Source organism: Arcicella rosea (genome assembly GCF_014204325.1).
In the GTDB taxonomy this organism is placed as follows: domain Bacteria; phylum Bacteroidota; class Bacteroidia; order Cytophagales; family Spirosomataceae; genus Arcicella; species Arcicella rosea_A.
Genome location: NZ_JACHKT010000031.1, coordinates 1 through 57,671, shown reverse-complemented (window position 1 = coordinate 57,671; position 57,671 = coordinate 1). Strand labels below are relative to the sequence as shown.

Sequence of the window (57,671 nt, the reverse complement as noted above, 5' to 3'; positions counted from 1 at the left end):
CACAGCAAATCAAACAAGGATTATTCGAGAATGCGATTACCGTCGTGAAAGATACAAGAAAGCTTTTACCGCTTTCAACTGAAAATAATAAATTGGTTTCGGTCAGTTTAGACATTGCTTCGAACAATCGTTTTCAACAAAGTCTGGCTTCTTTTACTTCTATGCCACAGTATTCCAGTGTGAAGAAGAGCGATGAAAACCTTTTTAATGAAGTATTAAAAAATGTTGATTCAACCCAAACCATTATCCTAAGTGTTCATAACATCAATAAAAAATCTGCGAGTAGATTAGATTTAAGTTTTGGCGTACAAGATTTTATCAAAAGACTTGAGAAAAAAACGCCCAATGTGGTAGTCTGCGTGTTTGGGAATCCTTATAGTTTGAAATATTTTCCAGAAGTATCTAATGTAGTTTGTGGTTATGAAGACGACGATGCCTCTTATTCAGCCATGACAAAAGTACTTTTTGGACAAATCCCTGCGGTTGGTAAATTGCCTGTTTCGGTTGAAAATCTCTACAAAGCTGGCGATGGAATTACGCTTAAAAGACAAGGACAATTAGAAAAAGCCTCGCCCGAAAGCGTTGGAATGAATCCAGAAGTACTTAAAGGCATCGACCCGATTATTACTTCATCCATCAGTCAGAAAGTCTTTCCAGGTTGCCAAGTACTCGTTGCCAGAAAAGGGAAAATTATTCTGAATAAAAACTATGGGCAACTTACTTATGAATTAACAAGCCCACCAGTGACGAACCAAACCGTTTATGATTTAGCATCTGTTACCAAAGTATCCGCAACACTCCAAGCGGTAATGTACCTTTATGACCAAAAGAAGATTACTTTAGACGAAAAAATCGTTACTTATCTTCCAGAACTCAGAGGAACAAACAAAGAGAACATGACGATTCGGGATATTCTTTGGCACCAAGCAGGATTAGTTGCTTACATTCCTTTTTGGGAAAAAACACGGATTCCTTTGGGTTGGAAAAAAGAGTTTTATAGCGATACGCAATCGTTGGAATATCCGCTAGCAGTAGCCGAAGGCATGTTTGCCAAAACTGCTATTCGAGATTCTGTTTGGAAATGGGTCATCAAATCTCCATTAATCAATAAACGAGATAAAGACGGCAACTTTAGCTATGTTTATAGCGACTTGGGTTTGATGATAATGCAACATCTTGTAGAAAGAATACTTGGACAAAGCTTGGATGTTTTCACAAATTCATATTTATACGAGCCTCTGGGCATGAAAACAACAGGATTTAATCCTTTGAAAAAAATAGAAAAAGCCAAAATTGCACCTACTGAAAACGATAGACTTTTTCGAGGAAAAGAATTACAAGGAACTGTTCAAGACCAAACCGCAGCCATGTTAGGTGGCGTGTCGGGTCATGCAGGATTGTTTAGCTCAGCTTCAGATTTGGTGAAATTATTTGAGATGAATCTTGAAAAAGGAAGTATTCATCAGCTAAAATTCTTCAGTGAAGAAACTATCAACGTCTTTACCAACAGTGTTTCTTCTAAAAGTGAAAGAGCTTTAGGTTGGGATAAACTTCCAGCAGATGGCGAAAGTAATTATATTTCTGCTTCTGTTTCGCCAAGTTCTTATGGGCATTCGGGTTATACAGGTACTTTGGTTTGGGTAGATCCAGAAAAGGAATTAGTTTTTATTTTCCTTTCAAACAGAGTATATCCATCGGCAAGTAACAATAAAATCAATGCTTTAAAAATCAGGCGAAAAGTAATGGATGTTGTTTATAAATCAATTGAAAAACAACAGTAATACGAGTTTTCAACTCGTAAAATAATAATTCACGAGTTGGAAACTCGTGCTACGAAAAAAGCCTTCTGATTTGCATCAGAAGGCTTTTTCATTTGATTTGATTCATAAACAAATCTTTTGTCTTGAATCTTCAATCTTAAAGTCTCATAGAAAACTATTGATCTAACAAAATTTCAAGTTCTTTCTTGAATTCAATCAATAATGTTTCTTTCATCGAGATTTTACGCTTTTGGGTGTTGATTTTGTTCATCACCAATTTATCTCCCATTTGACCATTGTAATTGGCATCAGAGATGAATGAATCCAATTCATTTTTCTCTTTTTTAGTCATGTAATCCATTTGATTAATCATGATTTTCAATTGCTCAATTCTTGGTTTTTCATGTAAAGCTGGGTGACGATAGCTAATTACTCTCAACAAGTAATTCATTTCGAAAATCTTATCACAGATATTTCTGAAACGTTCAGCAATACTTCTATCAACATTTTTGGCAAGAGCCGATAACTCTTTCCATTTTACTAAATATCCTTTTGCCTTTTCAGAAGTTTGTGGAATCAAATCTTGTTGTTTGAACAATCCTTCCAATTCGGTCGTCATATCCTTCATTTGCTGTACTCTAGGATCAACTCTTGGCGTTGATACAATTCCTTTATCACGGTTGTAACGCTCAAAGAAGAAATCGCTTGAACGTTTGAATTGTTTCCAAAGTTGGCTCTGCTTTTTAGGCGGCACCTGACTAATGGTTTTCCATTCACGTTGCAAGTCCTTGATTTTAAGGAAACCAGCATCTACATCTTTTTCATAACGTAAATTACGAGCTTCGTCAACAATGCGTTGAAGCGTAGCTAGCTTTTCGTCGATGATACGGTTTTTCTCAGCATAATATTCACGACGTCTTACGAAGAAATCATCTACAATACCGTTGAATTCTTCTTCAACGCCATCTTGTAAAGATTTATCAACAGGCCCTGTTTTCAACCATTTGGTTTTAATTTCCATAATGGCTTCAGTAGTTTCTGCCCATTCTTCACTCTTGCTTGCTTCTCTCAACTCTTCAATCAAAGCTCTTTTAATTTCAAGATTTTTGATTTGGTTGTGCAGAATAAGCTCTCTTAGTTCCAATTCTAAGCCATCCAAGCGTTCAAGCAAGGGCATAAAATTTCCTAAGCCATCAAATTCTACGAGATTTTTGCGAAGTTGAAGTAGTTTGGTAAGATAAGAGCCTTTGTTCTGAGCTTCTTCTACTTGCTCAAAAAGTAAGGATACTTTATTTTCGGCAATCGTAAAACGATTCACGAAATATTGTAGCGCCTCATCTTCTGTGTTTCTAACGACACCAATCTGACGTTCCGGATATTCTGAATATCCTTTTAAATAGACCTTACCATCGTTACAATAGCCATAGTCGGCGGAGTTCTTTACTGTATTTTCCATTGGTTTACATTACATGATTAGAGTGTCTGGCAAGGCTCATAACTCTAAGAGATTCATGGTTTAGGTTGAATTTATTTTAGTAGTTTTGTGATTGTTTAAAATTCTATTTTACTTATTTGTTCAAGAAACGATTCTGATTGAAAATAATTTCAAAATTCTAAAATTAACAAATTTTGAAAATGAAAACTCTTCTACCACCTAAATTTTCCGCAATTTACTGATTTTCAGCAAAAAATCTAATGATTTATCCACATAATCCATCTATTCTCAAAATTTTTATTTTAATGCGTAAATCAAGCCTAAAATAAACGATAATTGAATATTAATTGCAGTCAAAACCATTAATTTTTTTATTAAAAAAACTCTTTCAAAGTCTTATTGTTCTAAATTCATGAATTTTAACAGCATAATTAAGCTACCAGACAAGAAAGGTAAGGAGGCTTTAATTAAAAATACTATCTTTGAATGAATGATTAAGGTTTTATTTTCAGAAGAAAAACATTCTATTAATTTTTACAAAACGACAACTAATTACATTAAACGATAAATTAACCCAATGAGTCAGGAAACAATTATTTTTTCTATGGAACGTGTTTCTAAAACCGTTCCACCCCAAAAACAAATACTTAAAAATATTTACTTATCATTTTTCTACGGAGCTAAAATTGGCGTATTAGGGCTAAACGGTTCAGGAAAATCTTCTCTTTTAAGAATTATTGCTGGAAAAGACAAAAGCTACACTGGCGATATTGTATTTTCGGCTGGTTACTCTGTAGGAATGTTGGAACAAGAACCTGAGCTTGACCCAACAAAAACAGTAAAAGAAGTAGTAGAAGAAGGCGTTGCAGAAATTGTAGCTTTATTGAAAGAATTCGATGAAATCAACGAAGCTTTTGGCGACCCAGATGCTGATTTTGATAAATTGTTAGAACGCCAAGGCGAAGTACAAGAAAAACTTGACCATTACAATGCTTGGGAATTGGATACTCGTTTAGAAAGAGCGATGGACGCTTTGCGTTGTCCGCCTTCTGATGCCAACGTTGCCAATCTTTCGGGTGGTGAAAAACGCCGTGTTGCTTTGTGCCGTTTGTTGTTGCAAGAACCAGATGTACTTTTATTAGATGAACCTACCAACCACTTGGATGCTGAATCAGTTTTATGGTTAGAAGAACACCTTCGTCAGTACAAAGGAACGGTAATTGCCGTTACTCACGACCGTTACTTTTTGGATAATGTCGCTGGTTGGATTTTGGAATTGGATAGAGGCGAAGGTATTCCGTGGAAAGGAAATTACTCTTCTTGGTTAGAACAAAAGCAAAATCGTTTAGCTCAAGAAGAAAAGACAGAGTCTCGTCGTCAGAAAACTTTACAGCGTGAATTAGAATGGGTACGCATGGCACCAAAAGCTCGTCAGGCAAAATCTAAAGCACGTTTGGAAGCTTACGACAAATTGATGTCGGAAGAAAACCGTCAAAAAGAAGATAAATTAGAATTGTTCATTCCTGCTGGGCCAAGATTAGGGAACAAGGTAATTGAAGTAAACAATGTAACGAAAGCTTATGGCGATAAGTTATTGTTTGATAATCTTACTTTCTCGTTACCGCCAGCGGGTATTGTTGGCGTAATTGGGCCAAATGGTGCTGGTAAAACAACACTTTTTAAGTTAATTACTGGACAAGCTCAGCCAGATGCAGGTACATTTGAAGTAGGTGATACTGTTCAAATGGCGTATGTTGACCAAGAACATAACCAATTGAAAGGTGAAAAATCTGTTTTTGAAACGATTTCTGGTGGTACAGAACATACAATGCTAGGTGGCAAACAAGTAAATGCCAGAGCTTATGTGAGTAAATTCAATTTCAACGGAGCAGACCAAGAAAAGAAAATTGGTAACCTTTCGGGTGGTGAACGTAACCGTGTTCATTTAGCGATGATGTTGAAAGAAGGTGCTAACTTACTTTTACTAGATGAGCCTACCAACGATTTGGACGTAAACACTTTACGTGCCTTAGAAGAAGCCCTTGAAAACTTTGGCGGTTGTGCAGTAGTCATTTCCCATGATAGATGGTTCTTAGATAGAATTGCAACGCACATTTTGGCTTTTGAAGGAAATTCGCAAGTATATTGGTTTGAAGGCAACTTCTCTGATTATGAAGAAAACCGCAAAAAACGTTTGGGTAACGATGCTACTCCAAAACGTATTCGTTATAAAAAGTTGGGAGAGTAAATCATTATTTTCAGAAACATGAGTCATCCCGAATTTTTTCTTAGAATAGTGAGGTATAGGACGATTTGAGAGGTTTTTATATTTATTATTGTACAATCCTTACTTTTCTTGTCTTGAAACAAGAAAAGTAACAAAAGAAATTCAAGAATTCCTAAACTCGCTTCGCTCAAACAGTAGGAATTCGTTGCCCATCAATCATAAAAAAGCGGTCGAAATTAGTTTTTTGACCGCTTTTTTGTGATTTTAAAATTCGGGATGACTCATGTATTCTATTTAAAACTTCGGACATTTCAATTCGCCTTTTCTCGGACGGGCATTTCGCTTCGGCTGAATTAAATCACTGAAAATATATGAAATTGACAATTCATGTGCTCCGCCTGTCGAACTTAACCTTGAAATCGTAGCATCATAACTGTATCCTATCGAAAAATTATCTTGTCGATAACCGACCAAAAACACCAAAGCATCGTGACTAACAATACTTGTGTTATCTTTCTTGTATGTTTTAATAGGAATTCCTCTGTACCAAGCTCCAATTACAATTGGCGAATACGTTAAGTACGCACCCACATCTAATTGATCTGATTGTCCCTGACGTCGGTAATGAACGACAGGCGTAATACTTTTCTCTCTGTCAACGGCATCACCCAAATTATTTCCTAACATATAATCATCCAAAGGAATATTGAACCCTGCTTGAATACCGATTCTGACAGGTAAAACAGCATTTTGATTTGAAAAAGATTGATTTGGTTGATTGATATGATGAACGGATGCTCCGACCCAAAACTGTTCTCCATAAACAATTGCACCTGTTGAGAAATCCCAGTATTTCAATTGTGGAGTAAGATTATTTCCACCTTGTAAAATTTGGTCGGAAGAATAACGTGGATACGCTCCAGTAGTCAGATAAGTGTTAATTTGGTCACCAAAAGTATAATCTGCAAAATTTACCCCACGAGTAACATACGAACCTTGAACCCCTAAATTCGCTCTTAAACCATCACTAATTTTAAGGTGATAAGAGTAAATAGCACCAATATCAGTTGTGGTTAAATTAGTAAACTGACGGTCGGAAGTGAGCAATAAACCAACACCACTATTCAGTTTTTCTAAATACAAATCCGCAGAAAGTGATGAAGTAACAAAATTAGCACTTAATGATGGCCATTGATTTCTATGATTTAAACTCACTCTAGGAGCTTTAGCAGAACCCGCAAAAGCAGGATTTAAAAACATGGGTGCTGCATAAAACTGTGAATATTGCGGATCCTGAGCCTCTGCAAAAGACCAAGATAATATACACAATATCAACAGAAAACTTCTTTTTAACATGGAATTGGCAATGGTTATGAGTATTTTCATTAACGATTAATCATCTTATTAATTATTAGTAAAATCTTTTATCCTGAAATACCACTGGCATAAAACTGTACTTTACTAACGTAAATCTGTACTATCTAACGCTTTCTATAATTTTAAACAGTAAATTTCGTTTAAAATTTGCTACATTCCTTTGAATTACGTTCATACAATCAAGAGTTACTTTACTAAATCTTTTTTCGGGAACATGCAACAAAACAATTTGTTTTTGTTTATGTAATCGTAGAAGAGCCTAAATTTAAAGAAGATTTTTTCATTAAAATCAAAAAATTAATAAGTATTTTAATATCCAACCTTTTAGGAATAATAGCTGTCTATATCGGAAGCAAAGAGTATTTTCATTTTTTATAACGAAAGAATGTTTAGAATTAGTAGCATACAACGATTTTTTTTGCTCATCTCCTGTGTTTTTCTAACATGGGCATGGTCAAATACGGCTCATGCTCAATTCAGTGTAGCAAAAACTTGTTTATCAGAATGTTCAGATACTACAGCGGCAACCGTTTTTAAAGATTTGGTTGCTACTCCAGCTTCAGCTTGGCGATGGGATTTTGGTGACCCTGCTAGTACTCTAAAAAATACTTCCACGCTGAGGAATCCAGCACACTTATATACTACTCCGGGTACAAAAACCGTAACCCTTGTACGTACAGAAAGGGGTGTGCCTGTTACTTATACCAAAACTTTTGAAATTTTTGCACCACCGCAAGCTTTCTTTTTGGGACAAACTCCTTCACAGCAAGATACCACTATTTGTAATCCCGGTTCTATTGTATTAAATCCTTATCCGAATACTGACGTATCTAATAGACCATATAAATATCGTTGGTTTCCAAAAGGCGATAGTACGCAAACGCTCATTGCGGATACCACAAGCTGTTATTCTGTACAAGTAACAGATTCTATTACAGGCTGTTCTGCTCAAAACAAAATCAATGTTCAACTTTGTATTCCACCGCCTCCAAAACCTGCTGAAACCTCTTGGTACTTTGGTAATAACGCCGGTATTAAATTTTCAAACGGTTCGGCAACAGCTGATACTGAAGGAAAATTAAATACTGTAGAAGGTGTTTCATCTATCGCTGACCAAAATGGCAATTTACTTTTTTATACTGACGGAAGAAGAGTGTATGATAAGGATGGTACGGAAATGCAAGCCGTATTTCCGACTGATACCTTGAAGGGAAGTTCCTTTTCAACACAGTCAGCCGTAATTGTGCCACAGCCTAGTTGTCAGGGTTGCCAGTCGTATTATTATATTTTTACAACGACAGAAATTAATGGACAAAAGAAACTAACTTATTCGATTGTTGATATTCGAATGAATGTAGGAAAAGGGAAAGTAATTGCTAAAAATTTACCTTTAGATGATGTTTCTTCTACGGAAAATCTCATCTCAACTTTTGTTAAAAAAGACTCTACTTACTGGGTAATTTCTCATGATTATAGTAACAATACTTACAGAATGTATCGTGTTACTAAAAATGGAATTTCTATTTCAAAAACCATTGATATTGGTTCAACGATAGATTCTCCAGAAAAAGCACAAGGCTATTTAAAGGTTTCGCAAGATGCTACCAAATTAGCCATCGCTATTCCTGGTGGAACAAGAAATCTTGTGGAAATATATGATTTTGCAGATTCTACAGGAGCAATTTCGAATAAAAAAACAATTGATTTAGGGCCAGCCCCACCAACCGTTTATGGTGTTGAGTTTTCGCCAGATAGCAGAACGCTCTTTGTAACGATGAAAGCCGATACCATTAAAAAACCAGGTTCATACTCTTCTTTATTGCGTTATGATTTAACGCAAGGAGATGAGGCATCTTTAGCAAAATCTAAAATCACCTTAGATTCTTCTAAAAAAGAATATTATGGTTCTGTACAATTAGGACCAGATGGAAGAATTTATTTAGCCGTACAAGGAAGTGATACGTTGGGTGTGATAAAATTACCGAATGATACCGTTTCTTATACCAATGCCACTAAAGTAAAAATAGATACTGCTTACTATCGAAGAGATTCCTTTAGTTTAAATGGCAAAACCAGTCAGTTGGGTTTGCCAACGACTACAACGGTAGTAATTACAAGAGGTTCTGGTGTAGGTATTATGGCTTCGGATACTTGTTTTGGTTCACCTTCAAATTTCCAGACGAATCATCTTTGTGAAGGAGAGACTTTTAAAAATACAAAAACTGATTGGTACTTTTATAGAGGTACTCCTCCACAGCCAGACTCTCGGACAGGGAAATATACCTTGCCTGCTGGAGCAGTTTATCAAAAATCAGGCGGGGCGGGTGATACAGGCTTACAAGTAACTTATAAGTTCGATACTCCTGGGAAATACTATGTTTTTGTAAGTATGGGAAATAAATGTTTGAGCGATACCTTACTTCCTCCGCAAGAGTTTGAAATATTTGCCATTCCCAATGCAGATTTAGGCAATGATATTAATATTTGCCAGAATACAACTACGTTAAATGCAGGAAATACCCTTCCTAACAGCCATTACTTTTGGTTGATTGATGGTAGTTATTTACCAAGAGATACGCTGAGTACTTTAGTAGCGACAAGGTCTGGAAAATATACAGTATTTGTAGAAAAAAATGGTTGTATTGCAGAAGATTCTGTGAAGGTAAATCTCTTTTCGGCAAAACCTTTTAATCTTCCAGCAGATACAACTATCTGTCAAAATTCTTCTTTTACTTTATCAGCAAGCAATGCAGGTAGTAGCCCAACAAGTACTTATTTATGGAATACTGGACAAACGACACCAAGTATCGTAGTGGTTCGTCCAGGTACTTATTCTGTAATCGTTAAAGAAAGTACAACCAATTGTGAAGTAAGAGACCAAGTTGTAGTGAGTGCATTACCAAAACCAACTTTTGTAGTCAATAAAACGCTACCAAGTAATTGTAGTATCAGAGATGGACAAATCGCCATTCAAAGTTTATCTCCTACGGATATTTATACTTTTGTTTGGTATAAAGATGGCGTACTTATCGCTGGACAAAGTAGAAACTCAATTAGAGGTTTGGATGCTGGCAATTATCGTGTGACCATCCAAAGTAGAGTTGCTTGTGATACTACTTTCAATATTCCTTTATTGGCATTGGGCAATACCAAGCCAAACATTATTGTAAGACCAACAGATACTTATTGTGATGTATTGAACGATGGTTCGATAGCTTTTACGGTGAATGCAAATAGTGGGATTCAGCCAATTACTTTTGATTTAAAGATTAATGGAAACCCAGACGTAACGATTAAAAGTGGTTCAGTAGGTTCAATATTGGTTTCACCAAGAAATTACTTAATAAATGGTTTGGGTGCTGGAACATATACTTTAGAATTAGAAGATGCTTCAGGTTGTAAACACATTGAAAGTCCGCTGATAATTGCGGTACGACCAAGAACAGTAACCACCATTTCAAGACCACCAATTGAATGTCTGGGAGAAACAATTGTACTCCGAGCAGTCAATACTGCTGGTTCCATTTTATGGAATACTGGTGCAACAACACCTAGTATTAATGTAACGCAAGCAGGGATTTATTCCGTTACAGTAATTGATTTCACAGGTAAATGTATCAGTAAAGCTAATTCTTTGGTTTCGTTCAAGCCCCTTCCAGTGATTAACGTAAATGTTCCAAACGAAATTTGTACTGGAACTCGTCCTGTTCAATTTACTGCTAGTCCAGCAACTGGAGTTTGGTTTGGTTCAAATATTAGTTCAAATGGGCTCTATACCCCTCCTACGTTACCACAAAGTGATAACGTTCGTTATGAATTAACAGGTACAAATGGCTGTGTAGGCAAAGTTGCTAGAACAATTACAATTTCGCCATCACCTAAAGTAGATTTAGGTGCAGACAGAGATGTTTGTAGAAATGGCATTGATTTCATCGGTACAAATCTTGAAACAGGTGTTACTTATCGTTGGAATACTGGGCAAACAACCAATATTATTTATCCTACTCAGCAAGGACGTTTTACATTAAATGCCAATTTGGGCAATTGTAGAACAACGGATGATATTGTGATTCGTTTATTGCCTTCACCATTTATTCCATTAAAATCTGAAATACCATTGTGCGTGCCAGATGCTTTACCGATTAAACTCGATGCTGGTGCTGGTGAAGGCCTAACGTATCGTTGGCTTCCAGGTGGACAAACGAGTCAAATGATTTCAGTATCAAATATTGGAATTTATACCGTAGAAGTAACCAATACGCTAGGCTGCACAAGCAAAGCAAGTACAAATGTTGTGGATAGATGCGAGCCAAGTATCTTAGTGCCTGATATTTTTACGCCAAATGGCGATTTACAAAATGATTCTTTTCAGGTTTTCACGGCACATGTCAGAGATTTTGATTTAAAAATATATAACCGTTGGGGCGAGTTATTATTTACTTCTAAACAGCCTGAAGATCGTTGGGATGGTAAGTATAAAGGAGTTTTACTAAAGCCAGATTCATTCGTTTGGGAAATTACTTATACGGCTGAATATTTTCCTGAGCGAGGGAAACTCAAAAAACAAGGAGCTGTTACGGTAGCTTGGTAATAAAAAGGGTTGAAAACGATTTAAAGTTTTCAACCCTTTTTTGTTTTTAGATAAATGTTAATGGCTATTCACTAAATGGAATAAGCTTATATCTAAATGATGATGGCTATTCACTAAATGAAAAATTGACATATATCTAAATGATGATGGCTATTCACTAAATGTAATGGACGTATATCTAAATGATGGTGATTATTCACTACGCCGTTGCCCGTATCATCACGGGCAATATTTTGTTGATTTGCCTATTAAACTGGTAAAATGCTCGTGGAGACACGAGCAACGGCACAAGAAAAAAAACGTAAACATGCGTATATTTACGAGTTGGCGGTAATTTTGACCAAAGACACCGCTAAACAATAAACGACAGATGAAAAAAATATATTTAATCCTATTTTATATCTTAACATCGCTGACAATAAATGCTCAGACAAATACCATTTATTCAAAAGCGTATGGACAAAGCGAAAATCCAGCGATTATTTTCATTCACGGCGGACCAAGAGGAAATTCAACACTGTTTGAGGGAACAACAGCCGAAAAATTAGCTAAAAAAGGATTTTATGTAATTGTTTATGACAGACGAGGTGAAGGTCGTTCCATCGACACAACTGCAACTTTTACTTTTCAAGAAGCAATTGAAGATTTAAATAATCTTTACCAAAAATACAACATCAAAAAAGCAAATATTATTGCTCATAGTTTTGGCGGTTTGGTTGGAACACTTTTTACAGAACAAAACCCTGAAAAAGTAAACTCATTAATACTTGCAGGAGCATTGTTTTCTCAACAAGAAACCTATGACCATATTTTGGAAACGACGAGAAAAATCTATTTAGAACAAAAAGATAGTTTAATGCTTTCTACAATTTCAGAAATCGAAAAACTTCCTAAAAATTCTGCTGAATATAGACAAAAATGTTATGAAGTTGCGAGCAAAAGAAATTATTTCGAAATGCCATTTCCAACAAAAGAAGCAAACCAACTTCGAGATGATTATAAAAAAAGTGAGTTTGGAAAAAACAATATCCGAAATGACAATGCTCCAACTCTATTCTATCAAAACGAAAGCAAAAATAATATTGACACAAAGCCTGTTTTAAAAAAACTTAAAAAGCAAGTCAAGTTACTTGCTATCTACGGACAACAAGACAAAATTTTTTCGAAAAAGCAATTGAATGATATGAAAAAAATCGTCAAGGAACAGAATTTTAAACTTATTGACAACTGTTCACATTATCCATTTGTTGACCAGCAAACAGAATTTATAAACACCATTGAAAAGTGGATGAAATAAAAAACTACCGCCAACAGTAGTTTGGCAAAATGGCGAGTTCAGTGCTAAATCCAACAGCAGTTCTTCGATTGAACATTTGTGCTTCTATTTCCGCCACTTCGCCAAGCTGTAAACCGTTGGTGGCAATTTTATAAAGAACGTCTAAACAGACAAGTAACGTTTGACAAATATTATGTATGGACAGAGAATTAAAACCGTTTTGGAGCAGACTTTTTGACTTTAATTGGAAATTTGGACTTTTCCTAATTCTCATTGTGTGTATTCCTCGATTTATCTTGGTACTAAATGCAAACTCTTCGGGAAGTTATGGTTCTATTGGACTGATTATGACGATTTCGGCAATTGCACCATTTATCTTTTTGACCAAATATGGACGTAAAGAAATTGGAATTACAAAACCACGAAATTTTAAATGGCTATTGATTGCATTTGTTTGTGGACTAATTGCAAGCATATTGCTTTATTTTTTCGGACAAATTTTATATGGTAATTCATATCAAAATTGGTATATGTACGTTGGAAAATCATATAAAATTCCAGCGACTATAACTCAATCTGACAAGAATATAATGTTTGCTATTATGGCAATAACAGGAATGACTTTTAGCCCAATCGGAGAAGAGTTGTTTTTCAGAGGCATTGTACATTCAAGTTTTGCAAAATCAATTGGAGAGAAAAAAGCATCAATAGTTGACAGTTCAGCATTTGCGTTAACTCACATTTCACATTTTGGTTTGGTTTTCATCAATGAAAAATGGGACTTTTTTACTATTCCGACCATAATTTGGGTAACAAGTATGTTTTTAGTGAGTTTGTTATTCTTTACTTTCAGAAAAAAATCAGACTCTATTTTAGGAGCTATAATTTGTCATTCGGCATTTAATTTAGGAATGATATTTTGTATATTTTATCTGTTATAGATTCGACGAGCAAAGTTGGGCAACCAAGAAAAACTGCCACCAACATTAGGGTTTTACGCCGTTGCCCGTATCATCACGGGCAATATTTTGTTGATTTGCCTATTAAACTGGCAAAATGCTCGTGGAGACACGAGCAATGGCACAAAATCTTGAGGTATTTTAACCAAATAAAAACAGATTGGATATTTAGAAATAAATAATTAGTTTTAAAAAAGTGTGGACTAACTAACGAGCTCAGAGACATATAAAATATACCCGCAATAAAACTATGTTTTTTTAATAGTTTATGGCGGTTATATATTCGTTGGCTACCATTTTAGAACGACCCTACAAAGTAAATGACACCACAAGAAATCAAAATATATTTACAAGAACTTGAGAAAAAATTACTTTCAGACAATAATCGAAAAAGTATTAAATTGACAAGAGATTGGACTAAACAATTTCCGACAGATGCAGGTGTTTATCTAATTAGAGAAAGTGGAGAAATTAGTTATGTTGGCGAAACAGGTTCAATAAGAGCAAGAATGGCAGATTTATTAAATACACAAAATCACGTCATCAGACGAACAATTGGACACACAAAGTATAAAGACCATATAAGCTTTGAAAAGGCAACTTCTCAAAAAAAGTTTATCCCTGAAATTGAAATAAAACTCAACAATTGGATAGAAAGCCAACTTGAAGTTTCTATCTTGACAGTTGAATTAGGAAGAAAAGAATTGGAAGAGTTTCTTTATGACAAGCACAAACCTAAGTATAACAATAAGGGGAAACGAACAAGCAAATAGTGAATAATAACGAAATATACAGCGATAAAATTACAAAAGGTTCACGGACTTACTTTTACGCCGTTGCCCGTGTCATCACGGGCAATATTTCGTTGATTTGCCTATTAAACTGACAAAATACTCGTGAAGATACGAGCAATGGCACTTAACAAAAAAAGCGTTAAAAACTTCAAATGGTTTTCAACGCTTTTTTGTTTTCGGGTTGGAAACCCGAATTACTGTCCTTTTACCATTTTTACAAAGGCTTTAGTATCGCCGTCTAAATCTGTGGAAGTACTTAGCATTTTGATAAAGGCACTACCGATAATTGCTCCTGCTGAATGGGATGAAGCTTTTTTGAAGGTTTCATTATCTGAAATACCAAAACCGATGAGTCTTGGGTTTGTCAAATTCATAGCATTTACTCTTTCAAAATACTCTTCTTGTACATCTGAAATACCAGATTTTGCCCCAGTAGTACTTGCCGACGAAACCATGTAAATAAAACCATGCGATATTTCGTCAATATGTCTGATTCTGCTTTCGCTGGTTTGTGGCGTAATCAAGAAAATATTCAGAATACCATACTTATCAAAAATGGCTTTGTATTCTTCTTCATAAACGCTTGCTGGCATATCTGGCAAAATCAAACCATCAACGCCTACTTCTTGACATTTCTGACAAAAAGCCTCAACGCCAAATTGTAAAACTGGATTTACATAACCCATCAATAAAATGGGTACAGTAATACCTTCTTCACGAATACCCGCCAATTGTTCAAACAAAAGCTTTACCGTCATGCCGTTGTCCAAAGCCACTTGGTTAGCTTGCTGAATCGTTTCGCCATCCGCCACAGGGTCTGAATAAGGCATTCCAATTTCGACTAAATCTGCTCCGCCTTCTTGTAAAGATTTCAAAACCAATTTTGTATCATTGATTTTTGGAAAACCAGCAGTAAAGTAAATATTAAGATTCTGAGTCTTTTTTTCTAAAAAAAGTGCTGTAATACGGTTCATATAACGAAAGACCTCACCCCCGCCCCCCTCTCCTGCTGAGAGGGGGAGAATTCGGACGATAAGCTCCCCCTCTCAAAAGGAGAGGGGGCTGGGGGGTGAGGTTTTATTTTTATTGTAAAATTCCTTGTGATAATTCTTTAAAATCAAGTCCATCAAAAGTACCTGACGACATCATTAATAAATTACAGCCACGCCATCGCTCTGCCAATAAAAATGCTTTGAGTGAATCGCTATCGGTAAAAACTAATAAATTCGGATTATTGAAATGGCTCTTAATATCTTCTGGCGTAATAGCTGGCAATTTTTTATGTTCCAATGTTTTCGGACTGAAATATACAATAGCAACATCAGCGGCATTTAATTTGTTGGAATATTCTCCTAAGAAATCCTTATTCAAACTACTGAACGTATGGAGTTCCAAACAAGCCACTAATTTACGATTGGGAAATTGTGCTTTTACGGCTTTGGTGGTTGCTTCTACCTTTGACGGAGCATGAGCAAAATCTTTATAGATGATTGTTTCATCGTTTTCGGCGACTAATTCCAAACGTTTGGCTGCACCTTTGAAAGATGGAATAGCTTGGTAAAACTCATCCTCTTCGATACCGATTTGAGAAAGCACCAATTTTGCCCCATTCAAATTTTTCAGATTATGTTCTCCGAATACTTCAATTTCTAATTCTTTTTTATCTGGTAAAATCAAAAATGTTTTTCCATCTTTTACTTTATAAGGATGAGCTTTGTATGGAAATTTCTTTACACTTTCATACTCTTTTTCGCCAATTTTATCTACCAAAGCATCTGTTTCATCATATACAAAACTCCCTGCTTTTGGTAATCTATCAGCCAATAATTCAAATTGATGCACGTAGTCGTTGAAATCTGGATAGACATTGATATGATCCCAAGCGATTCCCGACATCAACATTACGTGAGGATGATAATGCAAGAATTTGGGTTGGCGGTCGATTGGCGAGGATAAGTATTCATCACCTTCAATCACAATGACAGGAGCATCCGACAAACTTGCCATCGTGTCGAAGCCCTCAATTCTTGCTCCAACCATATAGTCAAATTTACGTTTGTGATACTTCAATACGTGCAGAATCATAGAAGTAATGGTCGTTTTTCCATGACTTCCAGCAATCACCACACGTTGTTTGTGTAAACTTCGGCTATAAATAAATTCGGGATATGAATAAATTTTAATGCCCAATTCCTGAGCTTTAGCCAATTCTGGATTATCCACACGAGCGTGCATTCCTAAAATTACGCAAGTTAAATCATTGTTAATTTTTTCGGAAAACCAGCCAATTTCAGCAGGAAGTAAGCCTTTTTCTGCTAACAAAGTGCGTGAAGGCTCATAGATTTCATCATCCGAACCCGTAATTTGGTAGCCTTTGTTATGTAAATCAATGGCCAAATTGTGCATTGCTGCACCCCCAATAGCAATAAAATGTATTTTTTCCATGAAACCAATTTTACGGAAAGACCTCTCCGTAGAAACTAAAACTAAAAACGGAACGTTAAATATTGAATATATCCAATTTTTATGCTTGCAAAGGTCATACTTTTATTGCACTTTTGCACGCTTTTTATTATAGCTTTTCGTTTATAATCAACAACGAAAACTTATCTTTACTAAATAAAACTTCTGAGATTAAGTTTCACGAAGATATAAGTATTTTAATCAAAACCCCGCATTTATGCTTTTCGCAGTAGGATGAAAAATTACATTGACCTAATTGACCAAACCATTGAATTCCCAACCTTGGAATTCAACATTGACCAAGACAATGAACTTTTGTTCAATAATGTTCCATTGATGGACATTATCCAGCAATATGGTACACCCTTGAAAATTACGTACTTACCCAAAGTTGGCGAGCATATCGAGAATGCCAAAAGGATGTTTAAGAACGCCATCAAAAAGTACAACTATAAGGGAAATTATACTTATTGTTATTGTACAAAATCATCGCATTTTAAGTTTATTGTTGAGGAGGTTCTAAGTCACAATGTTCACCTCGAAACTTCTTCTGCTTTTGACATTTCTCTTATTCGTGATTTGTACAGAGAAAATAAGATTTCTAAATCGAACTATATTCTTTGTAACGGATATAAATTACCCCTTTACACACAGTATATCAGCGAGTTAATCAACGAAGGATTTAATTGTATTCCAATTTTAGATAACCTTAAAGAGATTGATTTTTATGATAAATTTGTAACGACTGAAACCGTAAATCTGGGTATCAGAATTGCTACGGACGAAGAGCCTGACTTTGCTTTTTATACTTCTCGTTTGGGTTTGCGTTATTCAGATGTAATGGAATTGTACAAAAACAAAATCCAAAACAGCGAACGTTATAAATTAAAAATGTTACACTTTTTCATCAATACAGGCATTAAAGATAGTGCCTATTATTGGTCAGAATTGAGCCGTTTTATTTATAAGTATTGCGAACTGAAAAAGGTTTGTCCAGAATTAGATTCTATCGACTTAGGAGGCGGTTTGCCAATCCAAACTTCATTGCAATTCAATTATGATTATCAAGCAATGATTGACGAAATCGTTGAATCAATCTCATGGATTTGCAACAAAAGTAACGTTCCTGTTCCGAATTTATTTACAGAATTTGGCTCTTATACGGTTGGCGAAAGTGGTGCAGTTTTATACGAAATCATTGACCAAAAGTTGCAAAATGATAAAGAATTGTGGTATATGATTAATGGTTCTTTCATTACTCAATTGCCAGATTCGTGGGGAATGAACCAAAAATACATCATGTTGCCAGTAAATAACTGGGGTAGTCCTTACCAAAAAGTAAATTTAGGCGGACTTACTTGCGACTCGATGGATTTCTATAATACCGAAGCCCACAGTTCAGATTTGTACTTGCCAATTTTTGAAGAAGGACAAGAACGCCAGTTTGTAGGTTTCTTCCATACAGGTGCTTATCAAGAATCTTTAGGCGGTTATGGCGGTATTCAACATTGTTTGATTCCTGCTCCAAAACACGTAATTGTGGACAGATTAGAAAACGGAACGATTACGACTCGCCTTTTTGCCGATGAACAAGGTAAAGAAGGAATGATGACGATTTTGGGCTATGGTGAAAAAGAGGACAAAGAAGAAAAAGTATTTATCCTAAGCCAAGATGAATTGACTTTGGCAGAAAACCTTTCGATGGTAGAACAATGATTTTCTGAATGAGGAGTTTTGAGTGAGGAATACGGAGTGTTTTGATAATACTAATTTCGAATTCATAAAGACAAATACTAAATCTTTAACAAGGGAGCTAATTCCCTCGTTATGAATGAAAGAGGATAATCTCTATACATTTCACCGATTAGCTTTTTGTTCAAATCCGAAATCTGATGACCAAAATCCGATAGCTTTACTCGTAAATCTTTGAAAATTAATCATTTGCGAAACAATATTTATTATTATTTTTCGTAATTTAACGTAAGAGTAACGCTTTACTACTACTTACATACAAATTTTAATCATGAAAAAAGCTAGCATCATCATTGGTTTTTTGGCAGTTTTGTCTTTAGCATCTTGTGCAAGAAAAAATAATTGCCCAGCTTACGGAAGCACAAGTATTGATAAACCAAGCTATAAAGGTAGAAATTAATACTTCCCGCTAACACATTTAAAGCAACAACATGAGGATATTTTCCTTCGTTGTTGCTTTTTCATTTTATGAAATCCAAATAAGATTTTTGTTGAACTCAATAAATCGTGTTAAGTTTACACGATTTATATTTTCATTCATTTTCGTTCAAAAAATATTAATCATTTACAGTAAAAAGACAATTATGCAAGCATTTATTTTCGATATGGATGGCACAATGGTGGATAATATGATGGTTCATCACCGTGCTTGGCAACTAAAGTTAAAAGAATTAGGACTTGACTTAACCCTTGAAGAAGTAAAAGAACGTTGTCATGGAAAAAATGAGGAAATTATCGAAAGATTATTCCCCAATCGTTTTACTCCAGAAGAACGCTACCAAGTTTCTTTTGAAAAAGAAGAACAATATCGAGCAGTATTTAAAAATGAACTTCGTTTAATTGATGGACTCAAAGCATTTTTAGACAAAGCAAAAGCGGCTAATATTCCATTAGGAATTGGTAGTGCAGCACCTGCCGAAAATGTAGATTTCGTATTGGATAATCTAGGCATTCGTCATTATTTCTCGTCTGTCGTGCATTCAGGTTTAGTAGATAAAGGCAAGCCCGACCCAGAAGTATTTGAAAAAGTAGCCAAAGAGTTAGGCGTTTCATTGGATAAGAGCCTTGTTTTTGAAGATTCTCCAACAGGAGCTAAAACATCTGTAAATGCGGGTTGTCAAACAATTATCTTAACAACCACGCATGACAAAACTGAATTTGAAGCATTTTCTAATATTAAATTGTTCTTAAACGATTATCAAAATCTTACAATTGAATACGTAAAAAGCCTTTTTTAACCTTTAGCATTATTACCAAATATGAAAAAAAGTATCTTTTATTTAGTACTCTTCTTTACAATTGTTTATTCAAAAACACAGGCTCAAGATAAAGTTTTGTTGTTCTCATATTTTGTCGATAACGGACAAGATGGATTACATTTCGCTTCAAGCACAGACGGCTTAACTTGGAATGTAGTAAAAAATGGGAAATCTTTCTTGAAACCCGCTGTTGGTAAAGATAAATTAATGCGTGACCCATGTATCATTCAAGGAGCTGATGGCGAATTTAAAATGGTTTGGACAAGTGGCTGGAATGATAGAATTATCGGCTACGCATCTTCAAAAGACTTAATTAATTGGTCGGAACAGCAAGCTATTCCCGTAATGGAACATGAGCCAACGGCTAAAAATGCTTGGGCTCCAGAAGTATTCTATGATAAAAAGACAAAAAATTATCTGATTTTTTGGGCAACAACTATTCCGGGAAGACATTCAGCCATTGAAGAAACACAACGTGAAAAAGGTTTAAATCACCGAATTTATTATATAAAAACTCGTGATTTCAAGACTTTTAGTGAAACTAAAATGTTTTTCAATCCTACTTTCAGTGCCATTGATGCTACAATCTTGAAAGATGGAAAATGGTTTTATATGTTTGTGAAAAATGAAAACCCAAAACCCGCTGAAAAGAATATTAGAATTACTCGTTCTAAAAAAGCAGAAGGCCCATATCCTACTGAAGTATCCGCACCAATCACTGGAAAATATTGGGCAGAAGGACCAACAAGCGTGAAAATTGGGGAATATACTTATGTTTATTTCGATAAATATACAGAGCATAAGTATGGTGCTATCCGTTCTAAAGATTTCAAAACTTGGGAAGATATTTCTGATAAAGCAGTTTTTCCAAAAGGACTTCGCCACGGAACTGTATTTGAAGTATCAAAAGAAGTTTATGATAAATTGATAGCAAAATAAAATGGTACTACGACTTTCCAAGTCGTACAGGAAACATGAGTCATCCCGAATTTTAAAATCACAAAAAAGCGGTCGAAAAACTAATTTCGACCGCTTTTTTGTGATTGATGAACAACGAATTCCTACTGTTTGAGCGAAGCGAGTTTAGGAATTCTTGATTTTTTTGTTACTTTTTGCATCAAGGCAAAAAGTAAGGACGAGAACCAATCCAAAAAACATTGAAATCTTTTAAAATTCACTTTTTCAAGAGAAAATTCGGGATGACTCATGTTTTTAAAATGTAGATTCTCTAAGGTTTTACCTTTGCATCTTTAACAGCCTCTAATTCTTTAATTCTTGCCGTCGCTAAAGTAATGTATTCTGTATTTTTTTTATTTTTCGATAAAAGATACTGTTTGTACAACTTCAAGACTTTCGTTTTATTTGTTGATTTCCAATCATTTACTCTGGCAATCAAATATAAGTAATCATCTTTTGCTGAATATTCCCATGCTTTTTGATAGGCATCAATAGCGTTATTATATCTGGCATTTTTCTCATCAATAAAACCTATTCTTTCGTAATATTTTGGTAAATCATCCGACAAACCAGCATTAATCGCTTGTTGAAAATATTGAAGTGCCACTTCTTCTTTTTTCAGTTTTGTATAGCATAAACCTAAGTAAAAAAAGGCTGGTTCTGATTCTATTTCTACTGACAATACTTTCTCAAAACAAGCAATTGCTTGCGGAATACTATCTAAATAAAAGTAAGAGTAACCCAACAATTGCTGATAACTAATCGTAGAATCGCCCAAAGCCATAGCTTTTTTGATAGAGGCAACCACTGGCTTAAAATTACTTTCACGATAATTTGCCCTAGCCTTTAAATGCCAAAGTGCAATATAAGTTGTGTCTAAAAGTATTCCTTTATTTATCAATTTATGAGCTTCAGGAATACTGTCGGATTTCACTAAAAGTCTTCCTAATTCTACAATATTTTCTACATCTGCGGGATTAATTGCAATCGCTTTTTTGAAATAAATCTTCGCCAGAGAATCTTCCGAAAATTTTAGACAAAGTATTGCGTAGCTTTTATAAACGAAAGCATTTGTAGAATCAATTTTCAATAAAGTTTGATAGGTTTTCTTGGCTTGAAATAATTTATTACTTTTTTCATAAAGACTTGCCAAATTCATCATCGCCAAAGTATTGGCTGGTTCTTTCTCTAAGACAGATTGGTAATTATCTATTGCCTCTTTTATTCTTCCAGCTTTCACCAAACAAAAAGCTAAATCTAAACGACAAGTAATCGTCGGGCAATCTTTCAAAATACCAATAGCTTTTTCATATTGATATTGTCGAATCAAAGTTTGAGCTTCAATCTCTGCTTGTGCTTTCCCCAAATTTATACAGAGTAATGCCAATAATAGAGAGTAGTAAAATCTAGTCATAATTTGTCTTTTAAATATTTAGTTACATAACTATAAAATTAGTTTTTAAGATTGTAGAATCAAAATGAAAACTAAAATTTAAGTTAGTGTTTTAATCCATATTTTCGCTTTTATAAAAGCATTTTATAAAAAGCAAAAAATACAAAATAAACAATTGAATAACAGCACATTACATTTAAACAGCATATCAGAAAGCTTACTGAGAAATCAATAAAACGATTTTACTGTTCAACGGTACAGAAATTTTAAATTCTCGTTGATGTAATTTTTCTCGTTATGGAATAAAAACGAGTATTTTATTTGCAATGACGTTGCATTGTATTATTTTTGCAACATGATTACAACAATGGAACATTCACATCGTCATACCTTAAAAATAGAAAAGGTTGGTTTTTACCTTTCTATACTTTGTGCGATACATTGCATAGCTACTCCAGTATTAATTACGCTTATTCCTTTTTTGGGTGGAAGTTTAATGGTTGACCATTCTTGGGAATTATGGTTTATTGGCGGAAGTATTTTGTTAGCAGGAATTATCTTGTGGATAGATTATAGAAAGCACTTAAATACTATTCCCCTTTTACTCTTGAATGGAAGTTTACTTGTTAAACTTACAGAAGTACTTTGGTTAGGAGAAAGTTTTGAATTTATCACAGGTAGCTTGGGAGCTTTATTAATTGCTTCGGCATATTACATCAACTGGAAAGCAAAAGTAAAATCTTGCGATTGCTAAGATTTGCTTAAAATACATAATTATAAAGAATCCCTTTCAGTTGCTGGAAGGGATTTTTTGTTTACAAATCATATCACTCTTAGAAGTAAAAATGCTTTTAAAGCATATTCTGCACTATTTGATGTCTAAACTTATAAGTCTGGACTCATTCCATTTGCCTACTCTTCACGCTTTCCCCATCTTTAGCTTGGTAATTAATCGCCTTATTTTTTTACAAACAAATCATTCATTTCATGAAAAAGAGATACTTCTTTATCGTATTCTTAGCCATCTGTTCATCAACCATCAATCACACTTTTTCACAAAAAAAAGGTACTGGTGCTAATTTCGACCTTTCTACGATTGCTGCTACTCCGCAAAAAGTAGAACTTTCGTTACGCAGTTTTAGAGGAATGCCGACGGCACATTCACTAGAAAAATACTGCCCTACACCTGGCGACCAAGGGAATCATGGTACTTGTGTGGCATTTGCTAATGGTTATGGAATTGCTACCATTTTATATGCCAAAGCACATAATCTTACCAATAAAACACTGATTAACAAATATGCCTTCTCTCCTACTTTCTTGTATGAACAAATCAAGAAGGCAGACGATACTGACTGCCAAAATGGAGCCGACCCAATTACAGCCTTACTGACTATGATAGAAAAAGGCGAAGCTTTAATTAAAAACTTCCCTTATAAATGTGGATTACCCATCACACCAGAAATATCTAAAGAAGCCATTAAATATCGCATTGCCGATGCAGCGATTCTCTACGCATCTGGCATTAAAGAGTATGATAAACCTGAACAAGTAAGAATTGATTTAACCAAGAAAGCACTTTTAGAAGGTTCGCCTGTTTCTACAGGGTTTAATTTGCCAGAAACATTTTTCAAGATAAAATCTGATGTTTGGGAGCCTTCACCGAATGAAGCACTCAATGATTGGAAACATAACGGACACGCCATGGCAATCGTAGGATATGACGACAACAAAGCTGGCGGAGCATTCAGAGTATTGAATAGCTGGGGAACAGATTGGGCTGACCACGGTTATGTTTGGATAAAATACAAAGATTACGCCAAATGGTGTGTAATGGCAATTCAGGTTTTTGGAGGAACTGATACTCCTGTTCCTGTTGAAGTACAACCTGCACCAAAGCCTCAACCTAGTCCTGACCCAAAACCACAACCTAAACCCAACCCAGTACCCGAACAGACTTTTAGTTTGAGTGGCAATATAGAATTCAAACTTAATACAGGTGAAAATATGGCTGTTGGGAAAACTTCCACCAGAAACTTAACGGTTGAAGAAGAATTTCAAGGCCCCAAAGAAGATTTAGTAGCTTATACAATGGCAAGTGCCTATACGAGTGGAACAGCTTTTCGTTTTTTCATGAATGTTGATGCCGAAGCGTATGTGTATGCTTTTGCCACGGATTTAACGGGACAAGTAAATAGAATTTTGCCTTTTAATGATAATACTTCAACCCATGTTGGTGCAAACAGTATCATCGCTTTTCCTTCAGACACCAAGGTTATCAAGTTAGATAATCAAAAAGGTACAGACTATCTCTTGATTTTATATGCTGCTGAAAAATTGGATGCCAAAGCCATTGCCGAAAAAATGAACGGTATGACGGGAGCTTTGAGTACTAAAATCAAAACTGTGTTAGGGAATAAACTGATTGATAAAGCTAAAATCACTTATGACACAAACCGTGTTGCATTTAGCACGAAAGGACATTCAACCAGAAATTTAACAGTTGCCGATGATGCTCCTGCTACGCCAACTACTGGCAGTGTTGTACCTTTAATGATTGAAATAAAACATAATTAGCATTTCTATCAAGCTTATTCAAACAAAACATCATGAAAAAGTTCTTAATCTTTTTACTGTCATTTCCGTTGATACTTTTTGCTCAAAAACCTCAATTGGTTATCAAATCGGGTTTGCAAAGTGAAGTTATGATGGCTTCGATTTCGCCTGATAATAAAGTAGCTTTAACGGTTGAATCCAACGAAGTACTGATTCTGTGGGAGTTGAGTACGGGCAAACAATTACAAAGTTTTCCGAATATTATGGCTGCTGATTTTAGATTGGATAACAAAACGATTGACGTTGTAACAAACCAATATAAATTCCAAACGATAGACTATGCTGGGAAAGTGATTAGCCAAAGTCCAATCAATAATACAGGGAACAATAAAAGTAATCGTTTAAATTGGTCTTATCATCGAAAATCAAACCTCCTGTTAAGTAATGCTAGTATCTATACTCGTGAAAATGGCTTTAGAGGAACGATTCGAATCAATAAATTTGGAATAGAGCAAGACTATTCAGACGAACGAAATGTTATTTCGATTCCGAACAGAAACGATGTTACATTGTGTAAAGTACCAAGCGGAGAAATCATCAAAGAACTAAATTTCAATTTGGCTAAAAGCGATTATGCGAGTGCTCCAATTCTTGATATAAAATTCACAAAATTCTCTTCAGATGGACGCTACTTGATGGCTGGAAATAACAATTCCTTAGAAGTATTGGATATTAATACTGGTCAAAGTGTTTATTCATACATTCATCCCAATGAGTATAAAACGAAATTCTTGAACCTTGCAGGCTTTTCTCCAGATAGTAAAAAAATCTTTGTTCATACTACCAACGAAATAATATTAATCAACCTTGAAACCAAGAAAGATATTTGGCGAATCAAGCAAGGTGGTTTTTATATTAATGAGTACAGTAGCCGAAGAGGGGTTATACACTTTTCTGATGATGGAAAAAAGATATTACTCGGAACACAAAAAAATCTAAGCCTCCTCAATGCTGAAAATGGACAAACCATCAGTAAACTATTCGGCGTAACGAATGAAGAAGTTTTCTTTCATCATCTTTCTGAATCTTCTAATCAATTACTCATTGAATTTGATAAAAAAGCTGCCATTTGGGATTTGTCGTCTGGTGCAATGCGAAAAGTAATTCGGACTACTCAACCAGCTTTCGAATATCATTTACAACTTAATCAAAAAGGGAATAAATTATATGATTTCTGGACTGAAATAGATTTAGCAAATAATGCTCATAAGGATTTTCCTTACGAAGGTTCAATTGGGAATGTCAATCGTACTCCATCGTTTACGGGTTTATCATTCGATGATAAATATTTTTTCCATATTGGTTATTACATAGACCCCAAAATTGAACTGTATAGTATCAATCAGGATAAATTGGTTGTAGCCGATGTCACAACGAAGAAAATTTTATGGCGGAAAAAAGCGATTGATAAAGCTGCTTTTGCCCATACTTCAAAACAAATAGCCACGATTAATACGTATGGAGGTTTTACGAGTATTGACTTATTAGACGGTGCTACGGGAAACTTAGTCAAGAAAATTAATTTGCCAAAAAAATATGTAGGTGGCGGAAGGCTGACATTTTCAATGAATGATAAATACCTTACTTGCCAGTCGGGTAATGGACAAATAATCGTTGAAGTCAGCACAGGAAAAACAATAGAAATTCCAGAGCTTTTACCCAATGGCAAAAAAACCTTTTATTCAGCTACTTTTACAGCGGATGAAAATTATTTGATTGCTAGTAACTATGATGGGGAGTTACATTTTTACAATATCCAGCAACAGCAATGGGATTTATCCAAAACAATAAAAGCCTATACCGACCCCGTAGCAGGCGTTACTCTTAGTAAAAACAATCGTTACTTATTTACAAATGCTCGTGAAAACAATATAAAGCTTTGGGATTTACAAACCCGTGAGCTCTTAGCGACTTTATACCCAGTTCCCTCGACGGGCGAGTGGGCAGTCATTACTCCTAATGGACAATTTGATGCTTCCGTGAATGCTCAAAAAGATTTGTACTTTGTGAAAGGCATTAACTCTTTCCCTTTAGAAATACTTTACGAAAAATATTATACGCCAAAATTATTGCCACGTCTTTTATCTGGCGAACATTTCCCTGCCGTAGATGCAGATTTTGATGATTTGCACAAAGCACCTATTTGTAAGATTTCTTATGAGCAAAAAACAAGAAACCTCACCGTTGAAGACGATGCAAAACCAAGCTATGAAAACACAACAGGGCTTGCAGAAATAACAGTAAACGCTACTGCCGAAAATGATAAAATTGATGAAATTAGGCTATTTCATAACGGTAAAATCGTGAATTTGGCTACTCGTGGTTTGTTCGTAACCGATAATACAACGGGAACGGATACCAAGAAATACACCATCAATTTATTAGCTGGGCAGAATGTTTTCAGAGCCATCGCCCTGAACAGCCAAAGAACGGAAAGTCAGCCAGATGAAATTATTGTGAATTACAAAGCTGGAAACCAACCGAATAACAAACCAAATATTTCAAAAGATGGCGGTATTATCGACGCTGTTGATAAAAATGCAACCCTCCACTTAGTAGTTGTTGGCATCAATAAATATCAGAATGAGAAATTATCACTCAACTATGCCCTCGCAGATGCTACTGCCTTTAAAGACGAAATTGAAAAAGATGCGAAGACTGTTATTTCAAACGTAAAAACATATTTCGTAACAGATGCTAAGGCAGATAAAAATGGAATTATAAATGCTTTGAAGGAAGTACAAAAAACAGCTAAAGCACAGGATGTCTTTGTATTTTATTATGCTGGTCACGGCGTGATTTCTGATAAAAACAAAGAATTTTATTTAGTGCCTACAGATCTTGCAGACCTGAAAAATGTAGATGAAATACTTTTGCAGAAAGGCATTCCTTCGAAGCAATTACAAGGTTATGCGGTTAATATTCAGGCACAAAAGCAAGTATTTATTTTAGATGCCTGCCAAAGTGCTGGTGCTTTCGAGCAACTAATTGCGGCGGATGCCAATCAACAAAAAAGTTTAGCCGTTGTGGCAAGAAGTACAGGTACACATTGGATGGCGGCATCGGGTTCTAAGCAATTCGCCAATGAATTTGCGACTCTCGGTCACGGTGCTTTTACTTACGTGTTACTTCAAGCACTGAAAGGACAAGCAGCCAACAATAAAATGATTACGGTAAATGGACTCAAAAACTTTATTCAAGTACAAGTACCCGAACTCATGAAAAAGTACAGCGGAACACCCCAATATCCAGCAAGCTATGGACTAGGGAACGATTTCCCAGTGGAAATGATGAAGTAAAAGCAATATTTAAAGAGTAATACTTTTTTTACTTCATCGTATCTCAAACACAGCCCAAGCTATCTCAAAGAATCAAAAACCTATCTCTGAGATGCGTCAACCTATCAAAAAGATGGGATTTCCTATCTTTTTGATAGGTTGACGCATCTTTTTTGCGGGATTTTGCGGTAAAAAGCATCAAAAATCTATCTTTTTTGCGGGAAATTGCGTGATTTAGATAGAATTGATATACTTGAAGTATCAAAAAGCTATCTTTTAGAGAGGTTTGGGATTTAAAACCGTAGAAAACCGCAAACTATATGTTCTTTTGCCATTGTTTGTATCTTCATAAACAATTAAACGGCTCGTTTTTCTCTAATATATTTTTGCGTTAATTCATAAACTTTTTTTGTTCGTGGTGACATGAACAACGCCATTAAGTAAAATCAACTTTGCCATTACTTGTGTCTTCGCAAACATTTTTGTTCGTAGAGACAAGAATAACGGCAGAAGTTCAAGATTTTTTGAGCAACATTCATATTACTATCCCCTCCTCCAAATCTAAATTTATAAGCAACAGTATAAGCTTTCCCTACAAAAACCTTAATTTTAATAAAAATTTCAGCACTTCATATACAACTAATGAGCAATGATTACAGATATATCTCCTAATTTACTTCAGTCCTATCAAAAGGAAATTAATTCTTATGATGAAATCTTGGGAGCAGACGGTCAAGTAAAACCTCATTGGAATGCCCTTTTTGCTACGTTAGAAAAAGTGGGCATGAAAGAATTACATTTTCGTAATATCGAAATCATCAATAAACTTCGTGAGAATGGGGTTACTTATAATGTATATGAAAATTCTGGGAGCTTGAACCGTCCTTGGCAATTAGACCCTATTCCTTTTCTAATTGAACAGCAAGAGTGGAATAATATCGCTAAAGGACTTAAACAAAGGGCTTTAGTGTTAGATTTAATGCTCAGGGATATTTATGGGCCTCAGCGTTTAATCAAAGAAAACATTCTTCCTCCCGAATTAGTCTATGGCAATACGGGCTTTTTTAGGGTTTGTAATGATGTAAAACTACCCTCGGAAAATCAATTAACACTTTATGCAGCCGACATCGCTCGTGGGCCCGACGGCAGAATGTGGGTACTTGATAACAGAACACAAGCACCTTCAGGGATGGGCTATGCCCTCGAAAACAGAAGTGTGATGAGTAAAATATTGCCCGAACTTACCAATGGTATGTTTGTTAGCAGGCTTTCTCCTTTCTTTCATAATTTCCAACAGACGGTTTCTTCGCTGGCAACCAAAGCGAAAGATCACCCCAATATTGTTTATTTAACTCCTGGTTCAAATAATGAAACCTATTTTGAACACGCTTACTTAGCGGCATATTTGGGTTATACATTGGTTCAAGGAGATGATTTATTGGTGCGTGATGGCTTCGTTTGGCTAAAATCTATTGACGGGTTAGAGAAAGTAGATGTTATCGTAAGAAGAATTGATGATGAATGGTGTGACCCACTAGAACTTCGTCAGGATTCTCGGTTAGGAATCCCCGGATTGCTCCATGCTATTCGTTTAGGAAATGTTTCGGTGATAAATCCTCCTGGCTCAAGTGTTCTTGAAAACAATGGTTTGTTGCCATTCATGAACGCCGCCTGTAGATTCTTTTTGGGTGAAACCCTTATTATGCCTTCAGTAGCTACTTGGTGGTGTGGACAAGCCAAAGAATTAAATCATGTTTTGGCAAATCTTCCAAAACTGATTATCAAAAATACCAATCGTAAACAAAAATTAAAATCAATTTACGGCAAAAACTTGTCGAATCAAGAATTAGCAGACCTTCGAAAAGATATTCTCAGAAATCCTTCTGAATTTGTGGCACAAGAAGAAGTAAGCCTTTCTACAACACCAGCTTTTATCAACGATAAAATAGAACCTCGTTTTGCAGCAATAAGAGCTTATTTGGTTTCAGACGGGAAAAATTATCACGTAATGGAAGGTGGACTGACACGTAGTTCAGCCGTTAGAGACCGCTTTGAAATTTCACATCAATACGGAGGTTTTTCTAAAGATACTTGGATTGTTTCTGATAAATTAGTGACAGTTCAACAGAAAATTGTAGTTCCACAAACAGCTTCGGTAATTCATCATGCTTCATTACCAAGTAGAAGTGCCGAAAATCTTTTTTGGGTAGGTCGTTACAGCGAACGCACAATGGCCACCACAAAATTCTTAAAAATCACGATTAATGCCCTTCAAGAAAATGTAAATTTTGGTGGTTCGGTTAAATCAGAACATATTGAAGTTTTACTAAAATCGCTTACACATCTTACGCTTACTTATCCAGGATTTATTGATGAAGAAAATCCTTCTATCTTAAAAAAACCTTATGAAGAAATTCACGATTTGGTACTTAATTCAAAAAGAAGTGGTACGGTTGCTTACAGTGCAGAGTCTTTTTTAAGAGGAGTAATTGCTGTAAGTGATAAGTGGAGTCATGATACTTGGCGAATCATCAACTTGATTGAAAATAGTTTAAAAAAGATAAAAAATTCTGGTTCAGAAATTAATAATCCAAATGTAATCCAGAAAGTACTAGATAAACTACATACTCGTTTATTTACTTTCTATGGAATTATCTCAGAGTCGATGCCACGAGATAACGGTTTTTACCTATTAGAAGCTGGAAAGTTAATTGAAAGAATCCTTTCAAGAATTAGCATTATTCGCTCTACTTTTAGTTTCAAGAACGACCTGAATGTTGAAAACGATTTAATTGAAGCCGTATTGATTAATCATCATTTACTGGTTCATTATCGTTCTTTGTATAAATCACATCTAAGTTTAGAGGCGATGTTGGATATGGTTTTGTTAGAGGAAAATTTACCTTATTCTTTAAGTTATCAAATTGATGCATTGGCAGAATGTTTGGCTAAATTACCAAAAACATCACAAGCTGAAAGATTAACCAAAGCAGAAAAAGCTGTTTTAGAAGCATCTACTAAAATTAAACTAACGGATATTTCAACATTAAGTACGTATGACACCGAAACTTTATATCGAGAAAAACTAGACGGTTTATTAGCAAGCATTTTCGATTTAATTTCTTCGGTAACAGTAAGTTTAACAGATTTATACTTTACTCATACTGTCATTCAGCACTCATTAATGGAAAATCCAGAAAATAGTGATACCAATGAAATATAACCTCACACACCAAACAACCTATAAATATTTTGTCCCTGTGAATAGCTATCACAGTTTGGTATGTCTGAAACCTCAGAACTTACCTTCACAAATATGCCATAGCTTTTCGCTCCAAATTAGTCCAAAGCCTGCTGAAATTGTAGAAAGGAAAGACTTTTTCGGGAATAGTATTCATTACTTTTCTATACAATCAGCACATCAAGAATTGATTGTAAAAACGGAAAGTAAAGTAGAAACCTTTGCCAAAATAATCAATGCCGATGCCTCGCTTTCATGCTGTGAATCACGAGAAAAAGTTCAAAACAATAATTCTTTAAAAATAGAACTTTTACAATATTTGTTGCCCAGCCCTTTTACCCACTGGGACGAAGAAATTCAAGCATTTGCACAAAATTGTTTTCCAGACGAACGCCCTTTGTATGAAAGTGTAAAAGCACTTTGCCATAAAATTTTCACTGAATTTTCGTTTGTTTCTAACTTCACCAATATCAATACGCCTATCAAAACGGTGTTGAAAGAACGTAAAGGTGTTTGTCAGGATTTTTCACATTTGGCCATCGCTTGCCTGCGAAGTTTAGGGTTTGCCGCTCGTTATGTCAGTGGTTATTTAGAAACACTTCCTCCGCCGGGCAAGAAAAAATTACAAGGTTCGGATGCTTCTCATGCTTGGATTTCGGTTTATATTCCCAATATTGGCTGGTGCGAATTCGACCCAACCAACGATTTAGTACCACAAGAAAGACATATTATTACCGCTTATGGACGAGATTACAGCGATGTTCCTCCACTAAAAGGAATCATTTTTAGTTCTGGGAAACACACTTTGTCCGTTTCTGTAGATGTAATTCCATTACTTTAACCACAATGAGCGTTGGCATTAAATTATTAATTGCCAAATCATTAAATCACTCATTCGCCAAATCACTCATTCACTAAATAGTAAAGAAATCGGGTAGTTTTTCCGTATATTTGAGAAATAACATATTAATTCCTAAATGATTAAACCAAAACAAATCAAAGAACAAACTTTTCGTGATAGAATTAAAGGTGAAATACTTGAATTCTTTCGCTTAAATGAAGATACCGCTTGGTCGCTCAACCAAGTACATAAAGCATTTGCCGTTCGTGACCGCAGTACAAAAACTTTGTACGGAGAACTTCTTGAAGACCTCCACAAAAATAAAAAAATCATCCGCCAACAAAACGGAAGTTATATTATTGATACAGAAACTCAATTTGTTGTTGGAAGAGTTGACCATGTAAATGCCCGTTTTGCTTTTGTAATTGTAGAAGACCGTGAAGACGATATTTGGGTAAATACTCGTGAACTCAACGGCGCTGTTGATGGCGATACAGTAAAAGTATTAGTTTTTCCAAAAGGTAAAAAAGGCACAACCAGAGCCGAAGGCGAAGTTGTAGAAATTATAGAAAGAGGTAGAAAAGAATTAGTAGGTACAATTGAAATTTTACCTAATTATGCTTTTTTCACACCTGATGCCAAGAAAATATTCCAAGATGTATTCATTTCAAAATACGATACTGGCGAGGCTCAAAATGGCGACAAAGTAATCATCAAGATTATGAGTTGGGCAGAAAAAGAGCGTAAAATGGAAGGGCAAGTAATAGAAGTACTTGGAAAAGCGGGAGAAAACAATACCGAAATGCACGCTATTTTAGCTGAATTTGGTTTGCCAATTACTTTCCCGAAAGCGATTGAAGATGAAGCTGAAGCCATTCCTGTAAAAATTTCTGCCGCAGAAATTAAAAAACGTCGTGATTTCAGAGAAACGACAACCTTCACGATTGACCCAGCCGATGCCAAAGATTTTGATGATGCTTTAAGTTTCACTTTCTTGGAAAATGGCAATTACGAAATCGGCGTACACATTGCCGATGTTACACATTATGTTTTGCCAGAAACCAATTTAGAAGCCGAAGCTTTTAAAAGAGCTACTTCGGTGTATTTGGTGGACAGAGTAGTGCCGATGTTGCCAGAAAAATTATCAAATGGTTTGTGTTCACTTCGCCCGAATGAAGATAAATTAACTTTTTCTGCCGTTTTTGAAATCACGCCAGAAGCCAAAGTAGTTGGCGAATGGTTTGGTAGAACCATCATTCATTCAGACAGAAGGTTTTCTTATGAAGAAGCACAAGGAGTATTGGATGGCGAAGTAAGTAATGTAATCTCAGAAGAAGTTCAGCCAACTGAAATTGTAGCAGAAGAACCCAAGAAAAAAGGTCGTAAAAAGAAAACGGACGAAGTAGCAGTAATTCCTAATTTCTCGAAAGAACTTTTAACCTTGAATGAATTAGCTCACAAACTTCGTGACGAACGTTTTGCTAAAGGTGCCGTAAATTTTGAAACTGTTGAAGTAAAGTTCAATTTAGACGAAAACGGAAAACCACTTGGGATTTATCAGAAAATTAGAAAAGATTCGCATAAATTGATTGAAGAATTCATGTTACTTGCCAATAAAAAAGTAGCAGAATATGTTTTCAATCTACGCAAAACCGAACCAAGAAATACGATGGTGTATCGTACTCACGACGCACCTGACCCTGAAAAGTTGAAAAACTTTTCTACTTTCGCCAAGCGTTTTGGTTATAATGTACAAACGGAAGTTTCGCAGATTAGTACTTCGTTCAATGCTTTAATGCACGATGTAGAAGGAAAACCAGAGCAAAATATTTTGGAAAACTTGGCAGTAAGAACAATGTCAAAAGCCAAGTACAGCACCGACCCAATCGGTCACTTTGGTTTGGCATTTCCATTTTACTCGCATTTTACCAGTCCGATTCGTCGCTATCCAGATATGATGGCACACCGAATGCTTCAACATTATTTAGATGGCGGACAACCTTTGGAACGTGCTCCTTGGGAAGCTCGTTGCAAGCACAGTTCTGAAATGGAAAAAATGGCAGCCGAAGCTGAACGTGCCTCTATCAAATACAAGCAAGTAGAGTACATGAGCTTGATGGAAGAAGGCAAAGTTTGGGAAGGAATTATTTCAGGCGTAACGGAATTCGGAATTTTTGTAGAAATTACTGAAACAGCTTCGGAAGGTTTAATCAGAATGAATGATTTGAAAGATGATTTCTACGATTACGACCGTGATAATTACAGAATCGTTGGACAAAGAAATGGACGAGTATTTACTTTTGGTGATAAATTACAAGTAAAAGTAAAAGAGTGTAATTTGGGACGTAGAAGTATGGATTTGACTTTGGTTGGAAATGATGGCGATGGAAAAAGAAAAACCAAACCATCGCACCGTGGCGATTCGAGACATAAATCAAAAAGCTCAAAATCAGCACCAAGAGGCGACAGACGCTCAAAAGGTTCAGAAGGTAGAGATAGATCTAAAAAACGAGATAAGTAATAGAAAACAAAAAGAGGTAGCAAATTGCTACCTCTTTTTGTTTATTGTAAAACTAATTCACTTGCTTTAAGCAAATTGCTAGTTGTTAATTCTGAGAGTGATTCTTCTGGTTTTTCGGTTAAATGAATCGTTTTTACTCCTGCCTTTTTTCCTGCTTTAATATCACGGTGTGCATCGCCAATCATCCAAGAAGCATCACGGTCTATTTTATATTTGGCAATCGCCTTTTCAATCATCAAAGAATCTGGTTTACGAGTCAGTGAAGCTGAATTAAATTTTTCATGGTGTGGGCTAAAGTAAATATCATCTAATAAATGTCCACATTGCTCTTGGAAATAATTATGGCAATTCCATACATCTTCACGAGTATAAATTCCTTTTGCAATTCCCGACTGATTTGTAATTACAATTAATAAGTATCCCGCAGCCTTAAATCTTCTTAACGCCTCAATCGCTCCTTCTGGAATAATCAAATCCTCAAGTCTGTACACATAATCAACTCTATCAATATTCAATACGCCATCACGGTCTAAAAAAATACATTTCTTCATCACTTATAAATTTAGTCAATAGATAAAAACGGCTTTGAGAATAAAATAATTTGGCTCAAAGTTAAAACAACCATACAATATAACTATTTTGTTATTTTTTTGTACAATTTATTCTGTTTTTTTATCTAACGGTAATAGTATTCAGATTTTTCACAAAAAAACGCAGACTTTCTGACAAGTCTGCGTTTTTCATAAAAAATCTTTGGAAATGAGCTGATGGATTTCGGATGTCGGTCGTCAGAATTCGGATTTATTTTTAGTTACAAATCTATTGTAGGATTCAAACTTATTTTAATTAAAGTATAATATCCGATTACCGAAAGCCAAACTACAATTTATCCCAAGGAATACGGCTCAATAATAAAACCAAACCTAAACCAAAGAAAATTAAAGCATTTTTATGACGAACAATTGAGTCTGTAGCACGTTTGTTCTTTGAATAACCTACTGTAATCAAAGCAATTGCAATAATATTTGTTAAGATATGCTCTACTGCAATTTTGCGGTACTCAGCAATTTTCATTACTTCTGAACCAAAATCAGTAAAGGCTTTGATTCCGAATGGACTCAAGAACAAGTATAAAACCAAACCAATCAATAATTGCGTGTGATTAGAGATAAGGAAGAAAAGACCCAATTTGCGGTCTGTTTCTGTAAAATCACTTTTTGAATTTAAGCCCATTACCGCACGGAAAATTACGATAAGCCCTAGAATCATCACGACAAAGAAAAGTGTCTTATGAATTAATTGAAAAATTTCGTACATAAATTTTTGGGTTTGATTTGTCAATATTTTCTCAAAGATAATAAACAAAGGTTTCGTTTATCATGTAATTTTATAAAAACATCAACATTATAGCTTTTAAGCCTTGAGAAGTAAGCTATCAGCATTTTAAACTTACTCATAAAAAACACCTTCAATAAAAAGCTGAAAGAGCAAAGCTTATTTATCAAAACTTACAATTACTTCATCCACAAAAAATCATGAAAAAAAAATTACTCATCACCAGCCTTTGCTTCGCAAGTATGGCCTTCGGTGCATTTGTTACAAAAAGTTTAGAAAATGAAAGTATTACGGTTGACATCGTTAAAAAAGCAGAAAAAATTATTGGCTTAGAATTTACGCAGCCCGAAGCAGATTCTATGTTAACAGAACTCAACGATACTCGTAAAAGCTTTGAAGAAATCAGAAAAGTGGAACTCAAAAACGAAGTTGCACCAGCTTTAGTGTTCAATCCATTACCAACAGGTTTTGAATTTGAAAAAGGTACTTCTTACTTTAAAGCCTCAACTATTTCATCAGTTTCACTTCCAAAAGATAAAAATGATTTAGCATTTTACTCTGTCAGACAACTAGCCGCTTTAATTCAAAATAAAAAAATCACTTCGCTTGAACTAACAAAATTCTTTTTAGAACGCCTAAAAAAGTATGATAATCAATTGGCTTGTGTCGTTACACTCACGGAAGATTTAGCCCTAAAACAAGCCGCTAAAGCCGATGCAGAAATTGCAGCAGGCAAATACAAAGGTTTATTACACGGAATTCCTTATGGTGCAAAAGATTTATTAGCGAAAAAAGGCTATAAAACTACTTGGGGTTCTGTGCCTTACAAAAACCAAGTATTAGATTACGATGCCGTAGTAATTCAACGTTTAGAAAAAGCTGGTGCTGTTTTGTGTGCAAAACTTACTTTAGGAGAATTAGCTTGGGGCGATGTTTGGTTTGGCGGAACAACCAAAAATCCTTGGAATTTAAACCGTGGATCTTCGGGCTCTTCGGCTGGTTCGGCCTCATCAGTAGCGGCAGGATTATTACCTTTTGCCATTGGTTCAGAAACCTTGGGTTCAATCGTTTCGCCATCTTCTGAATGTGGCGATACTGGTTTGCGTCCTACTTTTGGACGAGTACCAAGAACTGGTGCGATGGCTTTAAGTTGGAGTATGGATAAATTAGGCCCAATTTGTAGAACGGTTGAAGATTGTGCAATAGTTTTTAATGCAATTTTAGGAAAAGACGGACAAGACCAAAGTGTGATTGACGCTCCTTTTCAGTTCGATGCTAATAAAAAAGACTTAAAAGGCATCAAAATTGCCTATTTGAAAAAAGATTTTGAAGGAAAATATCCCAACAAAACGCAAGATTCACTCACTTTGGTGACCATGAAAAAACTAGGTGCTGAATTAATTCCTTTAGAATTGCCTAATTTGCCATCCAACGATATTAGTTTTTTACTCAGTGTAGAAGCTGCAGCCGCATTTGATGAATTAACACGCTCAGGAAAAGATGATTTAATGGTTCGTCAAATTAAAAATGCTTGGCCAAACGCTTTCAGAGCAGCAAGGTTTATTCCAGCAGTAGAGTATTTACAAGCAAATCGCCATAGAACTTTATTGATTCAGGAATTTAACAATAGGTTGAAAGGAATCGACGTTTACTTATCACCTGCATTTGCCAGCAGAAATTTAACAATGACCAACTTAACGGGACATCCATGTGTGGTTTTACCAAACGGGTTTCGTGCGGAAGGTCGCCCAACAAGTATTACTTTTATGGGAAAATTATTTGGCGAAGGCAAATTATTACAAGTAGCAAAAATTTATCAAGATGCCACAGATTTCCATCTGAAGCATCCTAAATTATAAAATATGTACTTCAAACAATTGCTGTTATCGGTAGCTTTGGGTTTTCCCTTAGCTACTTTTTCCCAAGACGTAAAGCAGGAAGAAGCTTTACAAAAAATGATTGAAAGCGAAAAATCATTTGCTCAAACTTCAATTGACAAAGGTACAAAAAACGCATTTCTAACATTTTTAGGAACAGATGCTATTGTTTTTGAGAAAGGAATGCCTACAAATGGCATTGAACATTGGCAGAAAATAACGTTCAATCAACATTTAAACTGGCAACCTTACTTTGCAGAAATAGCTGGTGCTGGCGATTTAGGCTATACTGCTGGCAACTGGCAAATTTTTGATTCAACAACACCAACAAAAGCATTGGCTTTTGGCAGTTTTGTTTCACTTTGGAAAAAACAAGATGATGGGAATTGGAAAGTAGCCGTTGATATTGGCGTAAATCATGCTGAAAACACGAATAAACTTACAGAAATAACCAAAAATTATCCTGTTTTTAAACCCCTTGAATTAAAAAATAATGCTACCGCCGCTGAACGCTACGTTTTTATGAACGACCATTTTTATTGGAAAAATGCGAAAAATTCTCCCAATTCTTTCGAAGCTCATTTATCACAAAATGTAAGAATTTTCAGAAATGGGCAACTGCCAATTGTTGGTAAAGAACCCGCCAATCAATTTTTGAAAAAATCGTATGATAAAAAAATAGTTTATACGGGCTTAAAAGCAATTGCATCTTCTTCTGGAGATTTAGTTTGTGTTTATGGCACAATCTCTGGCAATGGGAAAACTGGTAATTATTTAAGAATGTGGCGACAAGAAGCAAAAGGAGTTTGGAAAATCACGCTTGAAATCGTTAGTATATAATTCAGCATATTTTAATTTATACATCATGTACGCTTTAAAAAACTGTCAAATCTTTACCTCAGAAGAGATACTTACCCATAAATTCTTGGTCATCAAAGGCGATAAAATTGCTAAAATATTAGATGAAGACGACATTGAGGAATTGGATAATCTTTTTCCTGATATTCAAATCATTGATTTAGAAGGTTATAATATTGCACCAGCTTTAATCGATGCTCAAATTTATGGCGGTGGTGGAAATTTGTACAATTCAAAAACAACAGAAGAAACCATTCATAATACTTACTTGGAAATTCGTCGTGCAGGAACAACGCATTTCCAAATTACGCTTTCATCTACGCCTTTAGATAAAATTTTAGAGGCGATAGAAGTAGCCAAAAATTATCTTAAAAATGGTGGACAAGGTTTAGCAGGATTACACATAGAAGGTCCTTTTTTTAGTTTCCCTAAGCGTGGGGCTCATGTCGCTGCATTTATCCGAAAACCAAGTATTGAAGAATTAACAAGTATTATTGAAGCTTGTAAAGGTTTGCCAACCTACATGACGGTAGCTCCAGAAGAATTTACCAACGAACAACTTGATTTACTTTTACAAAGTGATATAAAAATTGCAGCAGGACACAGTTCTGCTACTTATCAGCAAGCCAAATATGCTTTCAATAAAGGTATTAAAAGAGTAACCCATTTGTTCAATGCTATGTCGGCATTTCAAGGACGAGAACCTGGTTTGGTGGGGGCAACTTATGATTCTGACGTATGGGCAAGTATTATTCCTGATGGTATTCATGTGGATTTTACGAGTGTTAAAATCTCTAAAAAAATCATGGGAAAAAGGCTTTTCATCATTACCGATGCCGTAACGAATGATGTTTCTGGCGATTATAAATTTATTCATGCTGGCACACATTATACAGATACGAAAGGTACGCTTTCAGGTTCTGCCTTAACGATGCTTCAAGCGGTAAAAAATTGTGTTGAAAAAGTAGATATTCCTCTACCCGAAGCTTTAAGAATGGCTTCAACTTATCCAGCAGAAGTACTTGGTTTAGAACATTCTTTAGGCAAAATCCAAAAAGATTATCAGGCAAATTTCTTTATTTTTGACGATTCTCTCCAGATAAAAGGCTTAATTGAAAATGGCTGTTTGGAATGGTTTTAAATATTTGTGAATTAGTGAGTTGTGATTTAGTGAATTAATAAAGAAAATATAGTTAATTCAAGTAAACAGTTCTTACGAGCTTCATATTCCTAAGATAACCAATATAAAATCTGACATCTGAAAGCCAAAAACCGAAAGCATTTAAAAATGAATTTGATTTCTAAACAACCCAATACAGGAACGACTATTTTCACGGTAATGTCAAAATTAGCTTCTGAACACGAAGCGTTGAATCTATCACAGGGTTTTCCAAATTTTGATTGTTCTCCTAAACTGACTGAGTTGGTCAATCATTACCTCAAAAAAGGAATGAACCAATATGCCCCAATGGCAGGTATTCAATCGCTTCGAGAAATTATTGCCCAGAAAGTAAGTGATTTATATCAAGTAAATTATCATCCAGATAGCGAAGTAACTGTCGTTTCGGGTGCAACAGAAGCTCTTTATGCAGCCATTACAGCTATTGTTCATCAAGGCGACGAGGTTATTCTGCTAGAGCCTTGTTATGACTCTTACACGCCTGCTATTACTTTGAATGGTGGAATTCCTGTTTATGTAACTTTAACGCCAGAGAACGAGTATAAAATTGATTGGAGTATTGTAAAATCAAAAATTACTGAAAAGACCAAACTAATTATACTCAATACTCCTCATAATCCTACAGGAACTGTACTTTCAGAAGAAGATTTGAATCGTTTGTCTGATATTTTGAAAGACACCAATATTTTTTTGATTAGCGATGAAGTATATGAACATATCATTTTTGACGGATTATCACACTGGTCTTTACTTCGCAATCCTGTTTTGAAAGAACGTAGTTTTATTTGTGGTTCTTTCGGAAAAACTTTTCATGTTACAGGCTGGAAAGTTGGATATTGTCTCGCTCCCAAACAACTAAGTGAAGAATTCAGGAAAGTACATCAATGGCTAACATTCTCAACGGTCACTCCGATTCAATATGCGTTAGCAGATTTCTTGCAAGAACCTGAAAACTATCTTTCCATTCCGCAGTTCTATCAAGAGAAACGTGATAAGTTTTTGACTTGTATTCAAGATTCTCGCTTTACCTTTACGCCAGCAAAAGGTAGTTTTTTTCAATGTGTGAATTATGAAAAAATTACGCAGGAAAACGATTATGATTTGGCGATTCGCTTAACGAAGGAAATTGGAGTAGCAAGTATTCCAGTTTCAGTATTTTATCATCAAAAAAATGATTTTAAAATTCTACGATTTTGTTTTGCCAAAGATGATGAAACTTTAGAAAGAGCAGGAGAAAAGCTATCAAAACTTTAGGATTTTGGATGTTAGATTGATAGATAAATTGCTTTACTAATTAAAACTTATAAGCTTAAATAATGGATATTATTCCAAAAACATGAAACATACAATTTATATATTACTCGTATTAGTTACTTGTGCCTCTTGCACAAAACAACCAAAATTAGATGGTTTAGATTTAGAAAAATTTAAAAATGATTTCGGTGGCTGCAAAGGTGAAAGATTGCAAATGGTTGATAAACTAAAATCATTGAAAGAGGAAATCAAAGGAGTAAGCTCAAACGATTTAGACGATTATTTAGGCAAGCCAGACATTCAGCAATTAGCCGACCGCAGCCAAGAATATTATATTTACTTTTTAGAGCCAGGCAATCATTGTGAAGACGTTAAAAAGAAATCGAACGCACAAATGATGGCAGTAAGATTCAGTGCCATGGGAATGGCAACTGAAGTAAATTTCCAAAGAGGAATGCCAGAAGAGTAAGCTAGAATTTTATCGGTAAAACATAAAAAGAAGCAACGGGGATTCCTTGTATCTTGGCAGGAATCCAAGTTTTCATTTTCTTGACAAGATTTATTGCTTCAGCACTCGATTTTGGCGAAGTACCATTATCTAAAACATGAATTTTAGAAATCTCACCAAAACGCTCTACTTTAAATCTTACTAGAACGGTTTCACCTTTTGATTCATTGGGGCGAACCAAATTTTGGCAAATAAATTTATTCAATCCATCCTGTCCTTCCGAAAACATTGCAGGGGTTTCAACATCGTAATAAGTTGAATCCAAATCTAATGTAATGTTCTTGAAATATGAACTTCTTTCCTTGTCTTTTTTACTGACAGGACTTTGTATTTCCAAAACACTTGCTATGAGATTTTTATCTTTTTCAGAAAAAGAATTGGTTGAAATGGTACTCTTTTGTGCTTTGGCATTAATTCCTAACAAAAGGACTAAGCCAAAGAGTGTAAAATTTTTCATTATTTATTACTTAGGACTTTATAAATTCAAAACAGGGTAATACCTATCAATTGCTTAGAGAAATGATGAACAAACGACCAAAAAGAGTATTATTTTGAACTCACATACAAAATAGCATATTCTCAAAAAATTACCTTGTGGTAAATACGAATACAAATGTAATCGTTTTTTTTAGTTTTTCAATTGTGTGTAAATTTTTATTATAATATTTATACACAATTGAAAAACAAGTACTTAACAGTAAGAAAATCTAGTACGAAATACTTATATAATCTTAATCTTTATCAAAAAACCAACCCAAAACCGTTGAGGTTATTGATAAAACAAAACTAAAAATCAAAGGAGGAACAAAGCCATTAACATGAAAGCCATCAATAAAGTAATCTACAATATATACTACGATTACATTGATAACTAAAAGAAATAAACCCAAAGAAAGCACCGTAATTGGGAAGCTAATGAGTTTTAATATAGGTTTCAAAAATGTATTGGCAAAACCCATCGCTAACACCACTAATATAGACGTTTGAAAGCCGTCGATACTAATGCCATTAATGTACTTTGACCCAAACATAACCACAATGGCAATGATTAAATATTTGATAATGAAGTTTGTCATTTCACAAATTGTTCTAAGATTGAAATTAATTTTATCGTGAATGTCTTGAGCGAAGTACATCAATAATTTCATCAAAATCAAGTCCTCTTTGCTCTAATAGGACTAAATAATGAAATAATAAGTCAGCAGCTTCACCTTTGAATAGCTCATCGTTAGAATCCATCGCCTCAATCACTAATTCTACTGCTTCCTCTCCTACTTTCTGAGCAATTTTATTCGTTCCTTTTTCAAATAAACTAGCTGTGTAAGACTTCTCTGAAGGATTATTTTTGCGGTCACGAATAACTGCTTTTAGGTGATTCAACCAACCAGCTTGTCCCGGTTCATTTTTTTCACCCCAACAAGTATCCGATCCAGTATGGCAAGTTGGGCCAGCAGGATTTACTTTAATCAACAAAGTATCTTCATCACAATCTTTCAAAATTTCTACAACGTGTAAGAAATTATCAGATGTTTCGCCTTTTGTCCAGAGACGTTGCTTAGAACGGCTGAAAAAAGTTACGACGCCTTCACGCTCTGTTTTCTCCAAAGCTTCTTGGTTCATATAACCAAGCATTAATACTTTATCTGTCTTAGCATCTTGGATGACAGCAGGGATTAATCCTCCCTGTTTTTCAAAATCTACTTGCATGTTTTTGAATTTAATTTTCCGCAAAATTATAATCTTACAGGGATTCCCTTTTCTCTTAAATACTCTTTTAATTCAATAATATCTATTTCCTTGAAATGGAAAATACTTGCTGCCAAACCTGCATCAGCTTTTCCAACAGTAAATACTTCGTTGAAATGTTCCATCGTTCCCGCTCCGCCAGATGCAATGATTGGAATAGACGAATTACTTGAAATTTCTGCTGTTAATTCATTGGCAAAGCCAGCTTTCGTGCCGTCGGTATCCATTGAAGTCAACAAAATTTCTCCTGCTCCACGCTCTTCTACTTCTTTTGCCCAAGCCAAAGTACGCAAAGCCGTTGGTTTTCTTCCTCCGTGTGTATGAACGATGTGTTCTGAAATTCCATTTTCAGTAACAATAAAACGAGTATCAATCGCCACGATGATACATTGCGAACCAAACTGCAAGGCTAATTCATTAATCAATTCTGGTCTTCTAACAGCCGATGAATTGATAGATACTTTATCCGCACCTGCATTGAGCAAAGCCGAAACGTCTTCAATTGAAGAAATTCCTCCGCCTACGGTAAATGGAATATTTACATTTCGAGCAACGTTTCTTACTAAATCAATTAATGTTTTGCGATTGTCAACTGTTGCTGTAATATCTAAAAATACCAATTCGTCTGCTCCTTGTTCAGCGTAAATGGCACCTAATTCTACGGGGTCTCCAGCATCACGAAGGTTCACGAAATTTGTGCCTTTCACTGTGCGACCGTCTTTTATATCAAGACAAGGAATTATTCTTTTTGTAAGCATATTTTTTTGACTTTAAGACTTAATGACTTTAAGACTAAAGGTACTTAGGTAAAAGACACAAGATTCAAGATTTTTTTATCTGGACTTTAGGATTTTGAGACTTTAGGACTTAAAGACATAAGATTTTAGATACAAGATTCAAGACTTTTTTTGATTTTGAGACTTGAAGACTTTGGGACTTAAAGACGCAAGATTTTAGATACAAGATTCAAGATTAAAGACTTGTAAATTTTATTTGGATTTTAATTTCCTTAAACTGCCGAAATCCGACATCTGAAATCCGATACCCGAAATCCCAACATCTATTTATGTAAATCTGCAATCTGTTTTAAAGTAATTCTACCTTCATAAATCGCTTTGCCGACGATTACTCCGAAGATATTCATTTCATCTAATTTCAAAATATCATCCATTACAGATACTCCTCCGCTGGCAATAATTTGTAAGCTTGGAAACTGATCTTGGAGATTTTTATATAATTGAAAACTTGGTCCTTCTAATAATCCATCTTTAGCTACATCTGTTGAAATCGCATACTTCGCTCCTTTTTCGATATAATTTCCGACAAAATCATACACAGAAGTAGTGGTAGCTTCTTCCCAACCCGAAATGGCAATTTTTTCATCACGAGCATCTGCTCCGAGAATAATTTTTTCTCCGCCATAGCTTTGTAACCATCCTTCAAATAATTCAGGATTTTTAACCGCTACACTTCCGCCTGTTACTTGTTTTGCTCCAGAATTAAAAGCGATTTCAATCATTTCGTCTGATTGTACTCCTCCTCCAAAGTCAATATGAAGATTAGTTTTGGTCGCCAACAATTCTAATACTTTATGATTGACGATACGTTTTTGTTTTGCACCGTCTAAATCTACCAAATGCAAACGCTGAATACCTGCATCTTCAAAAGACTTGGCTACTTCTAAAGGGTTTTCGTTATAGATTTTTTTCTGAGCATAATCGCCCTGCGTAAGACGAACACATTTTCCGTCAATTAAGTCTATGGCTGGAATAATTTGAATCATTTTTTGGGGGACTTTAGGACTGGAAGACTTTAGGACTTAAAGACGATTTAAAATACTTGTCCTCAGTCCTAAAGTCCTCAAATCCTAAAGTCATTTAGTCCTATTTAAATATTTTGATAAACCATGTAATTGATTTTCTATACTTCTTAGATTTTCAATCAGAATCTGAAAATTATCTTCTGAAATATATCCTAAATTCTTAGCTATTATTAATTGCGTTTCTACTTCATAAGCCGATGAGAGACTCATATCTACAAAACGGGTAAAATCTTTGTCACTCCTTCCTGAACCTTCAGCAATGTTTGAAGGAATAGAAACCGAGGCTCTTCTAATCTGAGACGTTAACCCATACTGTTCTTCTTGAGGAAATATTTTGGTGATAACATACATTTCAGTCACAAAAGCAACGGCTTGTTTCCAAACATTTAATTCTCTAAAATTATCTCCTCTCATAAAATAAAGAAGTTTAAATACTCTGTAAAAATCACGTTTGTTAAATCCTTTAGTCTAAAGTCCTTCTGTCTTCAAATCCTAAAGTCCTCCAGTCCTAAAGTCTTAAAATCTATACTTTCAAAAAATTCTCAATAATCCTCTGTCCTTCTTTTCCACTGATTTCGGTATGGAATTGGGCGGCGTAGAAATTTTCTTTGTGAAGCATCGCTGAAAATGGTTGTACATAATCACATTCGGCTACGGTATATGCACTGATTTCGGCATAATAACTATGCACAAAATACATAAAGGCATTTTCTTTTAAGCCTTCTGTCAACTTACTTTTTAGGTTATAAATATTATTCCAACCTACGTGTGGCACTTTGAAATTGCTTGAATCAAAACGTTTTACATTAATATCAAAAATGCCCATACAAGTAGTATCGTTTTCTTCCGAATGCTTACACATCAGTTGCATTCCGACACAAGTACCTAACACAGGTTGTTTCAACGAAGGAATTACTTTATCCAAACCTTTTTCACGCAAGTATGCCATAGCAGTACTTGCCTCGCCAACGCCCGGAAAAATCACTTTATCGGCCGAACGGATTTCAGCTTCATCGTCAGTCCAAAGGTAGTTTACGCCAATTCTATCCAAAGCATACATTACCGACTGCACATTTCCTGCGTTGTATTTGATTATTACTGTTTTCATTTTTTAGAATTAAGAGAAAAACAATTTGAAATTCACCGTCAACACTCCCGATTAAGCATTAAAAAAAGCCTGACTCTTTTCAGGAATCAGGCTTCTATTTATATCGAATACTTGTGTCGTTGCTATTGGCACAATACTCATCAGCCTTTCCTGTTTAGGAAACGAAATGATGGTTATGATGTGTGCCTTTGAAAATCATGATGCAAAAATAGTTATTATTTTGAAATTTACTTTCTAAAGATTTGGTATTTAGTGAGAAAACGAGAATTATTTCGATGGCTATGAGCTTTCGGATGTCGGATTTCGGATTTAAGTTATAATTATAAACGTTTCTTTTTTCTTATTTAAAACCGAAAGCTGATGTCCGAAAACCGAAAGCTTACACTAAAACAAACTCATCTGCTCTACTTTTGGTAAAAATTTAGGTTCTTTTAGGTTCAAGTTAAAATGTAAATTAAACTGCTGAATCCAATAATAAGCCAATTCTGGCACACAATCTTTATCGTTGATATGAACAAAAACATAAACCTCCTCCACTCCTTTTTCAAACCATAGTTTAAGTTTCTGAATCCATTCATCAATTCTTGGATAATCTGATGGATGTTCGTTGCCAGTCCAACGAATCATGGCAATGCTATTACTCAAACTTTGATGAGCTACATCTCTTCTACCAGAAACATCAGTAATCACCGTTCCATGACCATAACTTTGTAATAATGCCAATGCTTGTTGCCATACTTTTTCATTTTTAAACCAATCTTCATGACGAAATTCTACGGCAATTTTCAAATTTGTTGGCAAAGTTTTCAGATACTTTTCTAAAATATGAAAATGCTTCGGCATAAAGTAGGGTGCTAATTGTAAAAATGGAATACCGAGTTTTTCTTCTAATTCAAAAATTCTTTCACAAAACACTTTGGTGATGGCATCAGATTTTTGCAATAAATTATCGTGAGTAATTACTTGTGGAAATTTTGGATTGAAAGTAAAGCCTTCTGCCGAGTCTTCTTTCCAAGCTTTTACTTCATCTTGATTTGGAATTTTATAATGAGTAATATTCAATTCAATCGTTTCAAATTGCTTTGAATGCAATCTTAAATAATCTCCCTTATTTACTTTATGAGGATAAATTTTTCCATTCCAATCTTTATTCGCCCATTCAGGACAACCGACTTTTACTTTTGGTTTTTTCACAGGAATACCAGATAGCACTTTCGTGTTAAAGGCATTATCGGCTTGTAAAGTAAAATCTACTTTGCTTAACTCGTGTATAGGAAGTTTTCCGAAATCCATTTTCCTTGATTTTAATCTTTTAAAGGTAACAAAAAAATCCTGCCTTTACCGACAGGATTTTTGATGTTTCATAAAAACATTAATATACGCTTTTCAGAGTCTATAGAATATTTGAAGGTTTAATCCTCACTCAAAATTCAAAACTCTAAACTCAATTTACTTTGGGTCAAGACCTTTTTCGATTCTGGATAAAACATCTTCAAAATGATACTTTGTCATTTTATCGGTTGTCAAAGGTAAAGCAGCTTTAAGCTCGCTTTTCAATGCCAATAAATGTCCACGAGTTACCGAAGTAATATCTGTTTTGCGTGGGTCAACTGGTGCAGGCACTACAGTTCCTCTGAAGCTAAATCCACCTTGACCACCAACAGCTGGGCCATTTAAAATAGCAAGCATTCTTTCTACATATACTTTCTGTAAATTTCTACGAGTAGCGTCAGTTACTTTACGAGTACGTGCTTCTGACCAAATTGAAGTACGAACGTCTGTAAATAATTCATCCAAGCTATATGAAGCTGGATTTTTAGCATTCATTTCAACTAAACGTTGTAAACGATCTGAAGTAAATAAATTATTCAGCGTAGCTTCTTGAATACGGCTGATTGCATCTACTCCATAATCTGGACGAATTTTAGTGATAATTTTATCATCTAATAACCAAGATGGCGTATCAAAAACCTGACGATTCAACCATAAAACAGCACTTTTCTGAACACTCTTAGGAGTTGGCTCATAAACTGCACCTTGTTGGTCAGCAGTTTTTGGCGTTTCATAAACACCACCAATATTTTTTGAAACATGACCGATATAACGACGATATTGCGTAACAATTTCGTTATAAGACTCCGTCAACATATCAAAATCTTGTGCTTCTTCTTTTGTCCATTCCGTTAAGTTGGGTACAATTCTTTTCAAGTTTTTGATACCGTAATCACTTGCCAACATATTGTCGTCGCCCAAACATTCACTTTGTGTACGTGGATCATAAGGGTTTGTTTCTGTACCGAACCAAATTCTTGGGTTTTTAGCAAATTCCTGAATATACTGTTTGCTCAAAGTTTTTTGGTCATCTTCTGGTGTAACACCATCTAATGTCTGGTAAGCCCATTTAATTGCCCAAATATCATATTCACCAATGCGTGGATACAAATCTTTCACGCCATCTTCTGGTTGTGCTACATAATTGAAACGAGCATAATCCATGATTGAAGGCGTATGTCCATGTTCAGCAATCCATTTCGGGTCACGAAGTTTTTCTACTGGCACAGTACTACTTGAACCATAATTGTGACGTAAACCGATTGTGTGACCTACTTCATGAGATGATACAAAACGAATCAAATCACCCATTAATTCATCATCAAATTTATTTTTTCTAGCACGTGGGTCAACTGCTGCACCTTGGGTCATGTACCATTTTTTCAATAACTTCATTACGTTATGATACCAACCGATGTGACTTTCTAAGATTTCACCAGAACGTGGGTCATTTACATTAGGGCCATAAGCATTTTCAATATCAGAAGCGAAGTAACGAATTGCAGAATAACGAGCATCTTCTAAACTGATTGTCGTATCTTTTTCAGTCAAGATTTCTCCACGGATAGCATTTTTCCAACCAGCCGCTTCAAAAGCTTTTTGCCAATCGTCAACACCTAATTTCAAATATTTACGCCATTTTTCAGGAGTAGCTGGGTCGATATAATATACAATTGGTTTTTTCGGCTCAATCAATTCCCCTCTTTTTTGCTTAGCCGCATCTTCTGCATTTTTGGGTTCTAATCTCCAACGAACAGCAAAAGTTTGGTCTTCTGTGCGTTGCCCACCTTCTTCAAATACAGTATAACCACTTGCAAAGTATCCAATTCTGTTATCGAAATAACGTTTTTTCATCGGTGTACTTGGCAATAAAATCATTGAAGTATTAAGTTCAATGGTCACAGCACCTGCTGCTGCTGCACCAGGAATATTAACCGAAGGTACAGGACTTGGCGCACCAAAACTTGGCATTGGCGGAATTGCATTGAAAGTTTTAACCGTTCTGATTTCCGTATTGATTGGATACGATTTTATCGACTGAATATAAGAACGATCAGGTGCAATTGCAGTAAGTTTATAAGTTGTTTTTGTATAAGGAGGCAAAGAGAAAATCTGATTATCACCCTTAAAAAATTCCGTTACTTCAATAACTGATGAACTTGTTTTACTGATAGAATCTTTTTTGATAGCTTTTAAATCAAAAGCCTGAGCGATTGGTTCAACATTTGAATTCTTTACAGCTTTGTAAATTGGTGCAGCAGAATCTGGAGAAACATTGATATACTGTACTGCACGAAGGAATACTTTGTTTTCAGGTGCTTTTTCAAAACGAATTACCTGACGGTTCAACATTTCGCCACCATAAGTACCTGGAATAGTAGCGACTTTTGCGAAACGAGTAATACTCATGATTTCTTTGCCCATGATTGAATCAGGAATTTCAAAGAAAAACTTTTCATCAATTTTATGAACCGTAAAAAGACCTTTTGAAGTTTTTGCTTTGTCGGTAATTACTTCTTTGTAAGGTCTAGGTCCAGGTTTTGGAGCTTCGGCTGGTTTAGGAGCTGGTGCAGTTGTTGCCACTGCAGGTGCTTTTGTATCTCCTTTTTTATCTTGTGCGTTTACAGAAATCGTAAAACACGACAAAGCCAAAAGAGCAATTTTAGTCTGAGTTTTTAGCATGATGATTTAAAAATTGTTGAAAAAATAAACGGTCTAAGATAAGATATTAAGCTTTATTTCAGAAAAGTTTTTGATGAATGGCAATCTTTTACCTATTAAAAACAGTATTTAGTCTGAATCGTCGATTTGATAAGCTCCTTGTTTGCGTAAATTAATACAATTCAAGCCCAGCAGTTTTGCCTGATTACTCAGTTTATCGGCATACCAATCCGAATAAGAAGCATCAATGATTAAAAATTTGAATTGTACTTTACCTACAATTTGTGTTAAATCATTTACAGATTTATTCGCTAAAATTAAGTAATCAAAAAACTGATTTTGGGCATTGAATTCTTTTCTTTTCAGGTTTTTACCAAGCCAAAGAAAAGTCTTATTTTTCCAAGCAATTATTGTGACGGAATCTTTACTTTGTGAAATTACACCGAATGATTTTAATACTTGATTTTGATTCAAATCTCTTTTCAACGTATCCATTACTCCAGCTTTCGCCCAAAAATTATTCATTCTAAAACCAATATCTTTTCTACTTTTCAAAAAAGAATCATTTGCCAACAACAGTACTCGTTTACCTTTAACTACAGAAAATGCACTATGTTTTGGAATTGAATGAATCAGTAAAAAATCTTGATTCATTTGCTTTACTTTTTTGTTAATCGTTAAGGCAATTAAAACACAGACAATTACACTACTTGTTTTCACCCAATGATATTCTTGCGTTTTACATAATACCATTAACTTAAAAATTAGTGCATACATTAAATACATTTCACCTTCCGAAATCCACAAAAATTTAGTGATAGCAAAAGGTAAAGCCTCAAACCAAAGAACAGTTTTATTAAGTGCCAAAATAGAAAACTTCAAACCTTGACCTAACAAATAGAGAATTGCCTCAAGATTAAAGTATAATAATATTTTAGCCATTATCACAAAACCCAAACCATACATTAATACAACCGAAGAAAGTAAGATTACGAGCGGATTGGCGAATAGAAAGTAATTCGGAAACTGATGGAAATAATAAATAGTAATCGGAAAGGTAGCAATTTGTGCAGCAATCGCTACGGTTGTTACTTTCCAAGTGCGGTCGGCAAGCCAATGAAACCAACTTTTATTTTTATCAATCACAACAAGCGGATTGAGTTTGGGTTGAAAGTAAATCATTCCAAAAACGGCTAAAAACGATAATTGAAAACCAACATTGAATAAAAAATAAGGATTTATCAACAACAAACAGAAAGCAGAAAAGGCGACAGTATTATAAGAATTATCTTTTCGTTGAAAAGTTTTAGCTATCAAAATCACCGAAAACATAAAAGTAGAACGAAGTACTGGCGAAGATAATCCAGTGATAAAAGCATAAAACCAAAGTGACGTTAAAATAATAAGTAACATCACAAATTTGCCATTTTTGCCCCGTTTATTCAAAAAACCAAGTAAAAACACCAATACAGCACAAATTACTCCGACATGTAAACCCGAAACCGACAACACATGAATAGCTCCAGCAGCAGAATACGCCTGCATCAATTCGCTGTCTATATCATCTCTTTGCCCTAAAATCATGGCATTTGCTACGCCATATTCTTGTTTGCCTTCAACAAAAGCCGTGAAAATAGAATCTGCCACAATATTTGTTTTTAGGGCTAAGGCTTTTATCAAATTGGGTTTTTCATTTCCTACTTTTTCAATTGCTGAAACTGTACAATACTGTTGAAAACCAATATTTTGCCAAGCCATGTATTGTCGATAATCAAATTCTTCTGGGTTTTTAGAAGCAGAAATTTCTTGTGGATTTCCTTTAATCAAATAGACATCTCCATAATTTGGTTTTTCCACAGTACGATTATCAAAATAGAGAAGTATTTTTCCAGAACTTGTTAATATTTGATTATTGACAATGACTGAACGAACCTCAGCGATACATTTCCAAGTATTTTCTTTCTCTTCGACCAAGTTATCCACAATTACTTCAAAATGGCTTAGCCTTGAAACATTATGTGAATAATGCTGTGGAAAATTACTTTCTGTCACCAAAAAAGTTCTTAGTAAACCTGTTAGTAACAAAACCGCAAAACCTGTGAAACCTATAAGTAAATGGTTTTTAAATCGTTGTCGGAAAATATACAGAGCGATATAAATGCTAATGCTTAACAACCAAACAACAAAAATCGGTTGAAGATGGGAAGGAGTAAAAAAATTGTAAATCACAATGCCCAAAATCAGGGCAATTGTAAAACGAACAAATGGAAACGGAGAGAAGTAGTTCATATTAAGCCATTTAAGGTATAGAATTCTAAATTAAGAAATATTTTTGAAAACATAATTATAGAGCTTTTCTCTTTTAATTAAGTTTTCCATTTCAATTATCTGTATCTTTGCGGATTAGCCGATTTCAAACAAAGCATTCAGAAAAATGTCAATAATCCTTGCAGAAAAATTAAGAAAATACCTCAAATCAAATGCTTTACCACAGAGTGTTTCTCGTGGAAAAATCATTTATCAAAAGGGAGGAACTACATTCGAAAAAATATCTTATACCGACAAAGGCGAAGCAACAATCAAAGTAAAAAGCGATTCTAGTTCTAAATTCTATACAGTAATCATCAAAAACTGGAATACTGCCATTGTAAGCTCTAACTGTTCTTGCGACTATGATTGGGGTGGAATTTGTAAACACCGTGTTGCCGCTTTACTCTTTTTAGAACAAGATTTACTTACTCGCAAACCAAGCGTCATCCAATCGCTTCCTTTAAAGAAAACATATCCAACTTCATATCATATTATCAGAATAAGTACTTTCGACGATTGGTCTTTAAAAAGTCATTCAAGTTTAGATGATTGGAAAAATCGTGCAAGTGTTCAGAACGTACAAATTATTTCTGCGATTGACGGAGCTGCCGTTGTAGATGTAGAATACAAAAAAGAGACTTTCCATTTAAAATTTGAAAAACTCCGTTTCAATAGCGAAGTAGCTACTTCATGTTCTTGTGCTCAGGATATTGAAAACCAATTGTGTATTCATAAAATTGGAGCATTAATCGCCATTCGTGATACTTACGGCCCGAACAATCCATTCGATAGAATGCGTGACTATACCGTTGAAAAAGATAAATTACTGGCAGAATATGGTTTTTCTTTAGAAGATGATTTACAAGATAAATTTGATTTCAAACTAAAGTCGGATGGCTCGGTTCAATTACTTCGCCTCGACCAAAGTATTCAGAAATTAAGTCAATTTCAAAACTGGCGAAACATCAATAATAGAATTTTCAGAACACCCGAAAATTCATTTTTAATCAATAATGATGATGTAGAACGTGAACTCCGTCAAATTCTATACGTACTTCGTTTCAAAGGAACAGAATTTGTAAACGACGTAGCGATTGATACTTATTCGTACAAAGCTGGAGCAAACGGTAAAATGGCTTATATCCGTTCTTTGAAAGATAGTGATTTTGATAGTTTTCCAGTTTTAACCGATGCCGACAGCCAAGTAATTGGTTTAATCAATAGTATTAAAGATGATGGCTTGAAAGCTTTTGGTAAGAAAAAAGAATTACGTTTGCCGTACTTCTACGATTATTTGAATCGAGACGAAGTTTCAGCCAACGATTTACCCATCGTAGAAGAGTATATCAATAAGAAATTAGACAGAATTTTTAATCTCTTATCTGACAAACAAGTACATACAAGCAAGACTTCGTTTGTGAGTAGCCAGATTGATGTTGAGGAAATTAAGATTGGTAAGGAAAGAATTTTCCCTTCATTTACTTTATCGGAAGAAGAAGATTTTATCATTTTAGAAGGATTCACAACCATCAATCAGAAAAAAACAAAACTAGCTTCTTTAGCTAATCCAAACAGTTATTGGGTTAGAAGTATCGGAAATGTTTTATATAAATTGGCAAATCCAGAAGTAGCCAATTTGTTGAGTTATCTTCCTAAAAATGGTGTAATTAAAGTACGAAAAAGCAATTTTGCAGGCTTCTTTCAAGATTTCGTTTTGCCATTAGCCGAAAAATTTACGGTTGATTTAGAGATTAATCATGAAATTGAACATCAACATGTCAATTTTCAGCAAATAAAAATTTACTTAAAAGAAGACGATGGCAATTTACTTTTCGTCCCAATGTATGAATACGAAAATGAAATCGAATTTTCGCACGATCAAAAAACGAATAAAATCAATTTTGAAAACGAGAAAATTACCATTCAACATCGTAACACGGAAGCCGAGAAAAACTTTTATCAAATCATCAAAGAACAACATCCTTCTTTCGAAAACCAAAGTCAATATCCATTCTTTTACTTGTCGTTCAATAATGTATTGAAAGACGGTTGGCTTTACAAGTTTTTTGAAGCCATGAAAGCTCATGATATTACGATTTTAGGATTTAAGGATTTAAAGAAATTCAGATATAATCCGCATAAAGCAGAATTTAATATCAAAGCTGGTTCAGGAATTGATTGGTTTGATATGAAAATTGAAGTACAATTCGGCGACCAATTGATTGGTATCAAAGAAATTCAAAAAGCCGTTTTAAAGAAACAAAACTATGTTGAGTTAAAAGATGGCTCACTTGGAATGTTGCCAGAAGAATGGCTAAAACGCTACGAAAATGTATTAAAACTTGGAAAAGTAAAAGGCGACCAATTACAGCTTTCTAAAATGCACTTTTCGTTGATTGACGAGTTGAGTAAAGACATCAATGATTTTGAATTTGAGCAAGAACTTTTCGAGAAAAAACAAAAGCTGTTGAATTTCAAAGAAATGGCTGAAATTGCTTTACCACAAAATATGAACGCACAATTGCGTGACTACCAAGTGGAAGGTTTTAAATGGTTGAATTTCTTAGATGAATTTTCGTGGGGAGGAATTCTTGCCGACGATATGGGGCTTGGAAAAACTCTTCAAATGCTCACTTTCCTACAAGAGCAACAAAACCGTAAACCAGATGGCGTAAATCTAGTTGTTTTACCTACAACTTTGATTTTTAACTGGCAAGCTGAAGCCGCCAAATTCTGCCCAGATTTAAAACTGTTTGTTCATCGTGGCGGAACTCGTCAAAAAATCAACGAACATTGGCATGAGTACGACATTATTCTGACAACTTACGGAATGGTTCGTTCAGACATTGAACTTTTTCGTGCCTTTAATTTCAATTATATTATTCTTGATGAATCTCAGGCTATCAAAAACCCTGATTCTTTGATTTCTAAAGCCGTTAAGTTACTTCAATCACGCAATCGTTTGGTGATGACAGGAACGCCTGTTGAGAATAATACTTTTGATTTGTATTCTCAAATGGAGTTTATCAATCCAGGTTTATTAGGAAGCGGAGAGTTTTTCAAAGCAGAGTTTTCAAATCCAATTGATAAAAACCAAGACAAAGAAAAGGCTTCACAATTACGAAAAATTGTGTATCCTTTTATGCTAAAAAGAACGAAAGAAGAAGTAGCGAAAGATTTACCAGAAAAAACAGAAAGTATTATTTACTGTGAAATGGACAAAAAGCAACGAAAAGTATATGATACTTTCCGTGAAATTTATCGCCAGAAATTGGTTGATAAAATGTCCACTGATGGTAGAGAAAAGGCAGCATTCTTGATTCTGGAAGGTTTATTAAAGCTTCGTCAGATATGTGATAGTCCAGCACTTTTAAACGACGATACAGAGTATGATACAAACTCTGCTAAACTTGAGGAAATCATTCGTGAAATTGAAGAAAATGCAGGGAATCATAAAATCTTAATTTTCAGTCAATTCTTAAAAATGCTAGATTTAATCAAACAGCATCTTGAAAAGCATCATATAAAATATGAATACTTAGACGGCAAAACGACCGATAGAGCTGATAGAGTAAATCATTTTCAGGATGATGAAACTTGTAGAGTGTTCTTGATGAGCTTAAAAGCTGGTGGAGTAGGTATTAACCTCACAGAAGCCGATTACGTCTATCTAGTTGACCCTTGGTGGAATCCAGCAGTTGAACAACAAGCGATTGATAGAACGCACAGAATTGGGCAGAAAAAGAGTGTTTTTGCTTACAGAATGATTTGTAAAGACACAATCGAAGAGAAAATTTTATTACTTCAAGATAAAAAACGAGACATTGCGAAAGATATAATTAGTACTGAAGATGGTTTCTTAAAGAAACTTTCACAAGATGATATTATAGATTTATTCTCCTAAGATTCATTTAAATACTCCTTAGTTTAGTAATGGACTAGGGAGTATATTCTTTCAAATACCTCTCTGTTTCATAATTCTTAGTGAAACAAACTTATACTTCAAACCTACAGAAAGATTAATCCAACCATCATTTGCTGTATCACTATACGAATTTACTCCTCCAATTTTATGTGGAGTAGTCAGATTATAAGCAGTTGTAGCATCTAATTTATCATTATAAACCCAAGAATAACGTAAGTCAAAAACGGTTGAAAGCCGTTTACTAAGCCAAAGTTCAGTCATAAAGCCAAAAGGAACTACTAATTCTCTAGTGTAATATATTCCTTTACTACCAACTCCTACACCAGCTTGTTGAAAAATAGAAGTATGTCTTGTTGTACCATCGGCAGTAGTTCTCAAAAAAGCTCCAGATTTTAAGTCATAAACATCTGTATGAAACCATATCATTCCTAAGCCTATATAAGGCTTTAAGATTGAATTTCTTCTACTATCTTCAAAAAGTCTGCTAAGATTAAGAGAGGTTAAAAAGTTTAATTGGAAGAAATCGCTCTCAAATCGTGAAAAATACGGCTTATTTTCATAGCCCGACAAATTCCCAAAATTACTTTCAAACATTAAATTAATTTTTTGAGAAATTCCTTTCTCTACACCAATAGATATGACAGGATTAAAAGTACCTAAATGACCTAATTCACCTACAGTAGTAGCCATACCAAAAGAGGTATTAATTGAATAGCCATCAATGTAGCTAAATTGTTTTTGAGAGAATGCAAAGAAGGGAATCATGAAATAGCCAAAGCCTATCATAATTAAGTGTAGTATTCTTTTCATTGTAGAGCGTTTTTACCTTAAATATACGTGCTCTCATTTAAAAAGTCAATAATTAGGGTTTAGTATAAAACAAAACTCCCTTGATAAGTTAATTTATCAAGGGAGTTTTATAATATTTTTGGGGTTTATTTACTTTCCCGCATATGATTGCAGTATCATCAACGGAACTGGGCTTAACTTCTCTGTTCGAGATGGGAAGAGGTGA

40 protein-coding genes and 1 rRNA gene (1 of these 41 running past the window's edge) are annotated in these 57,671 nt (G+C 34.9%); 22 read left to right on the top strand and 19 right to left on the bottom strand.

The window, feature by feature from the left end; genetic code table 11:
* Positions 1 to 1,781: the 3' portion of a serine hydrolase domain-containing protein gene (locus HNP25_RS17440; RefSeq protein ID WP_184136250.1), read on the top strand. Its footprint begins 1,261 nt before the window's first position; 1,781 of the gene's 3,042 nt are visible here — the last part of the coding sequence; its start codon lies off the left edge, out of view; its stop codon occupies positions 1,779 to 1,781.
* A gap of 154 nt (positions 1,782 to 1,935) precedes the next feature.
* Here the strand turns inward: HNP25_RS17440 and HNP25_RS17435 are convergent, their stop codons facing one another.
* Positions 1,936 to 3,216 carry a DUF349 domain-containing protein gene (locus HNP25_RS17435; protein ID WP_184136248.1) on the bottom strand — a complete coding sequence of 427 codons (1,281 nt, stop codon included), beginning with the start codon at positions 3,214 to 3,216 and terminating at the stop codon, positions 1,936 to 1,938.
* A gap of 556 nt (positions 3,217 to 3,772) precedes the next feature.
* Here HNP25_RS17435 and ettA point away from each other — a divergent pair.
* Positions 3,773 to 5,443, top strand: a complete 1,671-nt coding sequence (gene ettA, locus HNP25_RS17430; RefSeq protein ID WP_184136246.1) for an energy-dependent translational throttle protein EttA — start codon at positions 3,773 to 3,775, stop codon at positions 5,441 to 5,443.
* A gap of 273 nt (positions 5,444 to 5,716) precedes the next feature.
* On the opposite strand, the gene HNP25_RS17425 is transcribed toward ettA, so the two are convergent.
* The gene (locus HNP25_RS17425) at positions 5,717 to 6,808 is read right to left on the bottom strand and encodes a PorP/SprF family type IX secretion system membrane protein (protein ID WP_229202903.1); all 1,092 of its coding nucleotides are present in this window, start codon (positions 6,806 to 6,808) and stop codon (positions 5,717 to 5,719) included.
* A gap of 409 nt (positions 6,809 to 7,217) precedes the next feature.
* On the opposite strand from HNP25_RS17425, the gene HNP25_RS17420 reads away from it, so the two are divergent.
* From HNP25_RS17420 to HNP25_RS17405, 4 genes are all read left to right on the top strand, one after another.
* Positions 7,218 to 11,390 carry a T9SS type B sorting domain-containing protein gene (locus HNP25_RS17420; protein WP_184136244.1) on the top strand — a complete coding sequence of 1,391 codons (4,173 nt, stop codon included), beginning with the start codon at positions 7,218 to 7,220 and terminating at the stop codon, positions 11,388 to 11,390.
* A 370-nt stretch (positions 11,391 to 11,760) separates the two neighbouring features.
* A complete protein-coding gene (locus HNP25_RS17415; protein WP_184136243.1) occupies positions 11,761 to 12,687 on the top strand; it encodes an alpha/beta hydrolase in 927 nt (308 codons plus the stop codon).
* A gap of 326 nt (positions 12,688 to 13,013) precedes the next feature.
* Positions 13,014 to 13,607, top strand: a complete 594-nt coding sequence (locus HNP25_RS17410; protein WP_221432498.1) for a CPBP family intramembrane glutamic endopeptidase — start codon at positions 13,014 to 13,016, stop codon at positions 13,605 to 13,607.
* A gap of 338 nt (positions 13,608 to 13,945) precedes the next feature.
* Positions 13,946 to 14,398 (top strand): GIY-YIG nuclease family protein, encoded by a 453-nt coding sequence (locus HNP25_RS17405; protein WP_184136239.1) that lies wholly within the window; start codon positions 13,946 to 13,948, stop codon positions 14,396 to 14,398.
* A 215-nt stretch (positions 14,399 to 14,613) separates the two neighbouring features.
* Here the strand turns inward: HNP25_RS17405 and trpA are convergent, their stop codons facing one another.
* Together trpA and HNP25_RS17395 are read right to left on the bottom strand one after the other, a co-directional pair.
* Entirely contained in the window at positions 14,614 to 15,393 is a 780-nt protein-coding gene (trpA, locus tag HNP25_RS17400; protein ID WP_184136237.1) for a tryptophan synthase subunit alpha, read from the bottom strand.
* Between the two features lie 109 nt (positions 15,394 to 15,502).
* Positions 15,503 to 16,864: a UDP-N-acetylmuramate--L-alanine ligase gene (locus tag HNP25_RS17395; RefSeq protein WP_184136235.1), complete on the bottom strand. Its 1,362-nt coding sequence runs from the start codon at positions 16,862 to 16,864 to the stop codon at positions 15,503 to 15,505.
* 252 nt (positions 16,865 to 17,116) lie between these two features.
* Between HNP25_RS17395 and HNP25_RS17390 the strand changes: the two genes are divergently transcribed.
* From HNP25_RS17390 to HNP25_RS17380, 4 genes are all read left to right on the top strand, one after another.
* The gene (locus HNP25_RS17390) at positions 17,117 to 18,598 is read left to right on the top strand and encodes a type III PLP-dependent enzyme domain-containing protein (protein WP_184136233.1); all 1,482 of its coding nucleotides are present in this window, start codon (positions 17,117 to 17,119) and stop codon (positions 18,596 to 18,598) included.
* A gap of 307 nt (positions 18,599 to 18,905) precedes the next feature.
* Positions 18,906 to 19,034 carry a hypothetical protein gene (locus HNP25_RS21940; RefSeq protein WP_262887510.1) on the top strand — a complete coding sequence of 43 codons (129 nt, stop codon included), beginning with the start codon at positions 18,906 to 18,908 and terminating at the stop codon, positions 19,032 to 19,034.
* A gap of 184 nt (positions 19,035 to 19,218) precedes the next feature.
* Positions 19,219 to 19,872, top strand: coding sequence for an HAD family hydrolase (locus HNP25_RS17385; RefSeq protein WP_184136231.1), 654 nt, complete (start codon positions 19,219 to 19,221; stop codon positions 19,870 to 19,872).
* Between the two features lie 21 nt (positions 19,873 to 19,893).
* Positions 19,894 to 20,832 (top strand): glycoside hydrolase family 43 protein, encoded by a 939-nt coding sequence (locus tag HNP25_RS17380; RefSeq protein ID WP_184136229.1) that lies wholly within the window; start codon positions 19,894 to 19,896, stop codon positions 20,830 to 20,832.
* A 289-nt stretch (positions 20,833 to 21,121) separates the two neighbouring features.
* Here HNP25_RS17380 and HNP25_RS17375 read toward each other — a convergent pair whose 3' ends face one another.
* Positions 21,122 to 22,264: a tetratricopeptide repeat protein gene (locus tag HNP25_RS17375; protein WP_184136227.1), complete on the bottom strand. Its 1,143-nt coding sequence runs from the start codon at positions 22,262 to 22,264 to the stop codon at positions 21,122 to 21,124.
* A 346-nt stretch (positions 22,265 to 22,610) separates the two neighbouring features.
* On the opposite strand from HNP25_RS17375, the gene HNP25_RS17370 reads away from it, so the two are divergent.
* The 6 genes from HNP25_RS17370 to HNP25_RS17345 all read left to right on the top strand — a co-directional run bounded on the left by HNP25_RS17370 (position 22,611) and on the right by HNP25_RS17345 (position 34,740).
* Entirely contained in the window at positions 22,611 to 22,997 is a 387-nt protein-coding gene (locus tag HNP25_RS17370) for a MerC domain-containing protein (RefSeq protein ID WP_184136226.1), read from the top strand.
* Between the two features lie 233 nt (positions 22,998 to 23,230).
* Positions 23,231 to 24,820, top strand: coding sequence for a C1 family peptidase (locus HNP25_RS17365; protein ID WP_184136224.1), 1,590 nt, complete (start codon positions 23,231 to 23,233; stop codon positions 24,818 to 24,820).
* A gap of 32 nt (positions 24,821 to 24,852) precedes the next feature.
* Positions 24,853 to 28,158 carry a caspase family protein gene (locus HNP25_RS17360; protein ID WP_184136222.1) on the top strand — a complete coding sequence of 1,102 codons (3,306 nt, stop codon included), beginning with the start codon at positions 24,853 to 24,855 and terminating at the stop codon, positions 28,156 to 28,158.
* A 628-nt stretch (positions 28,159 to 28,786) separates the two neighbouring features.
* Positions 28,787 to 31,360, top strand: a complete 2,574-nt coding sequence (locus HNP25_RS17355) for a circularly permuted type 2 ATP-grasp protein (protein WP_184136220.1) — start codon at positions 28,787 to 28,789, stop codon at positions 31,358 to 31,360.
* On the top strand, positions 31,350 to 32,219 hold the full coding sequence (locus HNP25_RS17350) for a transglutaminase family protein (protein ID WP_184136218.1): 870 nt from the start codon (positions 31,350 to 31,352) through the stop codon (positions 32,217 to 32,219). Before HNP25_RS17355 ends, HNP25_RS17350 begins: the two co-directional genes overlap by 11 nt.
* Before the next feature lie 136 nt (positions 32,220 to 32,355).
* Positions 32,356 to 34,740, top strand: coding sequence for a ribonuclease R family protein (locus HNP25_RS17345; RefSeq protein ID WP_184136216.1), 2,385 nt, complete (start codon positions 32,356 to 32,358; stop codon positions 34,738 to 34,740).
* A gap of 41 nt (positions 34,741 to 34,781) precedes the next feature.
* On the opposite strand, the gene HNP25_RS17340 is transcribed toward HNP25_RS17345, so the two are convergent.
* Entirely contained in the window at positions 34,782 to 35,291 is a 510-nt protein-coding gene (locus tag HNP25_RS17340; protein WP_184136214.1) for a D-glycero-alpha-D-manno-heptose-1,7-bisphosphate 7-phosphatase, read from the bottom strand.
* A 328-nt stretch (positions 35,292 to 35,619) separates the two neighbouring features.
* Positions 35,620 to 36,057 (bottom strand): hypothetical protein, encoded by a 438-nt coding sequence (locus HNP25_RS17335; RefSeq protein ID WP_184136212.1) that lies wholly within the window; start codon positions 36,055 to 36,057, stop codon positions 35,620 to 35,622.
* A 218-nt stretch (positions 36,058 to 36,275) separates the two neighbouring features.
* Between HNP25_RS17335 and HNP25_RS17330 the strand changes: the two genes are divergently transcribed.
* The 5 genes from HNP25_RS17330 (at position 36,276) to HNP25_RS17310 (ending at position 41,713) form a co-directional block, all read left to right on the top strand.
* Complete coding sequence (locus tag HNP25_RS17330) at positions 36,276 to 37,934, top strand: amidase (RefSeq protein ID WP_184136210.1); 1,659 nt, start codon at positions 36,276 to 36,278, stop codon at positions 37,932 to 37,934.
* A gap of 3 nt (positions 37,935 to 37,937) precedes the next feature.
* Positions 37,938 to 38,792: a Cif family virulence factor gene (locus tag HNP25_RS17325; protein WP_184136208.1), complete on the top strand. Its 855-nt coding sequence runs from the start codon at positions 37,938 to 37,940 to the stop codon at positions 38,790 to 38,792.
* Between the two features lie 25 nt (positions 38,793 to 38,817).
* Positions 38,818 to 39,951, top strand: coding sequence for an N-acetylglucosamine-6-phosphate deacetylase (gene nagA / locus HNP25_RS17320; protein WP_184136206.1), 1,134 nt, complete (start codon positions 38,818 to 38,820; stop codon positions 39,949 to 39,951).
* Positions 39,952 to 40,098: 147 nt separating this feature from the next.
* A complete protein-coding gene (locus tag HNP25_RS17315; RefSeq protein WP_184136204.1) occupies positions 40,099 to 41,244 on the top strand; it encodes a methionine aminotransferase in 1,146 nt (381 codons plus the stop codon).
* A gap of 82 nt (positions 41,245 to 41,326) precedes the next feature.
* Positions 41,327 to 41,713: a hypothetical protein gene (locus HNP25_RS17310; RefSeq protein ID WP_184136202.1), complete on the top strand. Its 387-nt coding sequence runs from the start codon at positions 41,327 to 41,329 to the stop codon at positions 41,711 to 41,713.
* Position 41,714: 1 nt separating this feature from the next.
* On the opposite strand, the gene HNP25_RS17305 is transcribed toward HNP25_RS17310, so the two are convergent.
* From HNP25_RS17305 to HNP25_RS17260, 10 genes are all read right to left on the bottom strand, one after another.
* Positions 41,715 to 42,209, bottom strand: coding sequence for an energy transducer TonB (locus HNP25_RS17305; RefSeq protein WP_184136200.1), 495 nt, complete (start codon positions 42,207 to 42,209; stop codon positions 41,715 to 41,717).
* 274 nt (positions 42,210 to 42,483) lie between these two features.
* The gene (locus tag HNP25_RS17300; RefSeq protein WP_184136198.1) at positions 42,484 to 42,828 is read right to left on the bottom strand and encodes a phage holin family protein; all 345 of its coding nucleotides are present in this window, start codon (positions 42,826 to 42,828) and stop codon (positions 42,484 to 42,486) included.
* Between the two features lie 31 nt (positions 42,829 to 42,859).
* On the bottom strand, positions 42,860 to 43,459 hold the full coding sequence (gene hisIE, locus HNP25_RS17295) for a bifunctional phosphoribosyl-AMP cyclohydrolase/phosphoribosyl-ATP diphosphatase HisIE (RefSeq protein WP_184136196.1): 600 nt from the start codon (positions 43,457 to 43,459) through the stop codon (positions 42,860 to 42,862).
* 26 nt (positions 43,460 to 43,485) lie between these two features.
* Positions 43,486 to 44,256, bottom strand: coding sequence for an imidazole glycerol phosphate synthase subunit HisF (gene hisF, locus HNP25_RS17290; protein WP_184136194.1), 771 nt, complete (start codon positions 44,254 to 44,256; stop codon positions 43,486 to 43,488).
* 302 nt (positions 44,257 to 44,558) lie between these two features.
* A complete protein-coding gene (hisA, locus tag HNP25_RS17285) occupies positions 44,559 to 45,281 on the bottom strand; it encodes a 1-(5-phosphoribosyl)-5-[(5-phosphoribosylamino)methylideneamino]imidazole-4-carboxamide isomerase (RefSeq protein WP_184136193.1) in 723 nt (240 codons plus the stop codon).
* 90 nt (positions 45,282 to 45,371) lie between these two features.
* Positions 45,372 to 45,734: a four helix bundle protein gene (locus tag HNP25_RS17280; RefSeq protein ID WP_184136191.1), complete on the bottom strand. Its 363-nt coding sequence runs from the start codon at positions 45,732 to 45,734 to the stop codon at positions 45,372 to 45,374.
* A 109-nt stretch (positions 45,735 to 45,843) separates the two neighbouring features.
* Entirely contained in the window at positions 45,844 to 46,428 is a 585-nt protein-coding gene (gene hisH / locus HNP25_RS17275; RefSeq protein ID WP_184136189.1) for an imidazole glycerol phosphate synthase subunit HisH, read from the bottom strand.
* 384 nt (positions 46,429 to 46,812) lie between these two features.
* Complete coding sequence (locus tag HNP25_RS17270; RefSeq protein WP_184136187.1) at positions 46,813 to 47,721, bottom strand: DUF72 domain-containing protein; 909 nt, start codon at positions 47,719 to 47,721, stop codon at positions 46,813 to 46,815.
* A gap of 156 nt (positions 47,722 to 47,877) precedes the next feature.
* Positions 47,878 to 50,442, bottom strand: coding sequence for a zinc-dependent metalloprotease (locus tag HNP25_RS17265; protein WP_184136185.1), 2,565 nt, complete (start codon positions 50,440 to 50,442; stop codon positions 47,878 to 47,880).
* A gap of 108 nt (positions 50,443 to 50,550) precedes the next feature.
* Complete coding sequence (locus tag HNP25_RS17260) at positions 50,551 to 52,710, bottom strand: ComEC/Rec2 family competence protein (RefSeq protein WP_184136183.1); 2,160 nt, start codon at positions 52,708 to 52,710, stop codon at positions 50,551 to 50,553.
* A 145-nt stretch (positions 52,711 to 52,855) separates the two neighbouring features.
* On the opposite strand from HNP25_RS17260, the gene HNP25_RS17255 reads away from it, so the two are divergent.
* The gene (locus tag HNP25_RS17255) at positions 52,856 to 56,635 is read left to right on the top strand and encodes a DEAD/DEAH box helicase (RefSeq protein WP_184136181.1); all 3,780 of its coding nucleotides are present in this window, start codon (positions 52,856 to 52,858) and stop codon (positions 56,633 to 56,635) included.
* 51 nt (positions 56,636 to 56,686) lie between these two features.
* Here the strand turns inward: HNP25_RS17255 and HNP25_RS17250 are convergent, their stop codons facing one another.
* Positions 56,687 to 57,466, bottom strand: coding sequence for a hypothetical protein (locus HNP25_RS17250; protein WP_184136179.1), 780 nt, complete (start codon positions 57,464 to 57,466; stop codon positions 56,687 to 56,689).
* Positions 57,467 to 57,582: 116 nt separating this feature from the next.
* Positions 57,583 to 57,671 (bottom strand): 5S ribosomal RNA (gene rrf, locus HNP25_RS22135); the annotation flags it as partial.

Excerpts from the sequence above, each read along its gene's own strand:
- HNP25_RS17435 (WP_184136248.1), bottom strand. The coding sequence starts at position 3,216 with ATGGAAAATACAGTAAAGAACTCCGCCGACTATGGCTATTGTAACGAT.
- ettA (WP_184136246.1), top strand. The coding sequence starts at position 3,773 with ATGAGTCAGGAAACAATTATTTTTTCTATGGAACGTGTTTCTAAAACC.
- HNP25_RS17425 (WP_229202903.1), bottom strand. The coding sequence starts at position 6,808 with ATGAAAATACTCATAACCATTGCCAATTCCATGTTAAAAAGAAGTTTT.
- HNP25_RS17415 (WP_184136243.1), top strand. The coding sequence starts at position 11,761 with ATGAAAAAAATATATTTAATCCTATTTTATATCTTAACATCGCTGACA.
- HNP25_RS17410 (WP_221432498.1), top strand. The coding sequence starts at position 13,014 with ATGACGATTTCGGCAATTGCACCATTTATCTTTTTGACCAAATATGGA.
- HNP25_RS17405 (WP_184136239.1), top strand. The coding sequence starts at position 13,946 with ATGACACCACAAGAAATCAAAATATATTTACAAGAACTTGAGAAAAAA.
- trpA (WP_184136237.1), bottom strand. The coding sequence starts at position 15,393 with ATGAACCGTATTACAGCACTTTTTTTAGAAAAAAAGACTCAGAATCTT.
- HNP25_RS17395 (WP_184136235.1), bottom strand. The coding sequence starts at position 16,864 with ATGGAAAAAATACATTTTATTGCTATTGGGGGTGCAGCAATGCACAAT.
- HNP25_RS17390 (WP_184136233.1), top strand. The coding sequence starts at position 17,117 with ATGAAAAATTACATTGACCTAATTGACCAAACCATTGAATTCCCAACC.
- HNP25_RS21940 (WP_262887510.1), top strand. The coding sequence starts at position 18,906 with ATGAAAAAAGCTAGCATCATCATTGGTTTTTTGGCAGTTTTGTCTTTA.
- HNP25_RS17385 (WP_184136231.1), top strand. The coding sequence starts at position 19,219 with ATGCAAGCATTTATTTTCGATATGGATGGCACAATGGTGGATAATATG.
- HNP25_RS17380 (WP_184136229.1), top strand. The coding sequence starts at position 19,894 with ATGAAAAAAAGTATCTTTTATTTAGTACTCTTCTTTACAATTGTTTAT.
- HNP25_RS17375 (WP_184136227.1), bottom strand. The coding sequence starts at position 22,264 with ATGACTAGATTTTACTACTCTCTATTATTGGCATTACTCTGTATAAAT.
- HNP25_RS17370 (WP_184136226.1), top strand. The coding sequence starts at position 22,611 with ATGGAACATTCACATCGTCATACCTTAAAAATAGAAAAGGTTGGTTTT.
- HNP25_RS17365 (WP_184136224.1), top strand. The coding sequence starts at position 23,231 with ATGAAAAAGAGATACTTCTTTATCGTATTCTTAGCCATCTGTTCATCA.
- HNP25_RS17360 (WP_184136222.1), top strand. The coding sequence starts at position 24,853 with ATGAAAAAGTTCTTAATCTTTTTACTGTCATTTCCGTTGATACTTTTT.
- HNP25_RS17355 (WP_184136220.1), top strand. The coding sequence starts at position 28,787 with ATGATTACAGATATATCTCCTAATTTACTTCAGTCCTATCAAAAGGAA.
- HNP25_RS17350 (WP_184136218.1), top strand. The coding sequence starts at position 31,350 with ATGAAATATAACCTCACACACCAAACAACCTATAAATATTTTGTCCCT.
- HNP25_RS17345 (WP_184136216.1), top strand. The coding sequence starts at position 32,356 with ATGATTAAACCAAAACAAATCAAAGAACAAACTTTTCGTGATAGAATT.
- HNP25_RS17340 (WP_184136214.1), bottom strand. The coding sequence starts at position 35,291 with ATGAAGAAATGTATTTTTTTAGACCGTGATGGCGTATTGAATATTGAT.
- HNP25_RS17335 (WP_184136212.1), bottom strand. The coding sequence starts at position 36,057 with ATGTACGAAATTTTTCAATTAATTCATAAGACACTTTTCTTTGTCGTG.
- HNP25_RS17330 (WP_184136210.1), top strand. The coding sequence starts at position 36,276 with ATGAAAAAAAAATTACTCATCACCAGCCTTTGCTTCGCAAGTATGGCC.
- HNP25_RS17325 (WP_184136208.1), top strand. The coding sequence starts at position 37,938 with ATGTACTTCAAACAATTGCTGTTATCGGTAGCTTTGGGTTTTCCCTTA.
- nagA (WP_184136206.1), top strand. The coding sequence starts at position 38,818 with ATGTACGCTTTAAAAAACTGTCAAATCTTTACCTCAGAAGAGATACTT.
- HNP25_RS17315 (WP_184136204.1), top strand. The coding sequence starts at position 40,099 with ATGAATTTGATTTCTAAACAACCCAATACAGGAACGACTATTTTCACG.
- HNP25_RS17310 (WP_184136202.1), top strand. The coding sequence starts at position 41,327 with ATGAAACATACAATTTATATATTACTCGTATTAGTTACTTGTGCCTCT.
- HNP25_RS17305 (WP_184136200.1), bottom strand. The coding sequence starts at position 42,209 with ATGAAAAATTTTACACTCTTTGGCTTAGTCCTTTTGTTAGGAATTAAT.
- HNP25_RS17300 (WP_184136198.1), bottom strand. The coding sequence starts at position 42,828 with ATGACAAACTTCATTATCAAATATTTAATCATTGCCATTGTGGTTATG.
- hisIE (WP_184136196.1), bottom strand. The coding sequence starts at position 43,459 with ATGCAAGTAGATTTTGAAAAACAGGGAGGATTAATCCCTGCTGTCATC.
- hisF (WP_184136194.1), bottom strand. The coding sequence starts at position 44,256 with ATGCTTACAAAAAGAATAATTCCTTGTCTTGATATAAAAGACGGTCGC.
- hisA (WP_184136193.1), bottom strand. The coding sequence starts at position 45,281 with ATGATTCAAATTATTCCAGCCATAGACTTAATTGACGGAAAATGTGTT.
- HNP25_RS17280 (WP_184136191.1), bottom strand. The coding sequence starts at position 45,734 with ATGAGAGGAGATAATTTTAGAGAATTAAATGTTTGGAAACAAGCCGTT.
- hisH (WP_184136189.1), bottom strand. The coding sequence starts at position 46,428 with ATGAAAACAGTAATAATCAAATACAACGCAGGAAATGTGCAGTCGGTA.
- HNP25_RS17270 (WP_184136187.1), bottom strand. The coding sequence starts at position 47,721 with ATGGATTTCGGAAAACTTCCTATACACGAGTTAAGCAAAGTAGATTTT.
- HNP25_RS17265 (WP_184136185.1), bottom strand. The coding sequence starts at position 50,442 with ATGCTAAAAACTCAGACTAAAATTGCTCTTTTGGCTTTGTCGTGTTTT.
- HNP25_RS17260 (WP_184136183.1), bottom strand. The coding sequence starts at position 52,710 with ATGAACTACTTCTCTCCGTTTCCATTTGTTCGTTTTACAATTGCCCTG.
- HNP25_RS17255 (WP_184136181.1), top strand. The coding sequence starts at position 52,856 with ATGTCAATAATCCTTGCAGAAAAATTAAGAAAATACCTCAAATCAAAT.
- HNP25_RS17250 (WP_184136179.1), bottom strand. The coding sequence starts at position 57,466 with ATGAAAAGAATACTACACTTAATTATGATAGGCTTTGGCTATTTCATG.